General features: G+C 71.6%; 48 protein-coding genes (1 of these 48 cut by a window edge). 23 read left to right on the forward strand and 25 right to left on the reverse strand.

Going from position 1 to position 45,252, the window contains the following annotated elements:
• Positions 1-126 carry the start of a nucleopolyhedrovirus P10 family protein gene (locus ACFYZ3_RS04390; protein WP_388513896.1) on the reverse strand. The gene continues 642 nt to the left of window position 1, outside the view, so only the first 126 of its 768 coding nucleotides appear in the window; its start codon is at positions 124-126; its stop codon lies beyond the left edge, outside the window.
• A gap of 87 nt (positions 127-213) precedes the next feature.
• On the opposite strand from ACFYZ3_RS04390, the gene ACFYZ3_RS04395 reads away from it, so the two are divergent.
• The 5 genes from ACFYZ3_RS04395 (at position 214) to amaP (ending at position 2,608) form a co-directional block, all read left to right on the forward strand.
• Positions 214-696 carry an Asp23/Gls24 family envelope stress response protein gene (locus ACFYZ3_RS04395; protein ID WP_388513898.1) on the forward strand — a complete coding sequence of 161 codons (483 nt, stop codon included), beginning with the start codon at positions 214-216 and terminating at the stop codon, positions 694-696.
• A gap of 85 nt (positions 697-781) precedes the next feature.
• Entirely contained in the window at positions 782-967 is a 186-nt protein-coding gene (locus ACFYZ3_RS04400) for a hypothetical protein (RefSeq protein WP_104635968.1), read from the forward strand.
• Positions 964-1,347, forward strand: a complete 384-nt coding sequence (locus ACFYZ3_RS04405) for a hypothetical protein (protein ID WP_356861526.1) — start codon at positions 964-966, stop codon at positions 1,345-1,347. Before ACFYZ3_RS04400 ends, ACFYZ3_RS04405 begins: the two co-directional genes overlap by 4 nt.
• Entirely contained in the window at positions 1,344-2,024 is a 681-nt protein-coding gene (locus ACFYZ3_RS04410; RefSeq protein ID WP_388513900.1) for a DUF6286 domain-containing protein, read from the forward strand. Before ACFYZ3_RS04405 ends, ACFYZ3_RS04410 begins: the two co-directional genes overlap by 4 nt.
• The gene (gene amaP / locus ACFYZ3_RS04415) at positions 2,021-2,608 is read left to right on the forward strand and encodes an alkaline shock response membrane anchor protein AmaP (protein ID WP_388513901.1); all 588 of its coding nucleotides are present in this window, start codon (positions 2,021-2,023) and stop codon (positions 2,606-2,608) included. The genes ACFYZ3_RS04410 and amaP overlap by 4 nt, the downstream gene beginning before the upstream one ends.
• Before the next feature lie 95 nt (positions 2,609-2,703).
• On the opposite strand, the gene ACFYZ3_RS04420 is transcribed toward amaP, so the two are convergent.
• The 9 genes from ACFYZ3_RS04420 to ACFYZ3_RS04460 all read right to left on the reverse strand — a co-directional run bounded on the left by ACFYZ3_RS04420 (position 2,704) and on the right by ACFYZ3_RS04460 (position 12,039).
• Positions 2,704-3,594 (reverse strand): NmrA/HSCARG family protein, encoded by an 891-nt coding sequence (locus ACFYZ3_RS04420; protein ID WP_388513902.1) that lies wholly within the window; start codon positions 3,592-3,594, stop codon positions 2,704-2,706.
• Between the two features lie 120 nt (positions 3,595-3,714).
• Entirely contained in the window at positions 3,715-4,140 is a 426-nt protein-coding gene (locus ACFYZ3_RS04425) for a MarR family winged helix-turn-helix transcriptional regulator (RefSeq protein WP_388513904.1), read from the reverse strand.
• Between the two features lie 374 nt (positions 4,141-4,514).
• Positions 4,515-5,270, reverse strand: coding sequence for an SDR family oxidoreductase (locus ACFYZ3_RS04430; RefSeq protein ID WP_388513906.1), 756 nt, complete (start codon positions 5,268-5,270; stop codon positions 4,515-4,517).
• A gap of 5 nt (positions 5,271-5,275) precedes the next feature.
• Positions 5,276-7,063 carry a glycoside hydrolase family 15 protein gene (locus ACFYZ3_RS04435; protein WP_388513908.1) on the reverse strand — a complete coding sequence of 596 codons (1,788 nt, stop codon included), beginning with the start codon at positions 7,061-7,063 and terminating at the stop codon, positions 5,276-5,278.
• 64 nt (positions 7,064-7,127) lie between these two features.
• Positions 7,128-7,919 carry an SURF1 family protein gene (locus ACFYZ3_RS04440; RefSeq protein ID WP_388513909.1) on the reverse strand — a complete coding sequence of 264 codons (792 nt, stop codon included), beginning with the start codon at positions 7,917-7,919 and terminating at the stop codon, positions 7,128-7,130.
• Positions 7,920-7,987: 68 nt separating this feature from the next.
• On the reverse strand, positions 7,988-8,221 hold the full coding sequence (locus tag ACFYZ3_RS04445; protein ID WP_003976994.1) for a hypothetical protein: 234 nt from the start codon (positions 8,219-8,221) through the stop codon (positions 7,988-7,990).
• 63 nt (positions 8,222-8,284) lie between these two features.
• A complete protein-coding gene (locus tag ACFYZ3_RS04450) occupies positions 8,285-9,271 on the reverse strand; it encodes a DEDDh family exonuclease (protein ID WP_388513911.1) in 987 nt (328 codons plus the stop codon).
• A 104-nt stretch (positions 9,272-9,375) separates the two neighbouring features.
• On the reverse strand, positions 9,376-10,383 hold the full coding sequence (locus ACFYZ3_RS04455; protein ID WP_388513913.1) for a CopD family protein: 1,008 nt from the start codon (positions 10,381-10,383) through the stop codon (positions 9,376-9,378).
• Between the two features lie 117 nt (positions 10,384-10,500).
• On the reverse strand, positions 10,501-12,039 hold the full coding sequence (locus ACFYZ3_RS04460) for a S8 family serine peptidase (protein ID WP_388513915.1): 1,539 nt from the start codon (positions 12,037-12,039) through the stop codon (positions 10,501-10,503).
• Positions 12,040-12,393: 354 nt separating this feature from the next.
• On the opposite strand from ACFYZ3_RS04460, the gene ACFYZ3_RS04465 reads away from it, so the two are divergent.
• The 3 genes from ACFYZ3_RS04465 (at position 12,394) to moaA (ending at position 15,579) form a co-directional block, all read left to right on the forward strand.
• On the forward strand, positions 12,394-12,768 hold the full coding sequence (locus ACFYZ3_RS04465) for a DUF485 domain-containing protein (protein WP_003976999.1): 375 nt from the start codon (positions 12,394-12,396) through the stop codon (positions 12,766-12,768).
• Positions 12,765-14,399: a cation acetate symporter gene (locus tag ACFYZ3_RS04470; protein ID WP_361007893.1), complete on the forward strand. Its 1,635-nt coding sequence runs from the start codon at positions 12,765-12,767 to the stop codon at positions 14,397-14,399. Before ACFYZ3_RS04465 ends, ACFYZ3_RS04470 begins: the two co-directional genes overlap by 4 nt.
• A gap of 190 nt (positions 14,400-14,589) precedes the next feature.
• Complete coding sequence (gene moaA, locus ACFYZ3_RS04475; RefSeq protein WP_388513917.1) at positions 14,590-15,579, forward strand: GTP 3',8-cyclase MoaA; 990 nt, start codon at positions 14,590-14,592, stop codon at positions 15,577-15,579.
• A gap of 7 nt (positions 15,580-15,586) precedes the next feature.
• Here the strand turns inward: moaA and ACFYZ3_RS04480 are convergent, their stop codons facing one another.
• Positions 15,587-15,817: a hypothetical protein gene (locus ACFYZ3_RS04480; RefSeq protein ID WP_388513919.1), complete on the reverse strand. Its 231-nt coding sequence runs from the start codon at positions 15,815-15,817 to the stop codon at positions 15,587-15,589.
• 224 nt (positions 15,818-16,041) lie between these two features.
• Entirely contained in the window at positions 16,042-16,440 is a 399-nt protein-coding gene (locus tag ACFYZ3_RS04485; RefSeq protein WP_388513921.1) for a DUF3099 domain-containing protein, read from the reverse strand.
• A gap of 263 nt (positions 16,441-16,703) precedes the next feature.
• Here ACFYZ3_RS04485 and ACFYZ3_RS04490 point away from each other — a divergent pair, with 263 nt between their 5' ends.
• On the forward strand, positions 16,704-16,985 hold the full coding sequence (locus ACFYZ3_RS04490) for a GlsB/YeaQ/YmgE family stress response membrane protein (RefSeq protein ID WP_007448093.1): 282 nt from the start codon (positions 16,704-16,706) through the stop codon (positions 16,983-16,985).
• A gap of 89 nt (positions 16,986-17,074) precedes the next feature.
• Here the strand turns inward: ACFYZ3_RS04490 and tyrS are convergent, their stop codons facing one another.
• The 3 genes from tyrS to ACFYZ3_RS04505 all read right to left on the reverse strand — a co-directional run bounded on the left by tyrS (position 17,075) and on the right by ACFYZ3_RS04505 (position 21,389).
• Positions 17,075-18,343: a tyrosine--tRNA ligase gene (tyrS, locus tag ACFYZ3_RS04495; protein WP_388513923.1), complete on the reverse strand. Its 1,269-nt coding sequence runs from the start codon at positions 18,341-18,343 to the stop codon at positions 17,075-17,077.
• A gap of 45 nt (positions 18,344-18,388) precedes the next feature.
• Positions 18,389-19,783, reverse strand: coding sequence for a metallopeptidase TldD-related protein (locus tag ACFYZ3_RS04500; RefSeq protein ID WP_388513924.1), 1,395 nt, complete (start codon positions 19,781-19,783; stop codon positions 18,389-18,391).
• A gap of 82 nt (positions 19,784-19,865) precedes the next feature.
• Complete coding sequence (locus ACFYZ3_RS04505; protein ID WP_388513925.1) at positions 19,866-21,389, reverse strand: TldD/PmbA family protein; 1,524 nt, start codon at positions 21,387-21,389, stop codon at positions 19,866-19,868.
• Positions 21,390-21,665: 276 nt separating this feature from the next.
• Between ACFYZ3_RS04505 and fabG the strand changes: the two genes are divergently transcribed.
• The gene (gene fabG, locus ACFYZ3_RS04510) at positions 21,666-22,370 is read left to right on the forward strand and encodes a 3-oxoacyl-[acyl-carrier-protein] reductase (protein ID WP_360842080.1); all 705 of its coding nucleotides are present in this window, start codon (positions 21,666-21,668) and stop codon (positions 22,368-22,370) included.
• Positions 22,371-22,375: 5 nt separating this feature from the next.
• Entirely contained in the window at positions 22,376-23,143 is a 768-nt protein-coding gene (fabI, locus tag ACFYZ3_RS04515) for an enoyl-ACP reductase FabI (RefSeq protein WP_388513927.1), read from the forward strand.
• 105 nt (positions 23,144-23,248) lie between these two features.
• On the opposite strand, the gene ACFYZ3_RS04520 is transcribed toward fabI, so the two are convergent.
• Positions 23,249-23,941, reverse strand: a complete 693-nt coding sequence (locus tag ACFYZ3_RS04520) for a FadR/GntR family transcriptional regulator (protein WP_388513928.1) — start codon at positions 23,939-23,941, stop codon at positions 23,249-23,251.
• A 163-nt stretch (positions 23,942-24,104) separates the two neighbouring features.
• On the opposite strand from ACFYZ3_RS04520, the gene ACFYZ3_RS04525 reads away from it, so the two are divergent.
• The 4 genes from ACFYZ3_RS04525 (at position 24,105) to ACFYZ3_RS04540 (ending at position 26,561) form a co-directional block, all read left to right on the forward strand.
• Positions 24,105-25,370, forward strand: coding sequence for a CynX/NimT family MFS transporter (locus ACFYZ3_RS04525; RefSeq protein ID WP_388513929.1), 1,266 nt, complete (start codon positions 24,105-24,107; stop codon positions 25,368-25,370).
• Between the two features lie 75 nt (positions 25,371-25,445).
• Complete coding sequence (locus tag ACFYZ3_RS04530) at positions 25,446-25,562, forward strand: SGM_5486 family transporter-associated protein (RefSeq protein WP_037922852.1); 117 nt, start codon at positions 25,446-25,448, stop codon at positions 25,560-25,562.
• A 181-nt stretch (positions 25,563-25,743) separates the two neighbouring features.
• Positions 25,744-25,950, forward strand: coding sequence for a hypothetical protein (locus tag ACFYZ3_RS04535; RefSeq protein WP_388513931.1), 207 nt, complete (start codon positions 25,744-25,746; stop codon positions 25,948-25,950).
• 92 nt (positions 25,951-26,042) lie between these two features.
• On the forward strand, positions 26,043-26,561 hold the full coding sequence (locus ACFYZ3_RS04540; protein WP_388513932.1) for a SixA phosphatase family protein: 519 nt from the start codon (positions 26,043-26,045) through the stop codon (positions 26,559-26,561).
• A gap of 81 nt (positions 26,562-26,642) precedes the next feature.
• Here ACFYZ3_RS04540 and serB read toward each other — a convergent pair whose 3' ends face one another.
• A complete protein-coding gene (serB, locus tag ACFYZ3_RS04545) occupies positions 26,643-27,887 on the reverse strand; it encodes a phosphoserine phosphatase SerB (protein ID WP_388513933.1) in 1,245 nt (414 codons plus the stop codon).
• Positions 27,888-27,999: 112 nt separating this feature from the next.
• On the reverse strand, positions 28,000-29,967 hold the full coding sequence (locus ACFYZ3_RS04550) for a streptophobe family protein (RefSeq protein ID WP_388513935.1): 1,968 nt from the start codon (positions 29,965-29,967) through the stop codon (positions 28,000-28,002).
• Between the two features lie 240 nt (positions 29,968-30,207).
• Here ACFYZ3_RS04550 and ACFYZ3_RS04555 point away from each other — a divergent pair, with 240 nt between their 5' ends.
• Positions 30,208-32,832: an FHA domain-containing protein gene (locus tag ACFYZ3_RS04555; RefSeq protein WP_388513936.1), complete on the forward strand. Its 2,625-nt coding sequence runs from the start codon at positions 30,208-30,210 to the stop codon at positions 32,830-32,832.
• 125 nt (positions 32,833-32,957) lie between these two features.
• Here ACFYZ3_RS04555 and ACFYZ3_RS04560 read toward each other — a convergent pair whose 3' ends face one another.
• The 3 genes from ACFYZ3_RS04560 to ACFYZ3_RS04570 form a co-directional block, all read right to left on the reverse strand.
• Entirely contained in the window at positions 32,958-33,677 is a 720-nt protein-coding gene (locus ACFYZ3_RS04560; RefSeq protein WP_356487723.1) for a transglycosylase SLT domain-containing protein, read from the reverse strand.
• Between the two features lie 353 nt (positions 33,678-34,030).
• A complete protein-coding gene (locus ACFYZ3_RS04565) occupies positions 34,031-35,140 on the reverse strand; it encodes an S-adenosylmethionine:tRNA ribosyltransferase-isomerase (RefSeq protein WP_388513938.1) in 1,110 nt (369 codons plus the stop codon).
• A complete protein-coding gene (locus ACFYZ3_RS04570; RefSeq protein ID WP_388513939.1) occupies positions 35,140-35,835 on the reverse strand; it encodes an SDR family NAD(P)-dependent oxidoreductase in 696 nt (231 codons plus the stop codon). The genes ACFYZ3_RS04565 and ACFYZ3_RS04570 overlap by 1 nt, the downstream gene beginning before the upstream one ends.
• A gap of 218 nt (positions 35,836-36,053) precedes the next feature.
• On the opposite strand from ACFYZ3_RS04570, the gene ACFYZ3_RS04575 reads away from it, so the two are divergent.
• From ACFYZ3_RS04575 to chpE, 3 genes are all read left to right on the forward strand, one after another.
• Positions 36,054-37,199, forward strand: a complete 1,146-nt coding sequence (locus ACFYZ3_RS04575; RefSeq protein ID WP_388513940.1) for a GAF domain-containing sensor histidine kinase — start codon at positions 36,054-36,056, stop codon at positions 37,197-37,199.
• Positions 37,192-37,833, forward strand: coding sequence for a response regulator (locus ACFYZ3_RS04580; protein WP_388513941.1), 642 nt, complete (start codon positions 37,192-37,194; stop codon positions 37,831-37,833). The genes ACFYZ3_RS04575 and ACFYZ3_RS04580 overlap by 8 nt, the downstream gene beginning before the upstream one ends.
• Before the next feature lie 169 nt (positions 37,834-38,002).
• Entirely contained in the window at positions 38,003-38,251 is a 249-nt protein-coding gene (gene chpE, locus ACFYZ3_RS04585) for a chaplin ChpE (RefSeq protein ID WP_388513942.1), read from the forward strand.
• Positions 38,252-38,401: 150 nt separating this feature from the next.
• Here the strand turns inward: chpE and ACFYZ3_RS04590 are convergent, their stop codons facing one another.
• Positions 38,402-39,181, reverse strand: coding sequence for a hypothetical protein (locus tag ACFYZ3_RS04590; protein WP_388513944.1), 780 nt, complete (start codon positions 39,179-39,181; stop codon positions 38,402-38,404).
• A gap of 153 nt (positions 39,182-39,334) precedes the next feature.
• Here ACFYZ3_RS04590 and ACFYZ3_RS04595 point away from each other — a divergent pair, with 153 nt between their 5' ends.
• From ACFYZ3_RS04595 to ACFYZ3_RS04605, 3 genes are all read left to right on the forward strand, one after another.
• Positions 39,335-40,132, forward strand: a complete 798-nt coding sequence (locus ACFYZ3_RS04595; RefSeq protein ID WP_361007937.1) for an ABC transporter ATP-binding protein — start codon at positions 39,335-39,337, stop codon at positions 40,130-40,132.
• Between the two features lie 54 nt (positions 40,133-40,186).
• A complete protein-coding gene (locus tag ACFYZ3_RS04600) occupies positions 40,187-40,618 on the forward strand; it encodes an NfeD family protein (RefSeq protein WP_003977025.1) in 432 nt (143 codons plus the stop codon).
• A 177-nt stretch (positions 40,619-40,795) separates the two neighbouring features.
• The gene (locus ACFYZ3_RS04605) at positions 40,796-41,755 is read left to right on the forward strand and encodes an SPFH domain-containing protein (RefSeq protein ID WP_388513945.1); all 960 of its coding nucleotides are present in this window, start codon (positions 40,796-40,798) and stop codon (positions 41,753-41,755) included.
• A 144-nt stretch (positions 41,756-41,899) separates the two neighbouring features.
• On the opposite strand, the gene ACFYZ3_RS04610 is transcribed toward ACFYZ3_RS04605, so the two are convergent.
• The 3 genes from ACFYZ3_RS04610 to ACFYZ3_RS04620 all read right to left on the reverse strand — a co-directional run bounded on the left by ACFYZ3_RS04610 (position 41,900) and on the right by ACFYZ3_RS04620 (position 43,935).
• Entirely contained in the window at positions 41,900-42,406 is a 507-nt protein-coding gene (locus tag ACFYZ3_RS04610; protein WP_007388340.1) for an HNH endonuclease, read from the reverse strand.
• A 156-nt stretch (positions 42,407-42,562) separates the two neighbouring features.
• Complete coding sequence (locus ACFYZ3_RS04615) at positions 42,563-43,102, reverse strand: YbhB/YbcL family Raf kinase inhibitor-like protein (protein ID WP_388513946.1); 540 nt, start codon at positions 43,100-43,102, stop codon at positions 42,563-42,565.
• A gap of 50 nt (positions 43,103-43,152) precedes the next feature.
• Complete coding sequence (locus tag ACFYZ3_RS04620; RefSeq protein WP_361007942.1) at positions 43,153-43,935, reverse strand: sporulation protein; 783 nt, start codon at positions 43,933-43,935, stop codon at positions 43,153-43,155.
• Positions 43,936-44,081: 146 nt separating this feature from the next.
• Here ACFYZ3_RS04620 and ACFYZ3_RS04625 point away from each other — a divergent pair, with 146 nt between their 5' ends.
• Positions 44,082-44,723 (forward strand): DNA-3-methyladenine glycosylase, encoded by a 642-nt coding sequence (locus ACFYZ3_RS04625; RefSeq protein WP_388513947.1) that lies wholly within the window; start codon positions 44,082-44,084, stop codon positions 44,721-44,723.
• Positions 44,724-45,252 lie beyond the last annotated feature (529 nt).

The following is a 45,252-nucleotide window of genomic DNA, read 5'->3' on the forward strand; positions in this document are numbered from 1 at the left end:
CAGCAGCACGTCCCGGGCCGCCCGCTCGGCGATCCACGCACCGTCCCGCGGGCCGCCCAGCGGCAGCAGCCTGCCGAGACCCAGCTGCTCCCGCACCGCCCGCGTCCACCGGTCCGCCGTCGTCATTCCTCCAGCCTGCCGCATCCGTGGCGCGAGCCACCGCAACCCCGCCTAACGTGGGCACAGGACTACGACCGAAAGGGACGTACGGCGATGAGCGACATGGAGAGCCACCGGAGCGGGCAGGACACGATCGAGACCCCCGGTACGGCCAAGGGCCAGACGATGCGGCGCGGCGGCGGAGACCCCGGCACCCGGGGACGGACCACCATCGCCGACGGCGTCGTGGAGAAGATCACCGGAATGGCGGCACGCGACGTCGCCGGTGTGCACGCGATGGGCAGCGGAATGTCGCGCACCTTCGGCGCCGTGCGCGACCGGGTGCCGGGCGGGACCAAGTCCGGGGTGACGCGCGGGGTGAAGGCAGAGGTCGGCGAGAAGCAGACCGCCCTCGACCTGGAGATCGTCGTCGAGTACGGCGTGTCGATCGCCGACGTGGCCCGGGACGTGCGGGAGAACGTGGTGGCGGCGGTGGAGCGGATGACCGGACTGGAGGTCGTCGAGGTCAACATCGCGGTGAGCGACGTGAAGCTGCCCGACGAGGAGGACGAGGAACCGGAGCCCCGGATCAGGTGACACGGACGCTGACTGAACGCTGACTGAACGCTGACTGATCGGTGAGTGAATCGGTGAGTGAATCGGTGAATGAGGGGAGCGCACCATGAGCATGGCCGTGGTCGGCATGATCGCCGGCATGGCACTGGGCTTCGCCGGATACTTCGGCGGGTTCGGTGCCTTCCTGCTGGTGGCGGCCCTGGGGGCCGTCGGGTTCGTCGTCGGCCGCTTCCTGGAGGGGGACATGGACCTCGGTGACTTCTTCCGTACCCGCGACGACCGGCGGCGGTGACCGGCGTGAGCGATGGGGCCGGTGAGCTCCTCGAACCCCTGGCCCGCGTGGCACCGGGCGAGCGCGGCGCCACGCGGATCGCCGACCGGGTCGTCGCCAAGGTCGCCGCCCGGGCGGCGCGCGAGGCGCTCGGCCCGCTCCACCCGGACGCCGCACGGCCGTACGCCACCGTCGACGTCCACCACGACACCGCACACGTCCGGGTCCACCTCGAACTCGACTACCCGTGCGACATCGGCGCCCGCTGCGGCCAGGTGCGTCACCAAGTCGTCCAGCGGGTACGTGCGTTGGTGGGCATGGCGGTGCCGGAGGTCGCCGTCCAGGTGGAGCGGCTGCACCTGTCGGCGCAGTACGGCGCGAGGCACGGGAGGACGCGATGAGCGAGCCGTACGGCTCCGGGACGGGAGAGGGCAGCACCCAGCGCCTGCCCGTCGTGGAACGCGGCACCCAGCCGGGTGCGGCACCGTCGTTGGACAAGGACGAGCCCGGCCCCCCGGACGCGTCCGGGAGCGGACGGGCCGGCCGCTTCTGGTCCGTGCGCCGCGTCCCCGCCGGCCTCGTCGCGCTGCTGCTCCTGCTGCTGGCCGGGGCCTTCCTCTACGACGTCGCCGCCGTGCGCGCCGGCCGGTCCGCGCTCGGCTGGCGCCGCGACCTGGCCCGGCAGCTCGCCGAACGGCCCGTCGACGACACCTGGGTGCTGGTCGGCGCGGGCATCGCCGCGGCCCTCGGGCTCTGGCTGCTTCTGCTGGCCCTCACCCCCGGACTGCGCCGGGTGCTGCCGATGCGGCGCACGCACCCGGACGTACGCGCCGGACTGCACCGGGACGCCGCCGCCACGGTGCTGCGCGACCGTGCCATGGAGGTCTCCGGGGTGCAGTCGGCGCGGGTGCGGATGCGCCGCCGCCGGGCCCGGGTCCGGGCGCTGTCGCACTTCCGGGAACTGGACGACGTACGGGCGGACCTGGACGGTGTGCTCGACGACGCGGTGCGCGGCCTCGGTCTGGCCCGGCCGCCCGCCGTGTCGCTGCGGGTGGCGCGCCCCGGACGGAAGGGGTGAACGCGGTGCTCAGAACCGTGAACCGGGTACTGACCGCACTGGCCGGCCTGGTCCTGCTCGCCCTCGGCGGCGCGGTGCTGGCCGTGGGATTCGACGCCCCCGCGCCCTCCTGGTGGGTCCACCAGGGGCCGCACGACGTGCTGCTGAGCAACGCCGAACGGACCCGGTGGCGGGAGGCCGGCTGGTGGTGGCCGGTCGTCATCGCCGCGCTCGCCGTCCTGCTGCTGCTCGCCCTGTGGTGGCTGGTCGCGGTGGTACGCCGCCGCAGGCTCACCGAGGTCCTCGTCGACACCGGGGACGGCGAGGGCGCCACGCTGCGCGGCAGGGCACTGGAGGACGTCCTCGCCGGTGAGGCGGACCGCGTGGACGGGGTCGAACGGGCGGGCGTCCGGCTCACCGGCCGCCGCGACGCCCCGGCGACCCGCGTCCGGCTGCTTCTGGCCCCCCACGTGGACCCCGGCACGGCCCTGCACGAGCTCACCACCCGGGCCCTGGCCCACGCCCGCGACTCGGCGAACCTCACCTCCCTCCCGGCGGAGGTGCAGCTCCGTGGCGTCAAGCACGGGGCCGAACGGGTCAACTGAGGGCTGGGGGAGCGCGGGTGGATCAGGTTCTGCTCCGTGGCCGTGCCATGTCCGGGACCGCCACGCCGGCAGGACCACGGCCTGCGGCCGGAGTATCAGGAACGGACCCGGTCCGCGGGCGCGGTCCAGCCGGTGGAGCGGATCCACTCGGCCAGGTCCCGGGTGGTCGGCTCGATCGCCCGCACCGCCGCGAGGTCCGACGGGGATGCGGACGCCTCGGCGAACTGGCGGAACATCGCCTTGTCGAGGTCGTTGCCGAGGACGCTCAGTGGCAGGGCCTCGTAGCGTGACGGCAGCCCGGCGCGCGCACCGAACGCGGCGGCGATCTGGGTGCCCGTCGGCTCGTCGCCGACGACCTCGACGGCCCCGCCGGGCACGTCCGCGATGTCGAGCAGGATCGCGGCGGCGACCTGGCCGATGTCCTTGATCGAGATCATCTTCAGGACGACGTCGTCCGGCAGCGGCAGCCTCACCACGATCGTTCCGTCCTCCAGGCTCGGCGCCATCACGGTCGCGAAGTTCTCCATGAAGGCGGCCGGGCGAACCATCGTGGCCCTCAGGCCGGAAAGCTTCAGGTATTCCTCGATCCGGTGCTTGGAGTCGTGGTGCGGCACGCCCGTTTCGCGGTCCGCTCCGAAGGCCGAGTTGAACACGACGTGTGGCACGCGCGCCGCGGCCGCCGCGTCGACGAGGGCGGTGCCCACTCGGACCTCCTCCTCGACCTCCTCGAGGCTGTTCGCCTCCGGGGTCATGAAGTAGAACGCGTCGACCGCCTCCAGCGCGGCGACCGTTGTCGCCGGGTCGTCGATCCGGACGGCCGCCAGCTCGACGCCCCGGGCGGCCAGCGCCTGCGCTCGACCGGACTCGGGGGTGCGGACGAGGGCCCGCACCCGCGCTCCTTGGGCCAGGAGCGCGTCGACGACCGCCCCGCCCTGCTGTCCCGTCGCACCGAAGACCGCGATGGCACCGTGTTCCCGCGTGACCATGTCGTCACCTCTCGCTAGGGCATGGCATGAACCCTGACTAGTTCACGCCGTGAACGATATTAGTTCATGGCGTGAACTGATGCAAGGCATGCGGGTGCCCAGGAGGGGTGGCGCGGTATGTCAGGACGAGGTGGACGCCGATACGCCCGAAGCGTGCACGATGGCGGTGGCCAGGCGTTCGAGGTCGCGCTGGTCGTCGGCGTCGAGGTTCTCCGCGATGTCGGGCAGGCGCTTGGTGGTCTCGGCGAACACCGCTTCGGCGAGCACCTTCCCCGCGGGCGTCACGCTGAGCATGATGACCCGCCGGTCCTGCTCCGAACTCGCCCGGCTGACCAGGTCGCGCCGCTCGGTGCGATCGACGAGCTGGCTCAGCGCGTTCTTGGTCATGCCGAGCGAGGCGGCGAGGTACGCCATCCGCCGCGGCTCGTCCTTGATCGCGCACAGCAACGTGGCCTGCAAGGAAGTCAGGTCGTACTCGGCGCAGATCTGCGCGTACTTCCGCTGGATCAGAACCGAGAGCCAGAAGAGCTTGTCGCCGTAGTCCACGCCCGCCGCCCCTCGTCCGGTGCCGAACACCCAGTCTACCGACGCCGACCGGCTCGCCCGAACGTCCAGCTGCCGGTGAAATCCCCGCCTGGCCTGGCCCGGAGCGCCGCGACCCGTCCGCGACGTCCTCGGCGCCCGGCGAAGCCGGCCGCGACAGGTGCGAGGGGACGGCCGGTGCGGACACGCTCGATGAGCAGCCGCCTGCCGTGAACAGCCGGCCGGGGATTGCGGTGGGACACGAAGACCTCCGGTGCGGTGCAGCCCTGGACAGCTCCACCACACCGGAGGTCTTCGCCCATGATCAAGCCCCGCCGGTGTCAACGACGCTCGTGATCACCAATGCTCGTGATCACCAATGCTCGTGATCAATACACCTAGAACCCGTGCCGCACGCCGCCGTCCACCGGCAGCATCACGCCGGTGATGTACGACGCCGCGGGGGAGAGCAGGAACGCCGACGCGCGGCCGAACTCCTCGGGGGCGCCGTAGCGGCGCAGCGGGATGCGGGACTCGGCGGCCGCCCTGGTCGCCGCCGGGTCCGCGGACAGCCCGTCCAGCTCGCGCACCCGGTCGGTGTCGACGCGGCCCGGCAGCAGGCCGACGACGCGGATGCCGCGCGGGCCCAGCTCGTCGGCGAGGGACTTGGCGAAGCCGGCGAGCCCGGGGCGCAGCCCGTTGGAGATGGTCAGGCCCGGGATCGGCTCGTGCACCGAGCCCGACAGCACGAACCCGATCACCCCGCCCTCCGCCAGCTCGGCCGCCGCCGCCCGGGCCAGCCGCACCGCGCCGAGGAACACCGACTCGAACGCCGACTGCCACTGCTCGTCCGTGGTGTCGGCGACGAACCCGGGCGGCGGCCCGCCCACGCTGATCAGCACTCCGTCGAAACGCCCGAAGCGCTCACGGGCGGTGGCGATCAGCCGCGCCGCGGCCTCCGGGTCGGCGTTGTCCGCGGCCACGCCGACCGCGTCCGGTCCCAGCGCCGTGGCCGCCTGAGCGACGCTCTCCTCGTCCCGCCCCGTGACGACCACCTTCGCCCCGTCGGCGACCAGCTCGCGCGCGGCGGCGTTGCCCAGGCCCCGGGTGGCACCCGTGACGACGTACACCCGGTCCTTCAGTCCAAGATCCATGGCCCCTATCCTGCCCCCTCGTCCCCGAACAGGGCGAGGGCCGTGTTCACCAGGCCGACGTGACTGAAGGCCTGTGGGAAGTTGCCGAGCTGGTGGCCGGAGACCGGGTCGTACTCCTCGGCCAGCAGGCCCACGTCGTTGGCGAGCCCCACCAGCCGCTCGAACAGCTTCCGGGCCTCCTTCGTCCGGCCGGTCGCGTGCAGCGCGTCCGCGTACCAGAACGAGCACACCAGGAACGTCCCCTCGCCGCCCGGCAGGCCGTCGACGGGAGCGCCCTCGGTGCTGTAGCGCCGCACCAGGCCGTCCCGGGTCAGCTCCGCGCCGATCGCGTCGACCGTGCCGACCACCCGCGGGTCGTCCGGCGGCAGGAAGCCCACCCGCGGGATGAGCAGCACCGAGGCGTCCAGCTCCTGCGAGCCGTAGTACTGGGTGAAGGTGTTGCGCACCGGGTCGTAGCCCTTCTCGCACACCTCGCGATGCACCTCGTCGCGCAGCGCCCGCCAGCCGTCGAGGTCACCGCCGCCCAGCTCGGGACGGTGCTCCAGCGTGCGCACCGCCCGGTCCAGGGCCACCCATGTCATCACCTTCGAGTGCACGAACTGCCGGCGTCCGCCCCGCACCTCCCAGAGCCCCTCGTCCGGTTCCCGCCACGCCGTGGCCAGGAACTCCATCAGGGCGCACTGCAACTCCCACATCTGCGGCCGGGGGCGCATCCCCGCCAGCCGGGCCAGCGACAGGGAGTCCATGACCTCGCCGTACACGTCCAGCTGGAGCTGGTTCACCGCGTCGTTGCCGATCCGTACCGGCGCGGACCCGGCGAAGCCGGACAGCCACGGCAGCTCGGACTCGGGCAGCCGCCGCTCGCCCGCGACGCCGTACATGATCTGCAGGTCCGCCGGGTTGCCCGCGACCGCGCGCAGCAGCCAGTCGCGCCAGGCCTCGGCCTCCTCCAGGTACCCGGCCGACAGCAGGGCGCCCAGGGTGAGCGTGGAGTCGCGCAGCCAGCAGAAGCGGTAGTCCCAGTTGCGCACGCCGCCCGGCTCCTCCGGCAGCGACGTGGTGGGGGCCGCCACGATGCCGCCGGTGGGCTTGTACGTGAGTGCCTTCAGCGTGATCAGGGAGCGGACCACGGCGTCCCGGTGCGGGCCGTCGTAGCGGCAGCGCGCCGCCCACTCGCGCCAGTCCTCGACGCTGTGCTCCAGCGACATGTACGGGTCGATCAGCGGCGGCCGGGGCTCGTGCGAGGGGTGCCAGGTCAGCACGAACGCGACCTTCTCGCCCGCGGAGACGGTGAACTCCGCGTGCGTCCCGAAGTCCTGGCCCCAGCTGTGCACCTCGGGCTCGCTGCGCAGCCACGCCGAGTCCGGCCCGGCGACGGCCACCCGGTGCCCGTCGGCCCTGCGCACCCACGGGACGATCGAGCCGTGGTCGAAGCGCAGCCGGAGCGCGCTGTGCACGGTGACCTCGCCGCTCAGGCCCTCCACGATGCGCACGAGGTCGGGGGCCCGGTCGCGCTGGGGCATCAGGTCGGTGACGCGGACCGCACCGTCCTCGGTCTCCCACTCGGTGTCCAGGACGAGGGTGTCCCGCCGGTAGGCACGCCGTGTGCAGCGCTCCGCGCCCTTGGGCGCGATGCGCCAGTGGCCGTTGTCCTCGTCGCCGAGCAGCCTGGCGAAGCAGGCGGCCGAGTCGAAGCGGGGCAGGCAGAGCCAGTCCACGGAGCCGTCCGTGGAGACCAGGGCCGCGGTCTGCTGGTCGCCGATGAGCGCGTAGTCCTCGATGTGGGGGTGCACGGGTTGACCTCTTCCCGGCCTCGGCCGGAGCAATCGGATCCGCCCGCGCCCGCCCGCCGCGGCGCTACACCGTCGCGGGTTCCGGCTCCGCGGGCTCCACGTCCTCGACGGTCTCCCGGTCGCGCTTCTCCCGGCGGACCAGGAACCACCAGCCGACCGGTACGGCCGCGGCGAACAGCCACCACTGGATCGCGTAGGCGAAGTTCAGCGCGGCGTTCTCGTTGCCGGGCTTGCCGATCGGCTCCGGGGTGTCGTTCTTCGGCTCGGGAGTCTTCAGGACCACGTACCCGCCGAGCACCCGGGCGTCCAGGCGCTCGGCCTGCTGCTCGCTGTTGATGAGCATGATCTGCCGGTCCGGGAGGCCCTCGAGGTCCTTGATGCCGCTCGCCTCGGTCGTCTCGTCGGGCATCAGCCGTCCGGTGAGCGTCAGCTCGCCCCGGGGCGGCGCGGGGATCTTCGGGAACGCGGTCTGGCTCGGGCCGTCCGCCGGGATCCAGCCCCGGTTGACCAGCAGGACCTTGCCGTCGTTCAGCAGGAACGGGGTCAGTACGTGGTAGCCGATGTTGTCGTCGCCGTCGGTGCGGCGGCGGACGACGACCTCGCGGTCCGTGTCGAAGCGGCCCTGCGCGGTGACGGTGCGGTACCGCTCACGCGTGGTGATCTTCTTGCCGGGCGCGGTCAGCGACTCCACGGGCGCCGGTGACGCCTCGAGCGCGCGGGCGACCAGGTCGTTCCGGGCGGTGCGCTCCTCGTAGCGGTGCATCTGCCAGAAGCCCAGCTTGATCATCGTGGGGATGAGCAGCACGGCGACCAGCGTGAGGATCACCCACTGGCGGGACAACAGGAAGCGGTACACCCCACGACGGTACAACTCGGTCGTGGGGCGTCACGCGGCGGGTACGGGCTGACGCCGGGCGGCGGAACTCAGACCTTGTCGACGATCCCCGCCCTCCCCTCCGCACGGGCGCAGTGGGCGCCGCAGAACCAGTGGCCGTCGACCTCGACGCCCTGGCCGATGATCTGCACCCGGCAGTGCTCGCAGATGGGGGCCATCCGGTGGATCGCGCAGGAGAAGCAGTCGAAGACGTGCACCGCTCCCTGGGCGTGGACCTCGAAGGTCATTCCGTAGTTGTTGCCGCAGACTTCACATGTCGCCATGCGCCACAGGGTGGGCCGTCGCCGCGAACGCGGGCCAGCGGGCGCCGGGCGAGTCGCCCGGAATCACCCGTCCGCAGGCTCGACGTCCGCGAGCAGCTGCCCGAAGGCCGCCTCGTCCACCACCGGAGTCCCGAACTGGCGGGCCTTGACCACCTTGGAGGTGCCCGAGTCCGGGTCGTTGGTGACCAGCAGGCTGGTCAGCCGGGACAGGCTGGTCGCGACGTGCAGCCCCGCCTCGACGGCGCGGTCCTCCAGCAGGTCGCGCTCGACGGAGGTGTCACCCGAGAAGGCGACCCGCATGCCCTGCTTGAGTCGTTTGCCCTCTTCGTACCGGCCCGGGTTGGGATAGGGGCATGCGGGCCGTTTGCGGGAGGGGCGCCAACTGGTCGGCCGGTAGCTCCCGTAGCCCGCCTGCTGCCCGATCCGGGGCGCGGGCCGGTCCGACCACTCGGTCAGCGGCCGGCACTCGTGCAGCGGCAGCCGCACGTCCCCGGCCGCCGCGGCGAGCAGACTCGGCCGGAACGCCTCCGCCAGTACCCGCGCGTCGTCCAGCGCGTGGTGCGCCCGCTGCTGCACGACGCCGAAGTGCGCGGCGAGCGACTCCAGCTTGTGGTTGGGCAGCGGCAGGTCCAGCGCCTTGGACAGGGCGATGGTGCACAGGCGTTGACGCACCGGCGCCTCGCGCTCCGCGCGCGCGTACTCCCGGGCGATCATCTGCCAGTCGAAGACCGCGTTGTGCGCGACGAGGACCCGCCCGTCGAGCCGGGCCGCGAACTCCTCGGCGACGTCCGGGAAGAGCGGTGCGTCCCGGAGTACGTCGCTGGTCAGACCGTGTATCCACACCGGGCCCGGATCGCGCTGCGGATTGACCAGGGTGTACCAGTGGTCCTCGACCTCGCCGCGGGCGTCCAGCCGGTAGACGGCCGCCGAGATGATGCGGTCGTCGCGGGCCAGGCCGGTGGTCTCCACGTCGACGACCGCGTACCCCTGGGGATACGCGGCCGGCCACGCCGTGGCGGGCGGCGCTGCGGTCGTGCGGTCTTCGAGCATGGTCAATGAGGATACGGGCCGGGACCGACACTCCGGTCCCGCAGGTGCCCCGTGCCGTCAAGCCCCGGGCACCGGGGGAGCGTTGCCGCACCGTGCGGGCGTGCTCACCAACGGATCGGCACCGGAAGGGCCGTCAGAAGCCCCGAGACCGCCACCACCACGCCCAGCGCGACGACCTCCGCGCGCGCGGGGGAGCAGGCGGTCAGCGGGTCGGCCGCGCGGCTCAGCCGGATCCGGGCCCACAGCGCGAGGGCGGCGACGGCGGCCACGAGGAGCACCTTGGCCAGCAGGACCCGCCCGTAAGCGGTGTCCGTCAGCTGGTCCAGGATCGTGCCCGCCGGCATCCGGCGCAGCGAACTGCACACCCCGGTGGCCGTCAGGGCCGCCAGCAGAACGGCCGCCACGCGCGCGTAGAGCCCCAGCAGGGCGGGCCCCGCCTCCGCCGCCCCCCAGTGCCGCAGGGTCCGCAGCACGTACAGCAGACCGCCCACCCACAGGGAGGCGCACGTCAGATGGACGAGGGTCAGTCCGGAGCCGACCAGCGGGCTGTACTCGGTCGTGGGGTGCGCGCGCAGCGCGTCCGCGACGATCACCGCGGCCAGCGGCCACACCTGGAGCCCGGGCCGCCGTGAGGTCGCGCACAGCCAGGCCGCGAGGAATCCGTTGACCTCCAGCAGGGCGAGCTTGCCGTCGCGGGACTCGTAGAGACCGCCGACGTCGATGTCGGCGACGGAGCCCGGTACCAGGTTGCCCGTGGCCACCACCGAGGCCAGACCCAGCGCGGCGACGAGACCGACGGCGGCCGCGTACGGCGACCAGCTGCGGGGCCGGTCTCCGGGAGCGCCGGGCAGCGACCGGGCCAGCCGGTTCGCGAAGAGTTCGCCGAGCGGAACGCTCAGCGCGGCGAAGAGCACCGCGCGCAGCAGGGCGATGCCGCCGGTGCCGGGTGCCTCGGCCTCCCCGGTGCCGTGCAGGGCCGGGGAGGGGCCGAGCACGGGTATCAGCGCGCCCAGTGCCACCAGTACGAGTACGGCGACCGTCCGGCCGGTGCCGGAGGGCCGTGAGTGGCGTCCGGTGTCGGTGGTCCGGGACGGGGGTCGTATCGAGGTCACCCCAGGATCTTCACCAAGTCACCAGATCCGGGCAAGTTCCGCAGCGGGCCGGGCGGCTGCCCGGCCCGCCTCACGCGCGCGTGCCGATCACGCGCGTGCTCGTCGGTGCGGCACCGGCTACCAGGTCACCGCGTCCAGCGCGTCGGCCATGCCCCAGCCGTAGAAGCCGTTGCGGTTCTTCGGGCCCTCGCACACCGCGTCGACCTTGCCGTCGCCGTCGATGTCGTACGGCTTGGTGCACGCCGTGGCGTCGGCCTCGGCGTACAGCAGGGCCTTCACCATGGCGGGGGAGGCGTACGGGTGCGTCGACTTGATGAGGGCGGCGACACCCGCGACGTGCGGGGAGGCCATCGACGTACCGGCCATGTAGCCCCACTTGCCGCCGGGCAGCGTGCCCAGGATCAGGCCGCTCGTGGCGGGCGGCTCCGGCGTCTGGTAGGCCGTCGAGTCGCCGCCGGGCGCGGCGATGTCGATGACACCCAGGCCGTGGTTGGAGAAGGACGACTTGAGGCCCTTCGCACCGGTCGCCGCGACCGTCACGACGCCCGGCAGCTGGGTCGGGATGTCCAGGCACTTCGACGGGTCGACCGTCCGGTCGCCGGGCGTGGTGTCGTTGGGCGAGGACGGGTCGGTGATCTCGTCGGAGGTGAGGTCGTAGTTCTCGTTGCCGGCCGCGGCGACGTTGACCGCGCCCTTCTTCTCCGCGTACCGCGAGGCCCGCGAGACGGCCTCGACGAGTGCCTTCTGGTCCGGGTCGTCCTTGCAGTTGAAGTACCACGGGTCGGTGTAATAGCTGTTGTTGGTCACGTCGACGCCGTGCTCGGCCGCCCACATGAACCCGCAGACCACGGCCTCGGTGTAGAAGAAGCCGTCGGGGTTGGAGACCTTGATGCCGGCCACCTTCACCCCGGGCGCCACGCCGGTCATGCCGATGCCGTTCTTGGCGGCGGCTATCTCCCCGGCCACGTGGGTGCCGTGCGGGCTCTCCGCCGCGCTCGGCCGCCAGGCGCCGTCGGTGGTGTCCGGCTTGCCCGCCACGCAGTTGACGGACGCCTGCCGGTCGAAGTTGGGGGCGATGTCCGGGTGGGTGTCGTCGACGCCGGTGTCGATGACCGCGACGGTCACCTTCCTGCTGCCCAGCGACTTCTCGTGCGCCTTGTCCGCCTTGATGGCGGGCAGGTCCCACTGGAGCGACTCCAGCGGGTCCTGGCCCTCGGCCTTCGCGGAGGAAGCCCTGGCGGCGGCCAGTTCCTCGCCGCCGAGCACCTGTGGCGCGCCCGTGTCGGTGGTGGCGGCCGAGGGCAGCGGCGCGGTGCGGGTGGCACCGGCCGACTGCACGCCGCGCACCTTGCGCACGGTCTTGGCGAAGTCGGGGTTGGCGGAGTGGACGACGATCACGCCGATCCGGTCGTACGACGTGACGATCGTGCCGCCCGCCTTGGCTATCGCCCGCCGCACGGTGGCCGAAGGACGGTGTCCGGGGGCGACGTTGACGACGTAGCTGAGCGAGGTCGCGTCCGCCGCCGTCGCGGGGGCGGCCTCCGCCGCGGGGGCCGCGGCGGCCGGGGTGCCCGGCAGGAACGCGAGCGAGGCGGCCACGGCCAGACCGGCCGGGATCGCGAGGGCGCGGCGGTGACGCGGGTGGGGAGCGGTCATGCGTGGTGTCTCCAGTCCGTCGGGAGTGCTCGGGAAACGAGCCCGCGGCTGGAGCGCGGGTCGCGCGGGAAGCGCAGATGATCCATGGGGTCTCCACATCATCCGGCAAACGGCACCGGCCCGGGACACGGGTGAACGGTCCGGGCAGGTACATGACGTAGTGGTGCAGGGTGAAGCTATCCCCCGAAGTCCGTGGCCAGCAATGACCCGCCGAGGGTGACTTCGGAAAGTGCCACGGGTGTTGAACCGGTCCCCGCGGGGCGCCGTGTCGTTGGACAGGGAGCCCGAGCACGATCAGCCCCCTGCGAGAACACCGAGGTCCAAGCCGTCATGTCCGTCGTACGAGGAGACTCCGTGGCCACCGACGCACCGCCCCCCTCGAAAGAGGAGCCCCCCTCGCAAGAGGAACACCGACTCCCCTCCGCCGAGGAGTTCTCCGAAGTGCAGCAGAGCGCCGAGTTCGCCGAACTGCGCCGCTCCTTCCGCTCCTTCGCGTTTCCGCTGACCGTCGCCTTCGTCGCCTGGTACCTGCTCTACGTGCTGCTGTCGAACTACGCCGGCGGCTTCATGGGCACCAAGCTGTTCGGCAACATCAACGTCGCGTTCGTCTTCGGCATCGCCCAGTTCGTCACCACGTTCCTCATCGCCTGGTGGTACTCGCGGCACGCCGCCGCGAAGCTTGACCCCAAGGCCGAGGCCATCAAGACCCGGATGGAGGGCGGCGCATGAGCCCCGCACAGTCCGTATTCGCCGCCGAGCTGGCCGCCAACGAGGCCAGCGAGCACCGGCCGCTCATCATCACGCTCTTCGCGGTCTTCGTCCTCGCGACGCTCGGCATCACCGTCTGGGCGGGCCGCCAGACCAAGGACGCCGCCGACTTCTACGCGGGCGGCCGGTCCTTCAGCGCCTTCCAGAACGGTCTCGCCGTCTCCGGCGACTACATGTCGGCCGCGTCCTTCCTCGGCATCGCCGGCGCCATCGCCCTCTTCGGCTACGACGGCTTCCTGTACTCCATCGGCTTCCTGGTCGCCTGGCTGGTCGCCCTCCTCCTGGTCGCCGAGCCGCTCAGGAACTCCGGCCGCTACACGATGGGCGACGTCCTCGCCTACCGCATGCGCCAGCGCCCGGTGCGCACCGCCGCCGGCACCTCCACGATCGTCGTCTCGATCTTCTACCTGCTGGCCCAGATGGCGGGCGCGGGCATCCTCGTCTCGCTGCTGCTCGGCATCACCTCCGACGCGGGCAAGATCCTCATCGTCGCCCTCGTCGGCATCCTGATGATCGTCTACGTCACCATCGGCGGCATGAAGGGCACCACCTGGGTCCAGATGGTCAAGGCCGTGCTGCTGATCGGCGGCACCATCCTGATCACCTTCCTGGTGCTGCTGAAGTTCGACTTCAACATCTCCGACCTGCTCGGCAAGGCCGCGGAGAACAGCGGCGCGGGCTCCGCGTTCCTGGAGCCCGGCCTCCAGTACGGCGCGAGCGGCACCACCAAGCTGGACTTCATCTCCCTGGGCATCGCCCTGGTGCTCGGCACCGCCGGCCTGCCGCACATCCTGATCCGCTTCTACACGGTGCCCAACGCCAAGGCCGCCCGTAAGTCCGTGAACTGGGCGATCGGCATCATCGGCGCCTTCTACCTGATGACCATCGCCCTCGGCTTCGGCGCGGCGGCGCTCGTCGGCAAGGACGAGATCGTCGCGTCCAACCCGTCCGGCAACACGGCGGCGCCCCTGCTCGCGCTGCACGTCGGCGGCGTCGACTCGGCCTGGGGCGCGATCCTGCTCGCCACGATCTCGGCGGTGGCCTTCGCGACCATCCTCGCCGTCGTCGCGGGCCTCACCCTCGCCTCGTCCTCGTCCTTCGCGCACGACATCTACGCCAACGTCATCCGCAAGGGCCAGGCCACCGAGAAGGAGGAGATGCGGGCGGCCCGCTGGGCGACCGTCTTCATCGGCATCGTCTCCATCGCGCTCGGCGCCCTCGCCCGGGACCTGAACGTGGCCGGCCTGGTCGCGCTGGCCTTCGCGGTCGCCGCGTCCGCCAACCTGCCGACGATCCTCTACAGCCTGTTCTGGAAGAGGTTCACCACGCAGGGCGCCCTGTGGTCGATCTACGGCGGCCTGGTCGTCGCCGTCGGCCTGGTGCTGTTCTCACCCGTCGTCTCCGGCGACCCGAAGGCGATGTTCCCGGACGTCGACTTCGCCTGGTTCCCGCTGAAGAACCCGGGCATCATCTCGATCCCGTTCGGCTTCCTGATGGGCTGGCTCGGCACGGTCCTGTCGAAGGAGGAGCCGGACAAGGCGAAGTACGCGGAGCTGGAGGTCAGGTCCCTGACCGGCACCGGAGCGCACTGACGCCCCCGCCGGACCGCCTCCGGGCCCCGCGCCCGACCCGCGCCGACGCGGCCGCTCGTAGATCCCTACGACGCGGCCGCGTCGCGCGTCGTGGGTTCGGGCCGATGTCGATGTCCGACCGGTCACGTAGGCTCGACGGTGTCGGAGGAGAGAAGTGCTCCGCCGATCCGCGTCGAGGGAGGGGGCCCACGTGCTCATCGACACCTACGGCCGAGTGGCCACCGACCTGAGGGTCTCGCTCACCGACCGCTGCAATCTGCGCTGCACCTACTGCATGCCCGAAGAGGGCCTGCAGTGGCTCGCCAAGCCCGACCTGCTCACGGACGACGAGATCGTCCGCCTCATCGACATCGCGGTGACCTCCCTCGGCATCGAGGAGGTCCGCTTCACCGGCGGGGAGCCGCTGCTGCGGCCCGGCCTGGTCGGCATCGTCGAGCGCGTCGCCGCTCTGACCCCGCGCCCGCAGATGTCCCTCACGACCAACGGCATCGGCCTCAGGCGCACGGCCACGGCCCTGAAGGCGGCGGGCCTGGACCGGGTCAACGTCTCGCTGGACACCCTGCGCCCGGACGTCTTCAAGACCCTCACCCGCCGGGACCGCCACAAGGACGTCCTGGAGGGCCTGGCGGCCGCCCGCGAGGCCGGACTCACCCCCGTCAAGGTCAACAGCGTCCTGATGCCGGGGCTCAACGACGACGAGGCGCCCGACCTGCTCGCCTGGGCCGTCGAGCACGACTACGAACTGCGCTTCATCGAGCAGATGCCCCTGGACGCCCAGCACGGCTGGAAGCGCGAGGGCATGGTCACCGCCGGTGACATCCTGACCTCCCTGCGCACCCGTTTCGAGCTGACCGCCGAAGGCTCCGAGGAGCGCGGCTCGGCGCCCGCCGAACGCTGGCTGGTGGACGGCGGCCCGCACCGCGTCGGCGTCATCGCCTCCGTCACCCGCCCGTTCTGCTCGGCCTGCGACCGCACCCGTCTGACCGCGGACGGTCAGGTGCGCACCTGCCTGTTCGCCACCGAGGAGACCGACCTGCGCGCGGCCCTGCGCTCCGACGCCCCCGACGAGGAGATCGCCCGCATCTGGCGCCTGGCCATGTGGGGCAAGAAGGCGGGCGCGGGCCTCGACGACCCGACCTTCGTCCAGCCCGACCGCCCGATGTCGGCGATCGGGGGCTGATCGGGTACTAGGACCTGCCGGAGTCCTCCGGGGCTTCCCACTCGGCGAGCGGGACCACGTCCTTCAGGAAGTCCCGCACCCCGAGGAACTGGGACAGGTGCTCGCGGTGCTCGTCGCACGCGATCCACGTCTTGCGGCGCTCCGGAGTGTGGATCTTCGGGTTGTTCCACGCCAGCACCCACACGGCGGGGGCGCGGCAGCCCTTGGCGGAGCAGATCGGGGTGGTTTCGTCACTCACGGTTTCGTCTCACAGGTCCACGCACAAAGGTCCGCACACAAGGCGACGCCGAGCAGCCACGGGGGGAGCTGCCCGGCGTCGGTCCGTCGCTCCGACGGGGGATGCGGAGCGCGTACGAAGTATGTCACGGCTCACCCATCGCCCGGCACCGGAACAACACGATTCATCTGAGCATTTCTTCGGCCTGGCGCGGAATCGACGCCGCCGTGCGGGAGGCGCCGCGGTCACGGTCGGTCGCGCGGCTCACCGGCCGCACCCGGCCCCGGATCAGCGGTCGCGGCCTCCGGGACGGATTCCGCCGCACCGTTCCCGGCCCGCGGCGGCATGATCATCGGCGGGGTCGGCGCCGTCACGAACGTCGACGGCAAGGATGGCGCGTTCTCACGCCCGGCGTTGGCGATCACGACCGCGATGTAGGGCAGGGCCGCCCCGAGGACCAGGGCCACGATCGCGACGTGCCGTTCCACGTTCCACAGGCAGACCGCGAGGATCACCGAGGCCGTACGGATCGACATCGAGATGATGTACCTCCGCTGCCGCCCGCGCACGTCCTCCTGGAGGCCCGTCCGGGCCCCGGTGATCCGGAACACCTCGGCACTGCCGCCGGCACTCTGCTTCCGCATCTGGTTCCACCATCCGCCCGCATCGGACTCTCCCCGCCCCGCTCTCGTCCGCGGCCGCTCGGGGACTCCGGTCCCGGACAACTCTCCACGTTACGCCGCGCCTGCGCCGCTCACGAGACCGGGGCACCCCCGATCCGGCCGCACCGCGTGCGCCGCCCGGCGTAGGCGCCGGTACCCCGTTCGGCCGTACGCGGCATGCGCCGTACGCGGTACGCCCGAACACTGGTGGCAATGCTCGCGTAGAGCCGGACGAGGAGGCAGCCATGGGCTGGTTGTGGGCGATCATCGTGGGATTCGTGCTCGGCTTGATCGCCAAGGCGATCATTCCCGGCAAGCAGCACATGCCGCTGTGGCTGACCACCATCTGCGGCATGATCGGCGCGATCATCGGCAACGCGATCGCCCGCGCGGCCGGTGTCGAGGCGACCTCCGGCATCGACTGGTGGCGGCACCTGTTCCAGCTGGTGGCGGCGATCATCGTGGTCGGTCTCGGCGACGCGGCCTACACGGCGGTACGCGGCAACAGGCGACGCGAACGGGCCTGACCCCCGTCCCGGACCCGTTCCGTACCGCGAAGGGGCGGTCTCCGGCAGCCGTGCGGCGCCGGAAACCGCCCCTTCGCGCGTGCGCCCGCTCAGGCGCCGGTGATCTCCACCGCGGCCAGGTTCTTCTTGCCGCGGCGCAGCACCAGCCAGCGCCCGTGCAGCAGATCCTCCTTGGCGGGGACGGCGTCCTCGCCGGCGACCTTGGCGTTGTTCACGTAGGCGCCGCCCTCCTTCACCGTGCGGCGCGCGGCGGACTTGCTGGCCACCAGGCCCACCTCGGCGAACAGGTCGACGACGGGGGCCGGCTCGGCGACCCGGACGTGCGGCAGCTCGGACAGGGCGGCGGACAGTGTCGCCTCGTCCAGCTCCGCCAGGTCGCCCTGGCCGAAGAGGGCCTTGGACGCGGCGATCACGGCGGCCGTCTGACCGGCGCCGTGCACCAGCGTCGTCAGCTCCTCGGCCAGCGCGCGCTGCGCGGCCCGCGCCTGCGGACGCTCCTCGGTCTGCCGCTCCAGCTCCTCCAGCTCCTCGCGGGAGCGGAAGGACAGGATGCGCATGTACGTCGAGATGTCCCGGTCGTCCACGTTCAGCCAGAACTGGTAGAACGCGTACGGCGTCGTCATCTCCGGGTCGAGCCAGACGGCGCCGCCCTCGGTCTTGCCGAACTTGGTGCCGTCCGCCTTGGTCATCAGCGGCGTCGCGTAGGCGTGCACCGACGCGTCCGGCTCGAGGCGGTGCAGCAGGTCGAGGCCGGCCGTGAGGTTGCCCCACTGGTCGCTGCCGCCCTGCTGCATCGTGCAGCCGTACCTCCGGTAGAGCTGGAGGAAGTCCATCGCCTGGAGCAGCTGGTAGCTGAACTCGGTGTAGCTGATCCCCTCGGAGGACTCCAGGCGCCGGGCGACGGAGTCCTTGGTCAGCATCTTGTTGACCCGGAAGTGCTTGCCGATGTCCCGCAGGAACTCGATCGCCGACAGGCCCTCGGTCCAGTCGAGGTTGTTGACCATCACCGCGGCGTTCTCGCCCTCGAAGGACAGGAACGGCTCGATCTGGCCGCGCAGCCGCCGGACCCAGCCCGCGACGGTCTCCGGCGAGTTCAGCGTGCGCTCCGCGGTCGGGCGCGGGTCGCCGATCTGGCCCGTGGCCCCGCCGACCAGCGTCAGCGGCCGGTGACCGGCCTGCTGGAGCCGGCGCACGGTGAGCACCTGCACCAGGTGCCCCACGTGCAGGGACGGCGCGGTCGGGTCGAAACCGCAATAGAACGTGACGGGACCGTCCGCGAGCGCCTTGCGCAAAGCGTCCTCGTCGGTGGACTGGGCGAACAGCCCGCGCCACTTCAGCTCGTCGACGATGTCCGTCACGGTTCTCGTGTCTCCTTGAGTGGTCTCGCGAAATCAGGTACGAGGTTATACGCCCTGACTGACAGAGCTCATATTGAAATCGGGGACCCGCAGCGCCGGCATCGCGGCCCTGGTGAACCAGTCGCCCCACTCCCTGGGCAGCGTCTTCTCCGTCCGCCCCGCCTCCGAGGCCCGCCCCAGCAGACCCACGGGCGACTCGTTGAAGCGGAAGTTGTTCACCTCGCCGACGACCTCGCCGCGCTCGACGAGATAGACGCCGTCCCGGGTCAGCCCGGTCAGCAGCAGCGTCGCGGGGTCGACCTCGCGGATGTACCAGAGGCAGGTCAGCAGCAGCCCGCGCTCCGTGCTCGCGACCATCTGGTCGAGGGACCGGTCGGGATCGCCGCCGTCCAGGACCAGGTTGCCGATCGCGGGTGCCACCGGCAGCCCGGTCAGGCCCGCGCTGTGCCGGGTGGTCGTCAGCCGGTGCAGCTCGCCGCCCCTGATCCAGTCGGTCGCCGCCACCGGCAGTCCGTTGTCGAACACCGACTGGTCGCCCCCCGAGGAGTGCGCGACCACGAACGGCGCGCTCTCCAGACCCGGCTCGTGCGGATCACTGCGCAGCGTCAGCGGCAGCGCACCCAGCCGCTCGCCGACCCGGGTGCCGCCGGGCTTGGAGAACACCGTGCGCCCCTCGACCGCGTCCCGCCCGGAGGCCGACCAGTACTGGTAGATCAGCAGGTCCGCGACCGCGGTGGGCGGCAGCAGCGTCTCGTACCGTCCCGCGGGCAGCTCCACCCGCCGCTCGGCCCAGCCGAGGCGTACGGCCAGCTCGGCGTCGAGGGCCGCCGGGTCGACGTCCTTGAAGTCCCGCGTGGCGTGTCCCGCCCACGCCGACCGGGTGCGGTCCGGCGACTTGGCGTTCAGCTCCAGCGTCCCGTTCGGCTGGTCGTGCCGCAGCCTGAGCCCCGTCGAGGTGCCGACGTACGTCGAGGTCATCTCGTGGTTGGCGAACCCGTACAGCTCCCGGCCGCCCGCACGCGCTCGGGCGAACGCCTCCCCGAGCGCCGGCGCGAAGTCGGCGAACACCGCGGACGAGGTCTCGGCGGGCGCGTCCGTGAAGTCCGGCGCCGCCGCCCCTCCCGTGACCAGCGGCTGCGCGTCCTCGGCCGGACCGGCACCCCGCGCGGCGGACTCGGCGGCCCGCACCAGGGGCTCCAGTTCGTCCACGGTCACGGCCGAGCGCGACACCACCCCGGACGCCGTGCCCTCCCGCCCGTCCACGGTGGCGACGACCGTCAGCGTGCGCCCGCGCGTGACGCCGTTGGTGGTGAGCGCGTTGCCCGCCCAGCGCAGGTTGGCGGTGGACTCCTCGTCGGCGATGACGACGCACCCGTCCGCCCGGGACAGCTCCAGCGCCCGCTCGACGATCTCGTGCGGCTTGCTGCTGCGGACGCTCATCGACCGGCCTCCTGGGTGGTGTTCAGGCTGTGCTTTCCCGGGGGACAACCCCCGGACCCCCGGCCAATCCCCGTGCTGGCGTTCATCGACCGGCCTCCTGGGTGGTGTTCAGAATGTTGACTCCCTTGAAGAGGGCGGACGGACAGCCGTGCGAGACGGCCGCGACCTGCCCCGGCTGGGCCTTGCCGCAGTTGAAGGCGCCGCCCAGGACGTACGTCTGCGGGCCGCCGACGGCCGCCATGGACCCCCAGAAGTCGGTGGTCGTCGCCTGGTACGCCACGTCCCGCAGCTGCCCGGCGAGCCGCCCGTTCTCGATCCGGAAGAAGCGCTGACCGGTGAACTGGAAGTTGTAGCGCTGCATGTCGATGGACCAGGACCGGTCCCCGACGACGTAGATCCCGCGGTCGACGCCCCCGATCAGGTCCTCGGTCGACAGCCCGCCGGGGTCCGGCCGGAGCGACACGTTGGCCATGCGCTGCACCGGTACGTGCGCGGGGGAGTCGGCGTAGGCGCACCCGTTGGACCGCTCGAAACCGGTGAGCCGCGCGATCCGCCGGTCGAGCTGGTACCCGACCAGCGTGCCGTCCTCCACCAGGTCCCAGGACTGGCCCTCGACGCCCTCGTCGTCGTACCCGACGGTCGCCAGGCCGTGCTCGGCGGTGCGGTCGCCGGTGACGTTCATCAGCTCCGAGCCGTAGCGCAGCTTGCCGAGCTGGTCGAAGGTGGCGAAGGAGGTCCCGGCGTAGGCGGCCTCGTAACCGAGGGCGCGGTCCAGCTCGGTGGCGTGGCCGATGGACTCGTGGATGGTCAGCCACAGGTTCGACGGGTCGACGACCAGGTCGTACAGGCCCGCCTCGACGCTCGGTGCCCGCATCTTCTCGGCGAGCAGCTCCGGAATCTCGGCCAGCTCGGAATCCCAGTCCCAGCCGGTGCCGGTCAGGTACTCCCAGCCCCGTCCGGCCGGCGGCGCCAGCGTGCGCATGGAGTCGAACTCGCCGCTGGAGTCGTCCACCGACACGGCGGTGAGCACCGGGTGCAGCCGCACGCGCTGCTGCGTGGTCACGGTCCCGGCGGTGTCGGCGTAGAACTTGTTCTCGTGCACGGTGAGCAGCGAGGCGTCCACGTGGTCCACCCCGTCGGCCGCCAGCAGCCTCGCGCTCCAGTCCGCCAGCAGCGCCGACTTCTCGGAGTCCGGCACGGCGAAGGGATCGATCTCGTACGCCGAGACCCAGGTCCGGTCGGCGTGCACGGGCTCGTCCGCGAGTTCCACCCGCTCGTCGGACCCGGCCGCCCTGATCACCTGCGCCGACAGCTTCGCCATCGCCACCGCCTGCGAGGCGACCTTGGCGGCGGCGTCCAGGGTGAGGTCCACGCCGGACGCGAAACCCCACGTACCGCCGTGCACCACCCGTACCGCGTACCCGAGGTCGGTGGTGTCCGAGGACCCGGCGGGCCGGGCGTCCCTGAGCCGCCAGGACGCGCTGCGCACCCGCTCCAGACGGAAGTCCGCGTGCTCCGCGCCGAGGGCACGCGCACGGGCGAGGGCGGCGTCGGCGAGGGCGCGTAGGGGGAGTGCCGTGAAGGCTTGGTCGATGCTGTGAGGCACCTGCGTCTCTTTCTGTCGACGTGACCGGTCGTCTGCCGCGACACCGGGGGCTGCGCCGCATCATGTCGCGTTGGCGGTCCGGCGACCACAGCTTTCCCGCCGTACCCGGTGCCTTTCTGTAGGGACCCGACAGTGAGTCCCGTAAGCCACTGTGGGTGCCCGAGTCTTTGACGGAGTCGGGGGACCGATAGATTTTCGAGGAAGCCGCCTGCTGTCACCGTCCGCCGTACGGGTGACCGGGCGGGTGCGCCAGACCGCTATCGAAAGGGTGATCCGATGAGCCGCTCGGTTCTCGTCACCGGAGGAAACCGGGGCATCGGCCTCGCCATCGCCCGCGCTTTCGCCGACGCAGGCGACAAGGTCGCGATCACGTACCGCTCGGGTGAGCCCCCGGAGGGCTTCCTGGCCGTCAAGTGCGACATCACCGACACCGAGCAGGTGGAGCAGGCCTACAAGGAGATCGAGGAGACGCACGGTCCCGTCGAGGTCCTGATCGCCAACGCCGGCGTCACCAAGGACCAGCTCCTGATGCGCATGTCGGAGGAGGACTTCACCTCCGTCGTCGAGACCAACCTCACCGGCACCTTCCGCGTCGTCAAGCGCGCCAACCGCGCCATGCTGCGCGCCAAGAAGGGCCGCGTCGTCCTCATCTCGTCGGTGGTCGGGCTCCTCGGCTCCGCCGGGCAGGCGAACTACGCCGCCTCCAAGGCCGGGCTGGTCGGCTTCGCGCGTTCCCTCGCCCGTGAGCTGGGGTCGCGCAACATCACCTTCAACGTCGTCGCGCCCGGCTTCGTCGACACCGACATGACCAAGGTGCTCACCGACGAGCAGCGGGCGAGCATCGTGTCGCAGGTGCCGCTGGGGCGGTACGCGCGGCCGGAGGAGATCGCCGCCACGGTGCGGTTCCTCGCCTCGGACGACGCCTCGTACATCACTGGAGCCGTCATTCCCGTTGACGGCGGACTGGGAATGGGTCACTGATCACCATGAGCGGAATCCTCGAGGGCAAGCGCGTCCTGATCACCGGTGTGCTGATGGAGTCCTCCATCGCCTTCCACGCCGCCAAGCTGGCCCAGGAGCAGGGTGCCGAGATCATCCTGACCGCCTTCCCGCGGCCCACGCTGACCGAGCGCATCGCCAAGAAGCTGCCCAAGCCCACCAAGGTCATCGAGCTGGACGTCACCAACGACGAGCACCTCGCCCGGCTCGCCGACATCGTCGGCGAGGAGCTGGGCGGTCTCGACGGCGTCGTGCACTCCATCGGGTTCGCCCCGCAGGACGCGCTCGGCGGCAACTTCCTGAACACGCCGTTCGAGTCGGTCGCCACGGCCATGCACGTCTCGGCGTACTCCCTGAAGTCGCTGACCATGGCCTGCATGCCGCTGATGCAGAACGGCGGTTCGGTCGTCGGCCTCACCTTCGACGCGCAGTACGCCTGGCCGCAGTACGACTGGATGGGCCCGGCCAAGGCCGCGCTGGAGGCCACCAGCCGCTACATGGCCCGTGACCTCGGCAAGCAGAACATCCGCTGCAACCTGGTCTCGGCGGGCCCGATCGGGTCCATGGCCGCCAAGTCCATCCCGGGGTTCAGCGACCTGGCCGCCGTGTGGGACAGCCGTTCCCCGCTGGAGTGGGACCTGAAGGACCCGGAGCCGGCCGGCCGCGGCATCGTCGCGCTGCTGAGCGACTGGTTCCCGAAGACCACGGGCGAGATCATCCACGTCGACGGCGGTCTGCACGCCATCGGCGCCTGAGCGGACGCCACACCCGAGGGCCCGCATCCCGTACGGGGTGCGGGCCCTCGCGTCGTCACGGCAGGTGTGCCACCGGAGCGGCGCGGGTCAGCGGAGCGGCGCCGGTCAGCGGCCCGAGGGCGGAGCGAACAGCGCCGGCCGGCACACGAACGGATAGGCCGCGGCCTCCTCGGCCGCCGTCGCCGGGTCGCCCGCGCGGATCGCGTCCACCAGCCGGGCGTGGTCCAGATGCATGGCCGGGGACATGCCCTCGCCCACGTCGCCGCGCAGCCAGTCCCGCATCACCTCGCCCAGGTCCGCGTACATCGCCGTCATCACGTTGTTGTGCGAGGCGGCCACGACCGCCAGGTGGAACGTTGCGTCCGCCGACACGAACGCCTCCGCGTCACCCGACTCCCAGGCCTCCTCCCGGCGCTGCAGCAGGCCGTCGATCTGCTTGAGGTCCTTCTCCGTGCGCCGCTCGGCGGCCAGGCGCGCGGCGGCGGACTCCAGCGTGGACCGCAGCTCGGCGATGTGGCGGGGATCGGCGTCGGCGAAGCGGCGCTGCATCACGCCGGCCAGTTCGCTGGTCGCCACGACGTAGGTGCCGGAGCCCTGACGGATGTCCAGCAGACCGTTGTGGGCCAGCGCGCGGACCGCCTCACGGACCGTGTTCCGGGCGACTCCGAGCTGCTCGACCAGCTCGGGCTCGGTGGGGATGCGGGAGCCGACCGGCCACTCGCCCGAGGCGATCTGCTGCCGCAGGGCCGCGATGACCTGCTCGGACAGTGCCGAACGACGGGGATGGCTCAGCGGCATGGCTCACCTTCGCACACGGGGGGACGAGCGAGTGGACAATCAATCATCCCATGATTCTATGATGGGTCTCATGGCTAGTGACGAAACCCGGACGGAGACACGTACGCAGACGCGCACGGACACGGGTGCGGAGACGTGCACGCAGGGGTGTACCGGGGGCGGTGTGTCCGAGGTACCCGGCGAGGCGTCCGCCACGCGCGCGTGGACGACGTGGACGACCCGGCTGCTCATCCTCGGCATCGTCCTGGCCGCGGTGAACCTGCGCCCCGCCATCACGAGCCTGGGCGCCCTTCTGGAGGAGGTCCGCGACGGGCTCGGCATGAGCGGCAGCATCGCCGGACTGCTCACCTCCGTGCCCCCGCTCTGCTTCGCCGTCTTCGGGGTCACCGCCCCCCGGCTGGCCCGCCGCTTCGGGCCCGGCGCCGTGGTCTGCGCCGGCATGGCCGCCATCACCGCGGGCCTGCTGATCCGCCCGTACGCCGGCGGCACGGGCGGCTTCCTGGCCGCCACCGCCCTGGCGCTGATGGGCATCGCGGTCAGCAACGTCCTGATGCCGGTCATCGTCAAGCGCTACTTCCCCGACCGCGTCGGTTCCATGACCGGCCTCTACTCGATGGCCCTCGCCTTCGGCACCTCCGTCGCCGCGGCGGCGACCGTGCCCCTGACCGACGCGCTGGGCGGTCACTGGCAGCCCGGCCTCGCCGTCTGGGCCGTACTGCCCGCGCTGGCCGTCCTGCCGTGGATCCCCTTCGTGCGCAACCGGAAGGCGCCGGCCTCCACGGCGCCGTCCACGCCGGGCCCGGAGGGCGAGCGGTCCGCCGAGAAGCCCGCGGAACAGCCCCCGCTGCGGATCACCCGCAGCCGCACGGCCTGGGCGCTCGCCGTCTTCTTCGGCCTCCAGGCCACCGCCGCCTACATCACGATGGGGTGGATGGCGCAGATCTTCCGGGACTCGGGCGTCTCCGCCGGTACCGCCGGGCTGCTGCTCGCCGTGATCATGGTGATGGGCGTGCCGCTCGCCTTCGTCATCCCGCGCGTGGCGACCCGCCTGCCCCACCAGGGGCCGATCGTGGTGGTCCTCGGCGTGTGCGGGCTCGCCGGATACGCCGGTCTGTACTTCGCGCCGGTCGGCGGCGCCTGGGCCTGGGCCCTGCTGCTCGGCGTCTCCAACTGTGCCTTCCCGCTGGCGCTGACCATGGTCGGGATGCGGGCCAGGACCGGGGCGGGCGTCGCCCAGCTGTCCGCCTTCGCGCAGAGCACCGGCTACCTGATCTCCATCCCCGGTCCGCTCCTGGTGGGCGTGCTCTACCAGCACAGCGGCGGCTGGGGCCTGCCGATCGCGCTGATGAGCGCGCTGATGGTGCCGCAGATCGTGGTGGGCGTCCTGGCCGGGCGCAACCGCACGGTGGAGGACGAGGCGGCCCGCTGACCGGCCGGGCGGCGGGCCGGTCCGGGTCGGTGGCCCGCCGGGAGCCGCACGCGCGGGGGATGCGAGACTTGCCGTATGCCAGTCCTCGACCCGAATCCCCAGCACGGCCAGAAGAAGATGCTGATCGTCTTCGGTGCCTTCCTCGCGATCTTCGTGATCATCGGCGTCATCGCGACGATCGCCTCGCCGTGACCCCGCCCTCCGCGACCCGGTGGTGGGGTTAACCCCCCATCCCTTAGGGGGTGAGGGTCAGGGTCAAGTGGGTGGACCTCCGGATGGGTTGGGCCCCGCGGGTTCCGTAACTTCGAGATGTGCCCGCCACCGGCGGGCCGCGGAGCACGGCCCGGACGCCCGAAGACCAGCGGAGGCAATCATGTCGGCCCCTACCTACACCCGGCCTCCCCAGGCGACCCGGGGCGGCGTCGACACCCGGCTGCCCTGGTGGGCCCTCGCCCTGCCCGTGCTGGCCTTCTTCGCGCTGCTGCTGCTGATACTCAATCCCGCCGACGCCCAGGCGGCCGCGGAGCAGCCCACGACGGCCCACCTCCTGGAGCGGCTGGAGCAGCTGACCGGGCGCTGAGCGCCGGCCTCGGGCTCCCGCACGCGTCCCGCGGTGAGTCCGCATGTCAACTCTCAGAGCCCCATGGCCTGTTTCATGCGAAGCTGGAAGACATGAGCGTCGCAGAACCCCGCAGGATTGTTCTCTTCCGGCATGCGAAAGCCGACTGGCCACAGGTGGCCGACCACGAGCGGCCGCTCGCCGACCGGGGCCGCATGGACGCCGCGGAGGCCGGGCGTCGGCTCGCGGATACGGGCGTGTCCTTCGACCAGGCCCTGTGCTCCACCTCGGCCCGGACCCGCGAGACCTGGAAGCTCGCCGTCCAGGAGTTCCCGCACCGGCCGAAGACCGTCTACGAGGAGCGGATCTACGAGGCCTCGCCCGGCGAGCTGATCGCCGTGCTCAACGAAACCCCCGACGACCTGCGGAACGTGCTGGTGATCGGCCACAACCCGGGCATGGAGGCGCTGACCGAGATCCTGGCCGGCTCGGCCGAGGACGAGGTCCGCGAGCGGATCGGCCGCCGGGGCTTCCCGACCTCCGCCTTCGCCGTCCTCACCTTCACGGGCTCCTGGAAGGACGTGGAGCCCGGCCGGGCCGCCCTGGTCGACTACTGGGCGCCGACCGACTGACCCGCCGCCCCCACGCGACAGGGCCCGGCACCCTCGCGGTCCGGGCCCCCGGGCCTGGCGTCCGTCGGTTCCTCCGCCGGGTCAGGGCCGCTCGGCGGGCAGACCGAGGCCGTCGCCGAGATCGTCGTCCAGCGTGTCCGCGGCCTCGACCTCCTCGCGGGTGATGCCCAGCAGATAGAGCACCGTGTCGAGGAACGGCACGTTCACGGCGGTGTGCGCCGCCTCGCGCACCACCGGCTTGGCGTTGAAGGCGACCCCGAGTCCGGCCGCGTTCAGCATGTCCAGGTCGTTGGCCCCGTCACCGATCGCCACGGTCTGCGACAGCGGTACGCCCGCGGCGGCGGCGAACCGACGCAGCAGCCGCGCCTTGCCGGCCCGGTCCACGATCTCCCCGGTGACCCGTCCGGTCAGCCTGCCGTCGACGATCTCCAGCGTGTTGGCCTGCGCGAAGTCCAGCCCCAGCTGCTCCTGCAAGGCGTCGGTGACCTGGGTGAAGCCGCCGGAGACGACGCCCACCTGGTAGCCGAGACGCTTCAGCGTGCGGATCAGGGTGCGGGCACCCGGCGTCAGCCGCACCTCGGCACGCACCTTGTCCACCACCGAGGCGTCCAGCCCCGCCAGCAGGGCCACGCGGGCGTGCAGCGACTGCTCGAAGTCCAGCTCCCCGCGCATCGCGGCCGCCGTCACCTCGGCTACCTCGTCCTCGCAGCCGGCGTGCGCGGCGAACAGCTCGATGACCTCGTCCTGGATCAGCGTGGAGTCCACGTCCATCACGACCAGGCGCTGCGCCCGGCGGTGCAGCCCCGCAGCGACGACCGCGATGTCCACGCCGAGCGCCGCGGCCTCGGTGGCCAGCGCCGTGCGCAGCGGTTCGGTCTCCACGCCGGACACCGCGAACTCGACGGCGGTCACCGGGTACTTGGCCAGCCGGAAGATACGGTCGATGTTGCTGCCGGACTCGGTGATCCGGGCCGCTATGGCGGCGGTCGCCTCCGCGGTGAGCGGGTGCCCGAGCACCGTGACCAGGGAGCGGCCGAATCCGCGCGGCCGGTTGTCGCCGATGCCTGAGATGATCTCCGCCTGGAGCTTCAGCGACTCCGCCCAGCTGTGGACGGTCGCCCGCAGATCGCCCTCCAGACCACGGGGCGGCTCGGTCACGAGCGCGCACAGCACGATCCGGCCACGGGTGACGACCTGCTCGATGTCGACGACATCGACCGAGTACGCGGCGAGAGTGTCGAACAGGCCGGCCGTGATGCCGGGCCGGTCCTTGCCGAAGATCTTGACGAGGAGAGTGGGAACGTCAGAGGTCTGCGAAGCGCTCATGGTGCTCCAACCGTATCCGGCACCCCGTGCCGCCCGCGCCTCAGGTCCGACTGGCGGACAGGAACGGCACCCCATCCTCCCGAGGCGGCGCCGGAGCGGGGCAGAACCGGTGCTACCCGTCGCGGGGGCGCCGAGGCGGTGCGGGTGGCGGGGGAGGAGGGACCTCGCCCCAGGGCCGGGGCCGCGGGGGCCGTTCTCCCGGCCTCGGCGGCCGGCGCGGTGTTCCCGGGGGCGGACCCAGCGGCCCGGCCACCGTAGGGGCGCCGTACACGTCGTCGTCGGACCGGCCATCCGTCCCGCCGTCCTCCCGGCGCGCCCCGTCGCCGTACTGCCCGGGGCCACCGCTCCGACCGCCCGCGCCGCCGCCTCCCTGCCGCGCCGGGTCCGCCCGCCACCGCCCCGGGCCGCCGGGCGGCTGTTCCCCGGACGCCGTATGCCCGGGCCCCGGCGGGGACCCGGCGTCGCGCGGTGGCGGGGCCGTCCCCGCCGGGCGGGCGTCTTCGGGTCCGCCCGTTCCCGGTGCCGTGCCGGACTCCGGCCGCACCGCCCCCTCCCGCGACCGCGGGTAGGGATGGGCGCCCGGGTCGGGCGGCCGGTGCGGCGTACCCGGCCGGTACGGCCCCGAGGCCCGGGCCGCATACGCCCCGCCTCCCGCGCCGACACCCTCCCGCCCCGCCTCGGCACTGAGTGCCAAGCCCGTCGCCCGCACCCCCGCCGCCCCGCTCGCGCATGCCAGCAGCGCCCCGGCGGCCCCCGCACCCGCGCCCCAGACGGCACCCAGCAGCAGAGCCGCACCGAGGTGTCCGTGCAGGTCGAGGCCCGCGCCGAAGGCGTCGACGCCGAGCACCGACAGGGAGGCGTCCACGGAGACCTCCGTGAGCCGGACCGACAGCGGCAGCGTCACCGCGGTGGCGATGCCCAGCGGCAGCGCACAGCGCCCGGCGAAGGCGAGACGACGTGCGTCACCAGGCACCACCGGCGTCCGCACCGCAGTCAGCACCCCGGCCAGCAGCATCATCAGTGCCGCGGCCACCCCCAGCAGCCACATCCGCCCGTCCAGCTCCGCCAGCCGCCCCAGCGTGACCGGCCGCTCGGTGCCGGAGCCGAGCAGGTCGTCGAGGGGAGCCGGGAGCACCCCGACCAGCTGACCGGTGGCCTGCCCGTCCCACGGCACGAACAGGCCGATCGGGACGCCGAGCCAGACGCCGTTCGGCGCGCCCAGCAGTGCGGCCCCCGCGATCCGCCGGGGATGGTCGTCGCCGACCGCCGCGTACGCCGCCGCCGCGAGACCGGCCGCCACCGCCGTCAGCGCCACGGTGACCAGGGCGGACACGGCCGGTCGCACCACCCGGTGCACGGCCTCGCAACCGCGCGGCAGCGGAGTGCGGCGCGAGGCCAGCAACGCGATCAGCAGCACGCCCGCGGACCAGACAAGACCGCCCAGCAACGTCGGCGCGGTGTCGACGGTGAACCCGACGGCGGCCCGGGCGTCCACGAGGTCACCGACCCGGTCGGGCAGCAGCCCGCCGATGTCGCCCACGTCACCCAGCCCCGGAATCTCCAGCCCGCCGCTCCCGCCCCCGCCGGGCAGGTCGTCGAGCCCGAGCGAGGTGCCGTCGATCGTCACGACGTCGTGCCCCGCCCAGGCCAGTCCACCCGTCATCGCCACGAACAACGCGACCACCGCGCCCGCGCGCGCCAGGAGTTCGGCGGGAGAGACGACGACTCCGGCCGCCCGCAGGGACCGCAGGAAGAAGAACGACAGGAACAGCGCACCGACCAGGCCCACCCCCAGTGGCGTGATCTCGATGGCCGTGTGCGCCTCGGCCCCTTTCAGACCGAACGCGGACACATCACCGGCCGGTGTGACCGAACCACCCGCCCCGAGCGCCACGACCGCCGCGGTCATCGGTCCGAGCGAGCCCGCCGCGTCCGCGTCCAGCAGATGCAGGCCGAGCGCCGCCGCTCCCGCCATGCCGATCAATGCCCAGCTCACGGAGGCGATCGCGGACAGCAGTACGTCGCCCCACGGCACACGGGTGCCGTACCCCTCGGTTCCGACGCTCGTGGACGCGCTCATGGCAGACCCCCCGATCCGCTGCGCGGTCAGGTTGCCGCGCATGTCCCCCTCGCGTGGAATACCACTCTCCGGGCAGGTTTCAACCCCGTCAACGGGAACGGCTGATGGGTGCCTACGCACTTTTCACAAGGCCCGACTTTCGGTCAGGGCCCCGAGCCTGAAATAGTTCCCCCCGATGTTCGACATCCCTAGACTCCCCGCGACGGGGGTACATCGGGGGACAACTCAGTGGGGCATGGAGTGCCGGAACTCGTACTGGAATCCAATGGACGGACCTGGACGCTCGATCCGTCCCGGTCATACGCGCTAGGACGCGATCCGCAGGGGGAGCTTGTTTTCGACGACGCCAGGGTCTCCTGGCGGCATGCCACGATCAGTTTCAACGGCCGCAGTTGGGTGGTCGAGGACCACGGCAGCACCAACGGCACGTTCGTGCACGGGCAGCGGGTCCAGCAGATGGAGCTCGGCGCCGGCACGGTGCTGAACCTGGGCAACGCGACCGACGGGCCGCGGGTGAACCTGACCGGCGCACAGGCCCCGGCCGGCGCGCCGCAGGCCCAGCAGCAACAGCAACAGCAACAGCAACAGCCGCAGCAGCCGTACGCCGCGCAGGGAGCCGGCGCGGGCTGGGCGCAGCAGGCGCCGCCCGCGCAGGAGCCGTTCCAGCAGCAGGCGCCGCCGCAGCAGGCACCGCAGCACGGGCAGCAGCACCAGGCCCAGCAGGCCGGCTGGCAGCAGCAACAGCCGCCGCAGCAGGTCGCGCCGCAGCCGCAGCAGGTCGCGCCGCACTTCCCCCAGCAGCAGGGACCAGGCGGCGCGGCGGGGGCGCCACCGGTCCACGGGGACCGCAGCCCGACCACGTTCCACCAGTTCTCGCTCGGCCGCGTCATGCGCATCGGCCGTGCCCTGGAGAACGACCTGGTCGTCTCCGACCTCCAGGTCTCCCGCAATCACGCGGAGTTCCACTCGACGCCCGACGGGCGCATGGAGATCCGCGACCTCGGCTCGCACAACGGCACGTACGTCAACGGCCAGCCGATCGCCAAGGGCGGCTCCCAACTGCTCGGCCCGACCGACATCGTGGGTGTCGGCCACTCGACGTTCCAGATCGTCGGCGACCGGCTCGAGGAGTTCGTCGACACCGGTGAGGTCTCCTTCTCCGCCCGGCACCTGACCGTCACGGTCGACGGGGGCAAGCAGATCCTCAAGGACGTCTCCTTCGGCGTGCCGGAGAAGTCGCTGATCGCGGTGATCGGCCCGTCGGGTTCCGGCAAGTCGACCCTGCTCAAGGCGCTGACCGGCTACCGGCCGGCCGACCAGGGCGAGGTCCTCTACGACAACCGGAACCTGTACAAGCAGTTCGCCGAGCTGCGCCAGCGCATCGGTCTGGTCCCGCAGGACGACATCCTGCACAAGGAGCTGACCGTCAAGAAGGCCCTGAAGTACGCGGCGAAGCTCCGCTTCCCGGCCGACACCACGGCCGCCGAGCGCAACGCCCGCATCGACGAGGTGCTGCGCGAGCTGAAGCTGGACATCCACAAGGACAAGAAGGTCACGTCCCTGTCCGGCGGTCAGCGCAAGCGCGTGTCCGTCGCCCTGGAGCTGCTCACCAAGCCGTCGCTGATCTTCCTGGACGAGCCGACCTCCGGTCTCGACCCGGGCATGGACCGCGATGTCATGCAGCTGCTGCGCGGTCTCGCCGACGACGGCCGCACCGTCCTCGTCGTCACCCACTCGGTGGCCGAGCTGGCGACCTGCGACAAGCTCCTCGTGATGGCGCCGGGCGGTTCCGTGGCCTACTTCGGCCCGCCCGAGGAGGCGCTGAACTTCTTCGGCTACGACACCTGGGCCGACGTCTTCTCCGCCTTCGAGAACTACCGCGACTACGACTGGGCGGGCCGCTGGAAGGGCTCGCAGCACTACCAGATGTACGCCGCGGACCTCGACGCCGTGGCGCCGCAGTCCGTACAGGTGCCGCCGATGCAGGCGATGAGGCCGCCGAAGCCGCAGGGCTGGATGTCGCAGTTCGTCACGCTGGTGCGGCGCTACACGTCGGTGATCGCCTCCGACAAGGGCTTCCTGGCCCTGATGGTGATCCTGCCGGCCGTGCTGGGCGCGGTGAGCCTGCTCATCGACGCGGACAAGGGTCTGCTGCCCAACCCCGCGAACCCGCAGACCGGCCGGATCATCCCGAACGGCACCGCCACCACGGTCCTGCTGATCCTCGCGGTCGGCGCCTGCTTCGCCGGTGCCGCGAACTCGGTCCGTGAGCTGATCAAGGAACGGGTGATCTACGAGCGGGAACGCGCGACGGGCCTGTCCCGGTCCGCGTACCTGATGTCCAAGGTCTTCGTGCTCGGCCTGATCACGGTGTTCCAGGGCCTGCTGGTCGGCGTGATCGGCTTCGCCACCCGCGAGATCCCGGAGGAGGGACTGGTCCTCGGCGGGATGACACTCGTCGAGCTGTCCTTGCCGATCATGGCCCTCGGCTTCACCTCGATGATGTTCGGCCTGGTCATCTCGTCGCTGGTGAAGACCGCCGAGAAGACCATGCCGCTGCTGGTGATGTTTGCGATCATCCAGGTCGTCTTCACCGGCTGCCTCTTCGCCCTGAACGGCGCGGTCGGCGTCAACCAGTTCTCGTACCTGATGCCCTCGCGCTGGGCGGTCGCCGCGGCCGGTGCCACGCTGGACTTCAACAAGATCAGCCCGCCCGAGAAGGGCGCCGAGGCCGATCCGCTGTGGGAGCACACCGTGGGCGCCTGGGGGATGGACATGGTCGCGCTGATCGTCCTCGGTGTGATCTGCGGCTTCTTCGTCGCCCGCTTCCTGCGCCGGCACGAGCCCGAGGTCATGCGCAAGTAGGCCGAGGTCCGGCGGGCCCGCAGACCCGGCCCGCACGCCCCGAAGGGCGGCACCCCGTCAGGAGGGTGCCGCCCTTCGGCGTACGGTGCGGCGTCGGCGACGTCGTGAAGAGGTCCGCGCCGACCTCAGTACGCGCTGTCGACGTTGTCCATGGTGCCGTACTTGTCCGCGGCGTAGTTGCACGCGGCGACGATGTTGGCGACCGGGTCGTAGATGTTCTTCGAGGTGCCGGGCACGTGGTAGGCCGCGAACGTCGGCGGGATGACCTGGAGCAGGCCCTTCGACGGGATGCCGTTGATGGCGTTGATGTCCCAGTCGTTGATGGCCTTCGGGTTGCCGGAGGACTCCCGCATGATGTTGCGGTGGATGCCCTCGTAGGTTCCGGGGATGCCGTGCTTCTTCATGATGGCGCGGGCCTCGCGGATCCAGCCGTCGAGGTTGTTCGGGTAGGACTTGGGCGCGGCCTTCTTGACCTCGGTGCGCTGGGCGGAGCGGCTGGTGCTCTCCTTGGCCTCACGCTTGGCGGCGGCCTTCTTGGCAGCGGCCTTCTTCTCGGCGGTCGCCTTCTTGGCGGCCGCCTCCTTCTTGGCCTCGATGGCGGCGACCTTCTGGCTCGCGCCGGCGAGCTGGCCGGTGACACCGGCGTGCACGTCCTGGATCTGCTTGGTGCTGTACGCCACCTTGGCCGTCGGAGCGGCCTCGCTCGTGGTCGTCGTCTGGCCGCTGGCCGGGACGGCGGTGAGGGCGACGGCGGCGGCGCCGAGCGCGCCGACACCGGCGATCGCGGCCTTCTGGGTGCGGTTCAGGGAACGACTGCGACCACGGGGAAGGATGTTCTTGAGCATGGCGGGATAGACCTCTTCGAATAGCGCGGAGGTCGCTCTCGTCCGGTGGGGACAGTTGGTGCTTCCGGCACAAACGCCGCGGGGGAGAACCCACGGCGCTGAGCGACGAGAGCAATTCTTAGCGGCCGCAAAATCCGGAGGCAAAGGTGTGACGTACGAAGCCGGGTAGTGGATCGGGGAACGGCAAACCGGGGCAGAATGGACCATCCGCCCCGGTCAAAACGGACGAGTCGTTCTCCTACTCCCCTTCGTACGTGACGTGCGCCCTATGCGCGGGCTCACATCGGCCCTCCGTCCTTCTCACTGCTAGTTGCTGAAGCAATGCGATGTGTGAGTGGGTGTGCGCCGCCCTCCTACGGCAGGAGGAGATGGGCGTCCCCGAACTCGTGCCACAGGTAGCGCCGCCGCACCGCCGCCTCGTACCCGCGGTCGATCGCCGCCCGCCCCGCCACCGCCTCCAGCATCAGCAGATGCGAGGCCTCGGGCTCGTGCAACCCCGTCAGCAGGCCGTCCACCACCCGCACCCCGCGCTCCGGCGTCACCACCAGCTCGGTCCACCCCGCCCGCGCCCGTACGACCCCGTCGGCCCCGGCCGCCGACTCCACCGCGCGTACGGCCGTCGTCCCCACCGCCACCACCCGCCCGTCCCCGGCGCGCACGGCGTTGATCAGCCGCGCCGACGCCTCCGGCACGGCGAACCGCTCCGGATAGGGCGGCTCGTGCGACTCGGCCGAGGCCACCCCCGTGTGCAGCGTCACCGGCGCGAACTGCACCCCGCGGCTCACCAGCTCCGCCACCAGCCGCGCCGTGAAGGGCCGCGCCGCGCTCGGCATCTCCGCACTGCCCGTCCCGTCCGCGTACGGCAGCGCGAAGACCGTCTGGTAGACGGACAGCGGCTGGTCCCGCTCCGTATAGGAGTACCGAATGGGCCGCCCGTGCTCCCGCAGCAGCGCGGGCACCTCCGTCCCCGACACCCGCGCCCACCACAACCGCTCCCCGCGCGCACTCAGCGGCTCCTCCAGCATCAGCCGCGCACCACCCGGCAGCCGCACCTTCGTCCCCGCCGGACCACCGCACCCGCGTGCCTCCACACTCTCCGCACACGCGCGCGGGACGCCCGTCGCCTCCGCTGCCTCCGCACGCGCGCGCGTGGTGCCCCTCCCGTCCGGTTCCCGCAGCTCCACCGCCCACCGGCCGTCGTCCCCCCGCGTGGAGAAGTGCACCACCACGCGCGCGTGCCCGACCCGGCCGTCCACCGCGGCGGCCAGCGTGGGCGACGTGTTCACCACCAGCAGATCGCCGGCCCGCAGCAGCCCCGGCAGCTCCGCGAACCCGTGGTGGGACACCTCGGTGCCCCGCGACACCAGCAGCCTTACGCCGTCCCGGTCGAGCCCCGGCCCCCGCTGCTCGACCGGCACCCGGGCCGACAGCTCCTGTGGGACCCGCACCGCCAGGGGCGACATCAGCGCGCCTCCAGCAGCGCCGGAGCCCCGTAGCGCCCGCTCGCCGGACGCTCGTCCAGCAGCCGCAGCAGCCCCGGCACGACACTCGCCGGGTCCGGCCGCGGATCCTCGTCGTCCGGCACGGCGGCCGTGTACAGGTCCGTGGCCATGTCCCCCGGATCGACAGCCCAGACCCGCAGGCCCGGCTCCTCCACTCCCAGCACCGCCGCCAGCTGGTCCAGGGCCGCCTTGGACGCCCCGTAGCCGCCCCACGTCTCGTACGCCTCGGCGGCCGCGTCGGAGCTGATCGTCATCACCGCGCCCGCGGGAGCCTCCCGCAGCAGCGGCAGCGCCTCACGGACCAGGCCCAGCGCGGCCACCACGTTCACCTCCAGAGCCCGCCGCAGACCCTCCAGGGGCAGTTCCGCCAGGCGCACCAGCGGCTCGGCGCCCAGTGCGCTCGCGTTGCTGACCAGCAGATCCACGCCGCCCAGCCGCCGGGCCTCAGTCACCAGTCCCGTCCGGTGCCAGGAGTCGGTGACGTCGCCGGGCAGCGCCGCCACGCGCGTGCCGTACGCCTCCAGCCCCCTCGCCGTCTCCTTGAGGACCTCGGGACCCCTGGCGTCCAGCACCAGGTCCCACCCCCGTGCCGCCAGGGCCTCGGCGAGTGCCCGGCCCAGCCCCTTGGACGCCCCCGTGATGATCGCAACCGGCATGACACCCGTCCCCTTCGTCGTCCCCGCCGTCCGTTCGGCCGGCGTGATCCTCAACGTAGGAACCGGCCGCCGCCCACCGCCTCGGGCACGGGCCCCAACGTCCGGGGGCCCTTCGGCCTAGGCCCGGCGGACGGGACTCCGGACCTAGTCCCACCGCCCTAGGCGAGGCCCGTCACCGGGCCGATCCCGCCCCCGCCCGCCGCGGGTACCGTGAGGACATGAGTCACGGCCCCCGGTCCGGCCTCACCGCGGTGAGCTCCGCGCTGCTGGCCATGAGCAGGCACCTCGAGGTGCGCGACGTCCTCAAGACGATCGTCGCCTCGGCCCGCGAGCTGCTCGACGCCCAGTACGCCGCACTCGGCGTCCCCGACGACCACGGCGGCTTCGCCCAGTTCGTGGTCGACGGTGTCAGCGACGAGCAGTGGAAGGCCATCGGCCCGCTGCCGCGCCAGCACGGCATCCTCGCCGCGATGCTCCACGAGGCCACGCCCGAGCGCCTGGGCGACGTCCGCAAGGACCCCCGCTTCGGGGGCTGGCCCGCCGCCCACCCCGACCTGGTCGACTTCCTGGGCCTGCCGATCCGCGACGGCGACGAGGTCCTCGGCGCGCTCTTCCTGGCGAACAAGAACTGTCCGAAGCCGGAAGGCACCTGCGGCTTCACGCAGGACGACGAGGAACTGCTCGGCATCCTCGCCCAGCACGCCGCCATCGCCCTCACCAACGCCCGCCTGTACGAGCGCAGCCGCGAGCTGACCATCGCCGAGGAACGAAGCCGCCTCGCCCACGAACTGCACGACGCGGTCAGCCAGAAGCTGTTCTCGCTGCGCCTGACCGCCCAGGCCGCCACCGCCCTGGTCGACCGCGACCCCGCGCGCGCCAAGGGCGAGCTGCACCAGGTCGCCACCCTGGCCGCCGAGGCCGCCGACGAACTGCGCGCCGCCGTCGTCGAGCTGCGTCCCGCCGCCCTGGAGGAGGACGGCCTCGTCGCCACCCTGCGCACCCAGATCCAGGTCCTCGACCGCGCCCACGCCGCCCGCGTCACCTTCACCGGCCAAGGCGTCAAAGCGCTCCCGGCCGCCCAGGAGGAGGCGATGCTGCGCGTGGCCCAGGAGGCACTGCACAACGCCCTGCGCCACTCCGGGGCGGAACGCGTCGCGGTGACGCTCCACCGGCGGGGCACCGCGACCGTCCTGCGGATCACCGACGACGGCGGCGGCTTCGACCCGCGCACGGTACGCCGCGCCGGACGCCACCTCGGCCTGGTCTCGATGCGCGACCGGGCGAACGGCACCGGCGGCCGGCTGACCGTGCGGTCCGCGCCCGGCGAGGGCACCACGATCGAGATGGAGGTTCCCGGTGGCTGACGCAATCAAGGTGCTGCTCGTCGACGACCACCAGGTGGTCCGCCGGGGACTGCGCACCTTCCTGGAGGTACAGGACGACATCGAGGTGGTCGGCGATGCGGCGGACGGTGCCGAGGGCGTCGACCGCGCCCAGGAGCTGAAGCCCGACGTGATCCTCATGGACGTCAAGATGCCGGGCATGGACGGCGTCGACGCGCTGCGCAGGCTCCGGGAGCTGGACAACCACGCGCGCGTGCTGGTCGTCACCAGCTTCACCGAGCAGCGCACCGTGGTCCCGGCCCTGCGGGCGGGCGCGGCCGGGTACGTGTACAAGGACGTCGACCCCGACGCGCTGGCCGGCGCCATCCGCTCCGTCCACGCCGGGCACATCCTGCTCCAGCCCGAGGTCGCGGGCGCTCTCCTGAGCCAGGAGGAGAGCAGCTCGGGGCCGGGCAGGGCGGGCTCCCTCACGGAGCGGGAGCGCGAGGTGCTGGGCCTGATAGCGGACGGCCGCTCCAACCGGGAGATCGCGCGTGCGCTCGTCCTCTCCGAGAAGACGGTGAAGACCCACGTCTCGAACATCCTGATGAAACTCGACCTCGCGGACCGCACCCAGGCCGCCCTGTGGGCCGTGCGCCACGGTGCGGCCGGCTGACCGCGGCCGACCGCCCCGGTACGCGGCACCACGGCGGAGGGTTCCCCTCCGGTCGGAGATTCATACCGTCGTGGGAATGTCCCCCAAATGGCGCATCCTTCGAGGGGTCCGGCCGTTCTCCAGTGCGTGCTGCGGCGACTGCCGCGGCGATCGCAAGGAGGGCTTGTAAGTGAAGAACCTGAAGAAGGCAGCGGCCGTGACGATGGTGACCGGCGGCCTGATCGCCGCCGGCGCGGGCATGGCCTCCGCCACCGACGGCGGCGCCCACGCCCACGGCAAGGCCGTCGGCTCCCCGGGCGTCGCCTCCGGCAACCTGGTCCAGGCGCCGATCCACATCCCGGTCAACGCCGTCGGCAACAGCGTCAACGTCATCGGCCTCCTGAACCCGGCCTTCGGCAACCTGGGCGTCAACCACTGACGCAGGCCGCCGCCCCCACGCCGTCCCAGCAGCGGGCAATCGTGCCGCTGGGGCGGCACGGGTGGGCGCCGCGGCACCTGTCAGCGCCGAGCGGCGCCACCCCGGCCCACGCCCGCACTCACCCCGGGCGCCCACCAAGACACGGCATCCTCACCGCCCCCGCTCCACCACAACGGAGTTGTACGCCGCGACCTGCGCCCGCCGAGCCACCCGCTCCACCGGCCTGAGCGCGTCCCCCCGCGCGGCCATCTCGGACGCGCTCACCGCACCCCCGTGCCCGTTCTCGGACGCCAGCGACACCAGCACCCCCACCCGCTGCGCCAACTCCAGCACCCGCACCGCCCGAGGCGGATACCCCGGCGCCAGCACCTCGCGCCCGCGCTCCGCCCGCGCCCGGTACGCCGCGACCGCCGCCTCCGCCACCGGCCCCGACCCGGCGACGTCCAGCCGCGTCAGCACCTCAGTGGCGTCCCGCAGGGCCTCCGCCAGCTCCCGCTCCGCCTCCCCGAGCGAGGGCACGTCCGCCGGCGGCGCCTCCCGCACCGGCAGGCAGTGCCAGACGACCTCGACGTGCACGTCCCCCTCGGGCCCGGCCTCGTACACCTGCGGCACCAGCCCCAGCGCGGCCCCCTCGCAGATCACCGCCTCCTCGGCCTCCAGCGCCCGCGCGTTGAACTCCGGCGGCCCGCTCAGCCCCAGCGGATGCCCAGGCGCGGGCAGCGCGATCCGCAGCCCGACCGCGCCGAGCGCCCGCAACCGCCCCAACGCCAGCGTGAGACCGACCGGAGCGTCTTCGCCGGGCAGCCCCTCCACCCGGTGCACCGCGTCCTCGCCCACGATCGCGACCGCGGCGTCGTCCGGCGAGACCATATGGGCAATAAGGGCATTTCCCCAGGCGGCAAGGCGCCCTGCACGTGGTTCCGAGAGCATGCCCCCACCCTAAGGACCGGACCGATGGAACGGTTACGCCGACCGGTGGCGTAGATTTCCTGGAGGGGCCTGCGCCCACCGGCGCCGCGGCCCGAGTCACAGGTGTACGCGACAGCCGAGACCGGCCACAATGCAAGGGGAGACAACGCGCTCATGAGCGATGTTCTGGAGCTTCAGGACGTAACCGTGGTCCGCGAGGGCCGGGCTCTGGTGGACCAGGTCTCCTGGTCGGTCAAGGAGGGCGAGCGCTGGGTCATCCTCGGTCCCAACGGCGCCGGCAAGACCACCCTCCTCAACGTCGCGTCCAGCTACCTCTACCCGAGCAGCGGCACCGCCACCATCCTCGGCGAGACCCTCGGCAAGCCCGGCACCGACGTCTTCGAACTGCGCCCGCGCATCGGCGTCGCCGGCATCGCCATGGCCGACAAGCTGCCCAAGCGCCAGACCGTCCTGCAGACCGTGCTCACCGCCGCGTACGGCATGACCGCCGGCTGGCAGGAGGAGTACGAGGACATCGACGAGCAGCGGGCCCGCGCCTTCCTCGACCGCCTCGGCATGACCGAGTACCTGGACCGCAGGTTCGGCACCCTCTCCGAGGGCGAGCGCAAGCGCACCCTGATCGCCCGTGCCCTGATGACCGACCCCGAGCTGCTCCTCCTCGACGAGCCCGCCGCCGGCCTCGACCTCGGCGGCCGCGAGGACCTCGTCCGCCGTCTCGGCCGACTGGCCCGCGACCCCATCGCGCCCTCCATGATCATGGTCACCCACCACGTCGAGGAGATCGCCCCGGGCTTCACCCACGTCCTGATGATCCGTCAGGGCAAGGTCCTGGCCGCCGGACCGCTGGAGCTCGAACTGACCTCCCGCAACCTGTCCCTCTGCTTCGGACTCCCGCTCGTCGTCGAGCAGGCCGGGGACCGGTGGACCGCCAAGGGGCTCCCGCTGTCCTGACCCGCCCCGAGTGCGCCCTGTCCCCGGCGTCACCGTCGGACCTACCATGACAGCGTGAACGACATCGACGCATGGGTGTGGTGGCTCGTCGCCGCGGCAGCGCTCGGAATTCCGCTCGTCGTGACCGCGATGCCGGAGTTCGGGATGTTCGCCGTCGGCGCGGTCGCCGCCGCCGTCGCCTCCGGACTGGGCGCGGACCTGGTCGTCCAGGTACTCGTCTTCGTCATCGTCTCGGTCGCCCTCATCGCCGTCGTACGGCCCATCGCCGCCCGACACCGCTCCCAACAGCCCCAACTGGCCACGGGAGTGGACGCCTTGAAGGGCAGACAGGCCGTCGTCCTGGAACGGGTCGACGGTGCCGGCGGCCGGATCAAACTCGCCGGGGAGATCTGGTCGGCACGCGCCCTGGACACCGGGCGGGCCTTCGAACCGGGCGAGGAAGTGGACGTCGTGGAGATCGACGGGGCCACGGCCGTCATCATGTGACCCCGCCGTGCACAAGTGGCCCGAACGGCCTCCACGCCGAGCGACGGTCTGTCAGACTCGACCAGCAAGATCCTCAACAGCCGTAAGATCAGCAGTAGTCAGGGTCAGCCAGGTCAACGGATCTGGTCAATAGGATCTGCCGGAGCGCCGAGGCGGAGAAGGGGACGGACACCCACGATGGAACCGGTCATCATCGTCCTGATCATCCTGGTGGTGTTGGTCTTCATCGCCCTGATCAAAACCATCCAGGTCATCCCACAGGCCAGCGCCGCCATCGTCGAGCGCTTCGGCCGCTACACGCGGACCCTCAACGCGGGCCTCAACATCGTGGTCCCGTTCATCGACACCATCCGCAACCGCATCGACCTGCGCGAACAGGTCGTCCCCTTCCCGCCGCAGCCGGTCATCACCCAGGACAACCTGGTCGTCAACATCGACACCGTCATCTACTACCAGGTGACCGACGCCCGCGCCGCGACCTACGAGGTCGCCAGCTACATCCAGGCCATCGAGCAGCTCACCGTCACCACCCTGCGCAACATCATCGGCGGCATGGACCTGGAGCGGACCCTGACCTCCCGCGAGGAGATCAACGCGGCCCTGCGCGGCGTCCTCGACGAGGCCACCGGCAAGTGGGGCATCCGCGTCAACCGCGTCGAACTCAAGGCCATCGAACCGCCCACCTCCATCCAGGACTCGATGGAGAAGCAGATGCGCGCCGACCGTGACAAGCGCGCCGCGATCCTCCAGGCCGAAGGTGTCCGGCAGTCCGAGATCCTGCGCGCCGAGGGCGAGAAGCAGTCCCAGATCCTGCGCGCCGAAGGTGAGGCCAAGGCCGCCGCCCTGCGCGCCGAGGGCGAGGCCCAGGCCGTCCGCACGGTCTTCGAGGCCATCCACGCCGGCGACCCGGACCAGAAGCTGCTCTCCTACCAGTACCTCCAGATGCTCCCGAAGATCGCCGAAGGCGACGCCAACAAGCTCTGGATCGTCCCCAGCGAAATCGGCGACGCCCTCAAGGGCCTCTCCGGCGCCATGGGCAACTTCGGGGGCCTGGGCGGCGGTTCGGGCAGCGGAAGCGGCAACGGCGGCGCGAGCGTCCCGGCCCAGGAACGCCGAGAGAAGCCGTCGATCGACTGACGGGGCTTCACTTCTGACGCCGGGCAGTCCCCGCGCCTCGAGGGGCGCGGGGCTGTATCGATCTGCGGCTCCGCCGCGTGGGCGCGACCAGCCACACACAACCCGCACCCGGCGTCGAGACTCAAGCCCCTACGGCGCCGGCCGTCACGCCGCGTCCAGCACCAACCACTCCGGCAGCGCAGCGAAGTCGTCCCTGGCCAGCGCCAGCAACATCGCGTCGGCGGGAGTCGGCTCGAACGGCTCCCGAAGCAACGGCATCCCCGCCTGCTCCGGCGTCCGGTTCGCCTTGCGGTGATTGTCCTCCGCACACGAGGCCACCGTGTTCAGCCAGGTGTCCTGCCCGCCGTGCGACCGCGGCACCACGTGGTCGACGGTCGTCGCCCGCCGCCCGCAGTACGCGCACCGGTGCCGGTCCCGGACCAACACCCCCCGCCTCGACCACGGAGCCCGTCTTCGGAACGGCACCCGCACGTATTGGCACAGCCTGATCACCCGTGGCGCGGGTATGTCGAGCGCGGCTCCGCGCATGCGCAGCGAGGGGTGGGCCTGCTCGACGACGGCCTTGTCCTGGAGCACCAGAACGACGGCTCGATTCAACGTCACCGTCGACAACGGCTCGAAGCTCGCGTTCAGCACCAGCGTGTCCCGCATACCAGCCCACCTCCCGTGCGCACCGGCCCACCCCCTGGCGGGCTGGGATCAACTCTGGCCGGGCACGCCGAGATGGACAACGCAATATAAAGATGCCCGCCCCTGATCCATTCCAAGACCGGGGGCGGGCAAACGTTCCATGAACGCTCGGCTGGGTCAGCTGTCGGCGGGCACCTCGTACTCAGCGATCAGCTGGGCGCGCGCGATCGTGTGGAAGCGCAGATTGAAGCCGACGAATGCGGGGGTGCCGTCCGCATCCGGTCCGAGCTTCTCCTGGTCCACGGCGTACACCGTGAACACATACCGGTGCGGGCCGTCCCCGGGCGGCGGCGCGGCCCCGCCGAAGTCCTTGCTGCCGTAGTCGTTGCGTGCCTGTACGGCACCCTGCGGCAGCCCCTCGAACGTGCCGCTGCCCGCCCCCACCGGCAGCTCGGTCACCGAGGCCGGGATGTCGAACACCACCCAGTGCCAGAACCCGCTGCCCGTCGGGGCGTCCGGGTCGTAGCACGTCACGGCGAAGCTCTTGGTCTCGGCGGGGAAACCCTCCCACCGCAGGTGCGGGGAGGTGTTGCCGACGGCGTGGACCTGGTCGTCCTTGAGCGAACCGCCCTCCGGAACGTCCTCGCTCGTGACGGTGAACGACGGCACGGGCGGGTGGAAGTCATGGGGGAGCGGACGCCGCTTCAGCTCGGTCACCTCGGTACCTCCTGAATGGTCTGGTGCAGAGATGACCGAGCCTAGATCTTCTAGAACCAGTTGCGCTTGCTGCCGACCTCGGAGAGCCACTGGTTGAGGTACGCCGTCCAGTCGGTGCCCTGGTAGTCGTTCAGCCCGACCTTGAAGGAACGGAACGTGTCGCTGCCCTCGCTGAACAGTCCGGGCTTCTTGTCCATCTCCAGCACGACGTCCATCGCCTGCGCGTCGGCCACGAAGCTCAGCTCGACCTGGTTCAGCCCGCGGTACTGCTGCGGCGGGAAGAACTCGATCTCCTGGTAGAAGGGCAGCTGCTGCCGCGTACCCCGGATGTGGCCGCGCTCCATGTCCGCGCTCTTGAACCGGAAGCCCAGGCCGATGAACGCGTCCAGGATCGCCTTCTGCGCCGGCAGCGGGTGCACGTTGATGGCGTCCAGGTCACCGGAGTCCACGGCGCGCGCGATCTCCAGCTCCGTGGTGACGCCGATGTTCATCCCGCGCAGCGACTGCCCGTCGATCATGGTGATCGGCGTCTCCCACGGGATCTCGAGCCCGAAGGGCACCGCGTGCACCACTCCGGCCTTCAGCTCGAAGGCACCACCGAGTCGCACCTTGGTGAACTCGATGTCCTGCTTGTACTCCTGGTCGCCGCTCTCCACCTCGACCTTGGCCTGGAGCCCGACCGACAGCCCCTCGATCTCCTGGTCGACGGACCCACCCTGGATCCGAACCTCTCCCTGGACGACACCCCCCGGAACGACGTTGCTCTCGCTCAGCACGGTCTCGACCGAAGCCCCGCCGGCCCCCAGACTCGCGAGCAGCTTCTTGAACGCCATGTCTCTCCCTCTCCAGGCTTACGTGTGGGTCCTCGACCCATACAAACGCGATCCGACCGTGGCCGGTTCCGCGCCCCATACCCTGGCAAGGCGGACGCTCCCCGACCACCCCGCGCACGGTCCCGGCTGCGTTACGCTCGGACGGCATGATCGCGAGCCCCGACCGTACGCCCCTGCCCAGGGGATTCTTCGACCGCCCCGTCCTCGAGGTGGCCCCCGACCTCCTGGGCCGCATCCTGGTGCGCACCACCCCGGACGGTCCGATCGCCCTCCGCCTGACAGAGGTGGAGGCCTACGACGGTCAGAACGACCCCGGCTCCCACGCCTACCGCGGCCGCACCCCTCGAAACGACGTGATGTTCGGTCCCCCCGGACACGTGTACGTCTACTTCACCTACGGCATGTGGTTCTGCATGAACCTGGTGTGCGGTCCAGAGGGCAGGTCGAGCGCGGTTCTGCTCCGTGCCGGCGAGATCATCGAGGGAGCCGAGCTGGCCCGGACCCGTCGGCTCTCCGCCCGCAATGACAAGGAACTGGCCAAAGGTCCGGCCCGCCTCGCCACCGCCCTGGGCGTGGACCGCGCGTTGAACGGCACGGACGCGTGCACATCCCAAGAGACGCCTCTGCGCATCCTGACGGGTACCCCCGTACCCGGTGACCAGGTACGGAACGGCCCCCGTACCGGCGTGGCCGGCGAAGGCGGCGTGCACCCCTGGCGCTACTGGGTCGCCGACGATCCGACGGTCAGCCCGTATCGGGCACATGTCCCGAGGAAGCGCCGAAGTTGACTCTCCTTTGGGAGACGCGTAACGTGGCCCGAGCCGCTTGACCCGGGTACGGCAATCGCCTGCAGCCGGAAGCGGTCAACCCACTACCTACGACTTCCCTCAGCGGGAGCGAATTCGGCATGTCCGCATGCCTGAGTTCAAACTCGCGGGACTCGATTATGAGTCCACGGAGAAATCGGCTAACGTAGTGAATGTCGAAAGGCCGACGAGCGAAAGCGCGAAGGCATCGACAAATCCCACCGACAGGGAATCGGATCGGAAAGATCTGATAGAGTCGGAAACGCAAGACCGAAGGGAAGCGCCCGGAGGAAAGCCCGAGAGGGTGAGTACAAAGGAAGCGTCCGTTCCTTGAGAACTCAACAGCGTGCCAAAAGTCAACGCCAGATATGTTGATACCCCGTCTCCGGCCATTCGGCTGGGACGAGGTTCCTTTGAAGTAACACACAGCGAGGACGCTGTGAACGGTCGGATTATTCCTCCGACTGTTCCGCTCTCGTGGTGTCGACCGGATAACCGGTAAACATTCACG

Source organism: Streptomyces sp. NPDC001599 (genome assembly GCF_042893535.1).
Taxonomy (GTDB): Bacteria; Actinomycetota; Actinomycetes; order Streptomycetales; family Streptomycetaceae; genus Streptomyces.

Coding starts and splice junctions, on each gene's coding strand:
- ACFYZ3_RS04395 (WP_388513898.1), top strand. CDS start 214: ATGAGCGACATGGAGAGCCACCGGAGCGGGCAGGACACGATCGAGACC.
- ACFYZ3_RS04400 (WP_104635968.1), top strand. CDS start 782: ATGAGCATGGCCGTGGTCGGCATGATCGCCGGCATGGCACTGGGCTTC.
- ACFYZ3_RS04410 (WP_388513900.1), top strand. CDS start 1,344: ATGAGCGAGCCGTACGGCTCCGGGACGGGAGAGGGCAGCACCCAGCGC.
- ACFYZ3_RS04420 (WP_388513902.1), bottom strand. CDS start 3,594: ATGGTCACGCGGGAACACGGTGCCATCGCGGTCTTCGGTGCGACGGGA.
- ACFYZ3_RS04430 (WP_388513906.1), bottom strand. CDS start 5,270: ATGGATCTTGGACTGAAGGACCGGGTGTACGTCGTCACGGGTGCCACC.
- ACFYZ3_RS04445 (WP_003976994.1), bottom strand. CDS start 8,221: ATGGCGACATGTGAAGTCTGCGGCAACAACTACGGAATGACCTTCGAG.
- ACFYZ3_RS04450 (WP_388513911.1), bottom strand. CDS start 9,271: ATGCTCGAAGACCGCACGACCGCAGCGCCGCCCGCCACGGCGTGGCCG.
- ACFYZ3_RS04460 (WP_388513915.1), bottom strand. CDS start 12,039: ATGACCGCTCCCCACCCGCGTCACCGCCGCGCCCTCGCGATCCCGGCC.
- ACFYZ3_RS04470 (WP_361007893.1), top strand. CDS start 12,765: ATGAGCCCCGCACAGTCCGTATTCGCCGCCGAGCTGGCCGCCAACGAG.
- ACFYZ3_RS04485 (WP_388513921.1), bottom strand. CDS start 16,440: ATGCGGAAGCAGAGTGCCGGCGGCAGTGCCGAGGTGTTCCGGATCACC.
- ACFYZ3_RS04490 (WP_007448093.1), top strand. CDS start 16,704: ATGGGCTGGTTGTGGGCGATCATCGTGGGATTCGTGCTCGGCTTGATC.
- ACFYZ3_RS04500 (WP_388513924.1), bottom strand. CDS start 19,783: ATGAGCGTCCGCAGCAGCAAGCCGCACGAGATCGTCGAGCGGGCGCTG.
- fabG (WP_360842080.1), top strand. CDS start 21,666: ATGAGCCGCTCGGTTCTCGTCACCGGAGGAAACCGGGGCATCGGCCTC.
- fabI (WP_388513927.1), top strand. CDS start 22,376: ATGAGCGGAATCCTCGAGGGCAAGCGCGTCCTGATCACCGGTGTGCTG.
- ACFYZ3_RS04520 (WP_388513928.1), bottom strand. CDS start 23,941: ATGCCGCTGAGCCATCCCCGTCGTTCGGCACTGTCCGAGCAGGTCATC.
- ACFYZ3_RS04530 (WP_037922852.1), top strand. CDS start 25,446: ATGCCAGTCCTCGACCCGAATCCCCAGCACGGCCAGAAGAAGATGCTG.
- ACFYZ3_RS04535 (WP_388513931.1), top strand. CDS start 25,744: ATGTCGGCCCCTACCTACACCCGGCCTCCCCAGGCGACCCGGGGCGGC.
- ACFYZ3_RS04540 (WP_388513932.1), top strand. CDS start 26,043: ATGAGCGTCGCAGAACCCCGCAGGATTGTTCTCTTCCGGCATGCGAAA.
- serB (WP_388513933.1), bottom strand. CDS start 27,887: ATGAGCGCTTCGCAGACCTCTGACGTTCCCACTCTCCTCGTCAAGATC.
- ACFYZ3_RS04550 (WP_388513935.1), bottom strand. CDS start 29,967: ATGAGCGCGTCCACGAGCGTCGGAACCGAGGGGTACGGCACCCGTGTG.
- ACFYZ3_RS04560 (WP_356487723.1), bottom strand. CDS start 33,677: ATGCTCAAGAACATCCTTCCCCGTGGTCGCAGTCGTTCCCTGAACCGC.
- ACFYZ3_RS04565 (WP_388513938.1), bottom strand. CDS start 35,140: ATGTCGCCCCTGGCGGTGCGGGTCCCACAGGAGCTGTCGGCCCGGGTG.
- ACFYZ3_RS04570 (WP_388513939.1), bottom strand. CDS start 35,835: ATGCCGGTTGCGATCATCACGGGGGCGTCCAAGGGGCTGGGCCGGGCA.
- ACFYZ3_RS04575 (WP_388513940.1), top strand. CDS start 36,054: ATGAGTCACGGCCCCCGGTCCGGCCTCACCGCGGTGAGCTCCGCGCTG.
- ACFYZ3_RS04590 (WP_388513944.1), bottom strand. CDS start 39,181: ATGCTCTCGGAACCACGTGCAGGGCGCCTTGCCGCCTGGGGAAATGCC.
- ACFYZ3_RS04595 (WP_361007937.1), top strand. CDS start 39,335: ATGAGCGATGTTCTGGAGCTTCAGGACGTAACCGTGGTCCGCGAGGGC.
- ACFYZ3_RS04605 (WP_388513945.1), top strand. CDS start 40,796: ATGGAACCGGTCATCATCGTCCTGATCATCCTGGTGGTGTTGGTCTTC.
- ACFYZ3_RS04610 (WP_007388340.1), bottom strand. CDS start 42,406: ATGCGGGACACGCTGGTGCTGAACGCGAGCTTCGAGCCGTTGTCGACG.
- ACFYZ3_RS04620 (WP_361007942.1), bottom strand. CDS start 43,935: ATGGCGTTCAAGAAGCTGCTCGCGAGTCTGGGGGCCGGCGGGGCTTCG.
- ACFYZ3_RS04625 (WP_388513947.1), top strand. CDS start 44,082: ATGATCGCGAGCCCCGACCGTACGCCCCTGCCCAGGGGATTCTTCGAC.